Origin of the sequence: Streptomyces sp. NPDC096311 (assembly GCF_044763085.1) — a bacterium.
GTDB lineage: Bacteria > Actinomycetota > Actinomycetes > Streptomycetales > Streptomycetaceae > Streptomyces.
This window is the reverse complement of the sequence record NZ_JBIWFN010000031.1, coordinates 68,879-117,241: the sequence shown is the minus strand read 5'-3', so window position 1 is coordinate 117,241 and position 48,363 is coordinate 68,879. Positions and strand designations below refer to the sequence as shown.

Sequence of the window (48,363 nt, the reverse complement as noted above, 5' to 3'; positions counted from 1 at the left end):
CCCCTACCGCCTGCGTGCATTTCCCCCGGGGGGTTTTGGGGGGGGGGGGGGGGGGGGCGGGGGGCCCCCCCCCCCCCCCCCCCCCCCCCCCGGGGGGGCCCCCCCCGGGGGGGGGGGGCCCCGACCCTCGGCGTTCCGCCACGCGTCTCCGCGTGGTTTTTCATGATCGGCACATTGCGGTCTTGTGGCACCTGTGCACGAGGTCTCGACACGGTGCGCGAGTGGCTCCACAGTGATCTCCGTAAGCGCTTTCTGTGTTTTCGGCGGCGGCATCGCGGCCGTCGTCGCCACCGCAAGGAGCACGCCATCGTGAGACCTCGAAGACTCGGCGTCGGCACCGCCGCCGCGCTGCCGGCCGGTCTGGTCGCCGCGTCCTCGCACGCCACCGAACAGCATCCGCCGCCGCGCCGGATCGTGGAGAACCTGGACCGCGGCCCGGTCGCCGTCCCCTCGGGCAAGGGCACCTTCCTGAGCCGGCGGTTACCCGGCACGGAGTGCGCGCTCCCCCAAGTTCTCGGCTCCGCTCGAACAGGGGGTACCCCCACCGGGGACGCGATCGCGTTCAACGTGCACAAGGGCGGACGGCGGCTCAACCAGGCGCCGGTCGCCCGGTCGACCACGTACCAGGACGACAGCCGGGGCACCGGTACCTACACCGTGCGTGCCGTCGTCAACGGCCATGAGCGGAAGCCGAGTTCGGCGGCGCTCGACCTCGCGCGTGGCTACGCCGAGATTCCGCCGGCCGCCGCCGACGGGTACACCGTGCAACACGCCTGGCCCGGTGACCTCGACGGCGACGGACGCTACGAACTCGTCGTCAGCCGGCTCGCGCAGACCCGCGACAAGCCCGACCTCCTGGAGGCGTACACGCTCACCGGCGCGCGGCTGTGGCGCGTCGACCTCGGCCCGGGCTCGTACACCCAGGTCGGCGGGAACGGCGCCAACGACCCCGCGCCCGCCACGATCAGCGGCTCGACGCCGATCGGCGGCTACCGCAACGACGACAACGTCACCGTGTACGACCTCGACGGCGACGGCAAGGCCGAGGTGCTGGTGCACACGGCCGACGGGACCACCTTCGCGGACGGCGCGAAGGTGACCGCCAACTCGCCCGCCCACCAGTTCATTTCGGTGATCGACGGGGAGACGGGCACCGAGCGCACCCGGCAGCCCGTGCCCGACGACCTCGTCGCCGACGGCCCCTCCGGCGGACACTTCGGCATCGCCGACCTCGACGGCGTACACCCCAGCCTCGTCACGAAGTTGGTTACCCGGGGCAGCGCCGCCGACATCGACCCCGGCCGTCCCGGCTACGGGTACTGGACCTCCACCGCCGACGTCACCCGCCCCGGCGCGGGCGTCTTCAACGCCCAGGACGGAAAGGTCTCCACGACCACGCCCAGCGTCAACTTCCGTAGCTGGTGGGACGGCGACAAGGGCGCCGAACTCCTCGACTGCACGCATGTCGACAAGTGGGATCCGAAGGCCGAGACCAGCACGCGCCTCTTCGACCCGGCCGGTGTCGTCCCCGGTGCCCGCAACGCGACCCCGTTCTACGGCGACCTCCTCGGTGACGGGCGCGAGGAGATCCTCGCCGAGACCGGCGACCACACCGCGCTGCGCCTGTGCACCACCACCGAACCGACGAAGACCCGTATCCACACGCTCGCCCAGAACCCCGGCCACCGCCTCGGCTGGACCGTGCGCGGCCATCTCCAGTCGACGTACACGGACTACTGCCTGGGCACCGAGACCCGGCGGGTGCCGAAGCCCGCCGTCACCACCGCCGCTCGCACGGAAGGAACCTCATGACCACCCGCAGAGCCTTCGCGACCCTCGCCGCCGGTGCCGCGCTGTCGACGCTCGTCCCTGCCACCACCGCGAGCGCCACGCCGCGCCACCGTCGCGGCCGGCTCATCGCCCACGACGGCTTCCGCCGCGGCCTCGGCCAGTGGGTCACCGAACTGCAGGACGGCGGCACGGTCACCGCCTCGCACGGCGTCCTGGACATCGACGTACCGAGCGGTGCGACGGTCTGGTTCAAGCAGCGGCTCGAGGGGCCGTACGTCATCGAGTACACCGCCACACCGGTCTCCGAGGGGGGCGTCAACGACCGGGTCTCCGACCTCAACAACTTCTGGAACGCCGTCGACGTCCGCTCCCCGGACGACCTCTTCGCCATTTCCCGGGGCGGCGCCCTGGCCGAATACGACTACCTGAAGACGTACTACGTCGGATACGGCGCCAACACCAACACGACCACGCGGCTGCGCCGGTACGTGGGGGAGCCGGGCGTCCGCCCGCTCGTCTACGACTACACGGAGCCGCTGCTCACGGCCAACGAGCCGCATCGTGTCCGGATCGTCTCGGACGGCTCCACGGTCCACTGGTGGAACAACGGACGGCTCGTTTTCGACTACGTCGACCCGGAGCCCTACACGAGCGGGCACTTCGCGTTCCGGACCACATGGAGCCACTTCCGGATCGAGGGCTTCCAGGTGTGGCGGCTGTTCAACCACTCCTGACAGAGCCTTATTCCGGATTCGGTCACACTTTACGAGTGGCTTATCTCACCACCCGTCAACCCCTTCCTACGGTCGCGTAGCTCACATCGAAAGGTGAATCATGGGCCGATGTGGCAGACGATTCGAAGAGTGACAACAGATCAGTGATCGGGTCGTACGTGGCGGTGGGGGACAGCTTCACCGAAGGCGTGGGCGACCCCGGCCCCGACGGGGCCTTCGTCGGGTGGGCCGACCGGTTCGCGGTGCTCCTCGCCGACCGGCGGCCCGAAGGCGACTTCACCTACACCAACCTCGCCGTACGCGGAAAGCTGCTCGACCAGATCGTCGAGGACCAGCTCCGGGGCGCCAAGGAACTCGCCCCCGACCTGGTCTCCTTCTGCGCGGGCGGCAACGACATCATCCGGCCGGGCACCGACCCCGACGAGGTCGCCGAGCGCTTCGAGCGCGCGATCGCCGACCTCACCTCCGCCGTCGGCACCGTCATGGTGACGACCGGCTTCGACACCCGTACCGTCCCCGTGCTGAAGCATCTGCGCGGCAAGATAGCCACGTACAACGGGCACGTGAGGGCCATCGCCGACCGGTACGGCTGTCCGGTCCTCGACCTGTGGTCCCTGAAGACGATCCAGGACCGCCGCGCCTGGGACGGCGACCGCCTGCACCTCTCGCCCGAGGGGCACACCCGGGTCGCGCTGCGCGCCGGCCAGGTCCTCGGCCTCGAAGTGCCCGCGGACCCCGACCAGCCCTGGCCCCCACTGCCGCCCCGCGGCACGCTCGAGGTCCGGCGCGACGACATCCACTGGGCACGCGAGTATCTCGTCCCGTGGATCGGGCGCCGACTGCGCGGGGAGTCCTCCGGCGACCACGTGGCCGCCAAGGGCAGTCTCTCGCCGGACGACATCAAGATGCGGATCGAGTCCGTGGCCTGAACGACGGGTCCCCGACGTGCCGGTGGCTTGGCGGGAGTGGGCGCGGCACGGGCCGAACCCGCCGCCGCGCCTGCGGCCCCTGTGGCGCGGCGGCGTCGTGCGGTGTCGTCATGTGTCGACACGGCGCGGCGACGGTCGCTGGGTCGGGCGGCCGTGCCCGTATACGCCTCGCCAGTAGCTCGGCGGTGGGCCGGCCGCGGCCGGACCGATCCGCCCGGTGGGCGGTGGAGCGGCGGCTGCCGACCGAACCCTCCAGGCGCGTGCCCCGGCGTGCGCCTCAGCGCACCGCCGCCGTCAACGCCTCTCGCGCGAGCCCCAGTTCCCGGGCGAGCGCCTCGTCCACCCACTCCTGGGCCCGTGCCCGCGACACCGCTCCCGTGTAGGCGGTCATCTGCACGGCGAGCCCGTCGAGCAGCGCCGTCAGCCGCAGGGCGGCACCCGTGGGATCCGGGCACGCGAACTCGCCGGCCGCCACTCCTTCCGCGATCACCTCGGTGATCGCCGCCTTCCACTGCTTGTCGAGATCACGCGTGACCTCCTGAAGCGCGGGCTCGCGCAAGGCGGCCGCCCAGCCCTCGATCCACAGTCGCCAGCCCTTGGCCTGACCGGTCGGCGCGTACCAGCGCACGGCGGCGCGCAGCCTGCGCAGCGCCGACGTACGACGGCCGAGCAGCTTGCGCAGATGGGCGAGGTCGTCCTCGGCCGCGTAGGTGAACGCGGCGGCGACCAGCTTCTCCTTGGTGGAGAAGTGGTACAGCACCAACGCGTTGCTCACCCCGAGCACCGAGGCCACATCGGCGATGCGCACCGCCGCCACGCCCCGCGCCTCGATCTGCTCGATGGCGGCGCGCATCAACTCCTCGCGCCGTTCCGCCACGCTCAACCGCACCCTCGCCACGCGGTAACCCTAATGCTCGGCGGGGTCAGTCGACGAACTGGTAGTCAAACCGGATGCGGCCGTCCTCGTCGAGGACCAGGAACTCCCGGCCACCGCCCGTGGCCCGGCCCTCCCCGGTGTGGAAGGACTCCCAGCGGAACGTGATGACGTCCCGCAGCTGTTGGGCGGGTTCCTGGATCCGGAAGACGTAGGTCCCCGGGGCGACGAATTCGTCGTGGGCGCGGGTCACGCGCGTGTGCAGTTCGTCGTGGCCACGGGCCTCCAGGACGGCGGTGGTGAAGCCGAGGCCCACCGCGGTGTCCCGCATCTGCTGGGGCGGCCGGAGGACGTGCAGACCGTCCTGAGCCCAGAGTTCGTCCACGGTCTTGCGGCGGATCTCGGGATCGGGCTCGTTCCAGACGCCGATGTAGCGCTCGATCAGGTCCTGCGGGTCGATGGTGGGCATGGCTGCTCCCGGTACGAGTCGGACTTCGTGTGGGCAGGGGCGGTCACTCGCGCTCGCGCGCCCTCGCTGCACCGACTCTGCTGTCACCGGCCCCGCGTCTCAATTCCCCAGGAGGAATGACGGGAGGGCCGCGAGACGAATGACGGGAGGGCCGCGAGGCGGGTGCCCGTCAGCGGTACCACCCGAAGCGCTCCGCGATCACCGGCAGCCGGTCGGCGACGATGGCGTGCGCCGCGGCCCGCGGCGTCGTCCCGTCGGCCTCCGCGCGGGCCAGCATCCGGTCGATCAGGTCGCGCATGGAACGCCGGGTGTACGCGAACGCCTCGTCCGCGTCCGCGCCGATGTCGCCGAAGAGCGTCCACCACCACCAGGCGTTCGTCCCGGAGTTGACCACGACGTCCGGCAGCACGACGACCCCGCGCGCGGCGAGCAGCTCCTCCGCCTCGGGCAGTACGGGCATGTTGGCGGCCTCGACGATCCAGCGGGCGCCGATCTGCCGCTGGTTCTCGGTGTCGATGGCGTACGAGACGGCCGCGGGAACCAGCACCTCCGCGTCCATGGACAGCCAGGCGTCGCCCGGGAGTTCCTGGTCTGCCGGGCGCAGCGCGCCGCGGTCGACCGTCCCGTAGGCGTCCCGCGCCGCGAGCAGCGCGTCGATGTCCAGCCCGTCCGGGTTCGCGATCGTGCCCTTGACGTCCGCGACGGCGACGATGGCGAGGCCCGCGCGGGAGAGGAAGCGGGCCGTGGCTCCGCCCATGGTGCCCAGGCCCTGCACGGCCACACGCGTCCCCGCGTGTGCCACCCCGGCCCGGTCCAGGGCCGCGAGCACCGACTCGGCGACACCGCAGCCGCCGACCAGTTCGTCGAGCCCGATCCCGTCCACGTCGACCGCGAAGGCGTCCGCGAGCCGCCGACGGGCGGTCGTCTCGTCGTCGAGCAGCGGGTACACGGCCTGGATGGACGAGACGAGCCCCGCCTCCTCGGCGGCCCGGTCGACCAGGTCCTGGGTGAGCCCGAGGTCCTCACCCGTGGTCCAGAAGCTCTCGATGTAGGGGCGCATGGCGCGCAGATAGCGCACCAGCAGGCCGTACGCCGCCGGGTCCTGGGGATCGCAGTCGATGCCGCCCTTGGCGCCGCCCAGCGGGATGTAGCGGCCCTCGGGGTTGTAGTGCAGGGCCTCCTTCATCGTCATCCCGCGGGCGAGCCCGGCGACCTCGTCCAGGGTGCAGCCCGCGCGCATCCGCAGGCCGCCGCTGGACACGCCCCGGACGAGCCGGTCGACCACGAGATAGCCCGGTCTGCCCGTGACGTGGTCGGTCCAGGTGAGCGTGATCAGGGGTGCGGTCGAAGGCGGGGTGAGCGGCGCGGCCGACGGTGGGGTCGGGGACGTGGTCATGGGCGCGGTCACGGGTGTGGTCATGGGGTCTCCTCGGGGACGGCGATCAGGGTGGGACCAGGCGTGCGCAGCGCCTCGGTGAGGGCGAGAGCCAGCTCGTCGGGGTGGCACACGCGTGTGCCCTGTCCTCCGTAGGCGCGGGCCAGGGCGGGCAGATCGACCGGAGCGAGGTCCACCGCGGTCGGGCGGTCGCCACGGGCGGCCATCTCGTCGCGGATCTCTCCGTAGCCGCCGTTGTCGAACACCACGACGGGCAGCGGGAGTCGCAGCTGCGCGGCGGTCGCCAGCTCCTGCACCGTGAACTGGAGGCCACCGTCCCCGCTCAGCGCCACCACCTGGCGCTCCGGGCACGCCACCTTGGCGCCGAGCGCCGCGGGCAGCGCATAGCCGAGCGTGCCGAAGCCGGTCGGGTGAAGATAGCGTCCCGCTGGGCCCAGCGGGAGGTGCGGGAGCGCGCCGTAGTAGCAGCACTGGGCACTGTCCGAGGTGATGACCGCGTCGTCGGCCAGGACGGCGCGCATCGCGCGCAGGTACGGGATCCAGCGCGTGTCGCGCGCGGCACTCCCGGCGTACCGCGCGTCCCGCACCGCGGCGACCTCGTCGACGTCGATGCCGCCTCGTGGGTCGGGGATGTCGTGTCGCACGCGCGCGTGGAGACCCATTTCCGACAACAGCCCCTCCAGAGAGGCCCGCGCGTCGCCGACGAGCGCGATGTCCGTGGGCAGCCCGGAGTACATCTGGTCCGGGTCGAGGTCGGCCCGGACGAGCGTTCCCCCAAGGGCGGTCGGCGGCGACCAGAAATCGGATTCGGCCAGCTCCGTGCCCACGGCGAGGACGACATCACGACCCGCCAGCCACTTCTGCACTGACTCAGTGTGCAGCGAGACGCCGAGCGAGAGCGGATGCCGCTCGGGTACGACGCCCTTGCCGTTGGCGGTCGTCACGACGGCCGCGCCGCACGCCTCCGCGAGAGTCAGACAGGCGGTCGCGGCGCCGCGCGCGCCACCGCCGAGCACCAGTGCGGGCCGCCGCGCCTCCCGCAGGGCGCGCGCGGCCCGGCGTACGGCCTCGGCGTCCGGCAGGGTCGGCGCGCTGGCCGGGGCGAGCCGCACCGGCCCGGCGGTCTCGGCCGCCGTCAGGAGGTCCAGCGGCACCTCGAGGTGCACCGGGCGCGGTCGCCGCGTACGGAAGAGGGTGAACGCGCGCGCCACGGCGGCGCCGATCTCGGCCACCGAGGAGACCCGGTGGCTGAACGCGGCGACGCCCCGCAGCGCCTCGGTCTGGCTGCGCATCTCGTGCAGCAGCCCGGTCGACAGCCGAGGGTGGTGCAGCGGCATACCCGGGGAGACGACCAGCAGGGGCACGCTGTCCGAGTAGGCCTGCCCGACGGCAGCTGTGACGTTGAGGAGCGCGGGACCGGTGGTCGTGATCACGACACCGGGGCGGCCGGTCACGCGCGCGTACCCGTCGGCGGCGTACCCGGCGCCCTGTTCATGGCGCGGGGTCACGTGCCGTACGCCGTACGCCGCCAGGTGCCGGTAGATCTCCAGGTTGTGCGTGCCGGGGATGCCGAACGCCTGTGTCACGTCATGCGCGGCGAGCGCCCGGACGAGCGCCTCGCCACCGGTGAGCACGCCGGTGCGCGAGTCGGTGCTCAGGTCGGCCCCCATGGTGCCTCCAGGTGCGGAACGAGCGGCGCGACCGAAGACCCACCGGAACCCTTACTGAATTACCAGTCAGTATCGGGAGCGGACCCGAAGTCTGTCAATTTACTGAACGGATCATCAGTAGTGGGTCTGCGGCGCGTCGCCCGTCCGGCCCGTCGAACCCGCTCCACGGAAGCCTCGGTACCTTCGCGTCGGCAGCGCGAGGCGCCGGCGTACGGGAGGGGCGCGGTGCCACACGAGGTGCAGCGCACCTGGGTGATCCAGGCCCGGGTCGACGAGATCGGGCGCCGTCAGCGCGACGGAGTGCTCGGCGAGCGGCTCGACGCCGGACTCCCGCGCCCGCTGATTTTCGCCACGAGCACGAAGGCGTCGATCGCTGCGGCTCGGCTGCGGGCGGCCGGCTGTCCACGGCTGGTGCCCCAGGTCACGCCCATGATGACCGGGCTGGACGCGGACGATCCGCGGGTTCGCGAGCGGTGGGCGGACGTCCTGCGCACGGTGGGCGGGGCCGTGGAGAAGCGTGCGTGGAGCGGCAGGGGCCCGCCCGGGCCGGCCCTCCCGGGGCCCCGCGGGTGTCCGTTACTTCTCCGAAGGCGCCTGGTGCGCGGCGGCCGGCAGGTCGCACGAGTCCTTGAAGCCCTGACTGGTCAGCCCCAGCGCCGAGTTGATGCGCGAGCGCAGGTTCTCGACGGCCACCATGGCCGTCAGTTCGACGAAGGCGGGCTCGCCCAGGCGGTCGCGCAGCCGGTCGGCCAACTCGTCCCGCACGGCGGGCGGGGTGGCCGTCACGGCCTCGGCGTACTCCAGGACGTCCCGTTCCAGCGGCGTGTACGCCTCGCTCTCGCGCCAGCACGGCACGTCCAGCAGCTTCTCGCGGGCCATTCCGCGCTCGCGGCTGACCCAGTAGCCGAAGTCCATGCACCAAGAGCACCCGATCGACGCGGACACGGCCATCTCCGCGAGCGCCTTGAGGTCCGGGTCCAGCGCGTTCCACTTCGCGACCGAGCGCTCGAAGGCGAGATCGGACCGCAGGACACGCGGATTGTGGGCGAGTGCCCGGCCGGGGTCGAGGACCTTTCCGTAGGTCCGCTTCGAATACCACTCCATGACGCGGAAGAAGACAGTGCGCCGAGGGGTTAGGGAAACGCGGGCCATGGGGGCCACCTCCGTGTCCGGGTCGGGTGCCGCCTTTCGGCGCCCTCACCGAGACGACGGACGGGCACCCACGGATGTGACATCGGGTCCCAGGAGTGTCACCCCAGGCGTGTCACACCGGGGCCCGGACCTCGCGGTGTGTACCGGGGACATCGCGCTGTGACACCGTCGACCCGGCGCTGTCAGAGGGGCCGACCATAATGGGAGGCCTGACCGACTCCACTTGGAGGTACCGTGACCGGTTTCCGTACGTTGAGCTCCGGGCTCCGCGCGTTGCAGCCCGCCGCCTTCGGCGCGGACCCCGGCGGTGAGCGCATGGAGCGCATCCGCAGATCTCCGAATTTCGCGGACGGTGTCTTCCAGAACCCGGTGAGTGCCCGGACCCGCCCCGACGGCTCCATGCTCGAGTTCGCGAAGGTCTTCTTCCGCAAGGAGGAGCGCGCCCACCGCGCCCCGGCGGGCACGGTGCCGGTGTATCCCACGACGCTCGCCGACCTCGCCAAGCCCGCGGCGAGCGGGTTGCGGATCACCTGGATGGGGCACTCCAGTGTGCTGGCCGAGATAGACGGGCACCGGGTGCTGTTCGACCCTGTGTGGGGCGAGCGCTGTTCCCCCTTCAACTTCGTCGGGCCCAAGCGGCTGCATCCGGTACCCCTGCCGCTGGCCGCGCTCGGCCCGGTCGACGTCGTCGTCATCTCGCACGACCATTACGACCACCTCGACCTGCCCACCATCGAGGCCCTGGCCGACACGGACACGGTCTTCGCGGTGCCGCTCGGCGTCGGCGCCCACCTGGAGCACTGGGGCGTCTCGCCCGACCGCGTGCGCGAGCTGGACTGGAACGAGAGCACCAAGGTCGGCGGCGTCTCCCTGACCGCGACACCCGCCCGGCACTTCTGCGGCCGAGGCCTGCGCAACACCCAGCACACGCTCTGGGCCTCCTGGGTGGTGACGGGCGACGAGCACCGGATCTACCACAGCGGGGACACCGGCTACTTCGAGGGCTTCAAGGACATCGGCGCCGAGCACGGCCCGTTCGACATCACGATGATCCAGATCGGGGCGTACAGCGAGTTCTGGCCCGACATCCACATGACGCCCGAGGAGGGCATGCGCACCCATCTGGACCTCCAGGGCGGGCAGCCCACCGGTGTGATGCTGCCCATCCACTGGGCCACGTTCAACCTGGCGACCCACCCGTGGGTGGAGCCCGGCGAGGGCACGATGGCAGCCGCGCACGCGGTGGGCGCCCGTGTCGCGCTGCCCCGCCCCGGCCAGCCCTTCGAGCCCACCACGGAGGCCGTCCCGGCCGAGCCCTGGTGGCGCGGTGTGGCCGTGCCGCCGAGGGGTGGCTGGCCCGCCGTCGAGAAGTCCGGAGCGGATGCCTCCGTTTCCAATACTCCGGGTGATGTCGTGGGTGAGGCTTCCGAAGGCACCGGAGAGCCCGAGACGGTGCCCGCGAGCTGAATTTCCTGAAGGTCCGATCGACGGCGAGGGCCGGGGAGCGAGCTGCTCCCCGGCCCTCGCTGTTTGTTCGCGACCGGTTCTGACCAGCTCTGATCGGACCGGTGACGCAAGGGAACATGCGTCCGATGGGGATATCGGTCTGCCGTGCGAGGCCTCATACCAGAGCGGGACGCCTTCCGGGGGAGTTTGTCAACTGCCCACCGCACATGATGGCTTGGCGACTACTGTCAGTTGCCGTCGGGCGACGCGGGGTCGAATTTTTCGGCTCTCTCGACCGGCATCGCGATGGCGCACGCCCGAGTCGCGCAGACCCGCGGGAGCCCCCCGTGGCCCCCGACGCACCAGTACGAGGACGCAGATGTCTCACCTCCGCGCACCGGCCGCACGCGCAGACCGCCGTGAGGGCGGGCGGCACGGGCGGCCGGTCGCCCGCACGGTCCACCCGCAGCCCGAGACCCACCTACGGCCCCAGTTGCTGCGCCTGGCGGTCCTGCCGCCGATCGCGGTGGCGCTCAGCGGCTGTGCGGCCGTGCTGTTCACCGTCCGCTCCACCGGCGCACGCCCCGGCGTGGTCCTGTGGGCGGTGCTCGCCGGCGCCGGGTGCGTGGCCCTCGCGGGCATCCTGATCGCCGCCGTGGGCGCCGAGCGGGCCGCCATGTCCGTGCGGGAACGCATCGGCGCCCTGCGCCGCGGCAGCGCCCGTGCCGAGGCCGACCTGCGCGCCGTCGTCGAGGCGCTGCGCCGGGGCGAGAGCCCTCCCACGCCCAAGCCGCGCCGACGGCCCGAGCCGGACGCCGACGAGTTCGAGCTGCTCGCCGCCGACCTCTCCCGTGCGCACGACGGCGCCGTCACCGCCGTCGTGCAGGCAGCTCAACTCTCCAGCCAGGCGGGCAGCGAGCAGAAGGTCGAGGTCTTCGTCAATCTCGCGCGGCGGCTTCAGTCCCTCGTGCACCGCGAGATCTCGATCCTCGACGAGCTGGAGAACGAGATCGAGGATCCGGACCTGCTCAAGGGCCTCTTCCACGTCGACCACCTCGCCACCCGCATCCGCCGGCACGCCGAGAACCTCGCCGTGCTCGGCGGCGCCGTCTCACGCCGCCAGTGGAGCAACCCCGTCTCCATGACCGAGGTGCTGCGGTCCGCGATCGCCGAGGTCGAGCAGTACTCGCGGGTCAAGCTGGTGCCCCCGATCGACGGCACCCTGCGCGGGCACGCCGTCGCCGACGTCATCCACCTGCTGGCCGAACTCGTCGAGAACGCCACGGTGTTCTCCGCCCCGCACACCCAAGTCCTGCTGCGCGTCAATCTCGTCACCTCCGGCCTCGCGGTCGAGGTCGAGGACCGGGGCCTCGGCATGCCCCTGGGCGAACAGAACAAGATGAACGCGCTGCTCACCGACCCCGATCAGGTGAATGTCGCCAGCCTCCTCCAGGACGGCCGGATCGGTCTGTTCGTGGTGTCCCAGCTCGCCCGGCGGCACGGCATCCACGTACGGCTCCAGACCAACATCTACGGTGGTGTCCAGGCCGTACTCGTCGTACCGCAGGCGCTGTTGGGCGCGGCGCCGGGCGCCATCGGCGACGTATCGCAAGCACAGTCCCAGCAGTCCCAGCAGCCCAAGGCCGGCGGCCCGCGTCCGCCCGCCGGACCACAGGCGGGGCCGACCGCACCCGTGCCGTCCGCCGGCGCGACGGTGGCCTCCGTGCCGCGGCAGGCGCAGCGGGACCAGCTGCCGCCCGCAGCGCGGGACCAGCTGCCGCCCGCAGAGCTGGGCACGGGCGGCAGCGGCCCGGCGCCGCTCCCCGTGCGCGGCGCCCGAGCGGAGCGGCCCAACCCGGCCGAGGCCCTGCCCGGTATCCGCCCCGGAGACCGGCCCGTGGTCGCGGAGAACGCGGCCATGCCGCCCACCCCCCGCAACGGCGCGGTGCGCGGCACCATGGGCAAGCCCCACCTGCCCAAACGACGCGCCCAGGAGCACATCGCACCCCAACTGCGCGACGGGCCCGTGCCCCGCCAGGACCCGGAGCAGGTTGTCGGCCACGACCCCGGCCTGATGGCGGCGTTCCAGCGGGGGATCGGGCTCGCGGAGGCCCAGCACGCCGAGGAAGGGCGCACGGAGGCACCGCACAGCGGAGCACCGCACATGGAGCGGCCGAACCCCGATCTGCCGCACTCCGATCTGCCGCACTCCGACCTGCTGCACCCGGACCTGCTGCACCGGGACCCGCCGCACCCGGATCTGTGGCACCTGGACCCGTTGCCGCCGCTGGATGTGATCCGCGTCGACCAGACGTCCACGGGCGGCGCGCCCCGGATAGCCGACACTCACACCGCGCACGCGCCCGCCCCGCACGAGGCGCACGGGACCCACGACAACGCACCCGCGCCCGGACACGACCACACGGCCCGGCACGACGGGAGCACAACGGCCGGATGACCACCCCCCTGACGACCCCCACCCGCACGCCCTACCGCACCCCCACACCCTCCGCTCCGGCAGACCTTCGTACTTCAAGGAGTCGATCCACCATGGCGAGCGACGCGCCGACCGCCCACGCCCATGTATCCGATCTCGACTGGCTGATGAGCGGCCTCGTACAGCGCGTACCGCACACGAACAGCGCGGTACTCCTCTCCTGCGACGGACTCGTGAAGTCGGTCCACGGACTCGACCAGGACAGCGCCGACCACATGGCGGCGCTCGCCTCCGGCCTCTACTCGCTCGGCCGCAGCGCGGGCGTGCGCTTCGGCGACGGCGGTGACGTACGCCAGGTCGTCGTCGAACTCGACACGACCCTGCTGTTCGTCTCCACCGCGGGCTCCGGCACCTGTCTCGCCGTGCTCGCCGGCCGCGAGGCCGACGCGGCGGTGCTCGGCTACGAGATGGCGATGCTGGTCAAGAGCGTCCGTCCGTATCTGATGACCGCGCCCCGGCAGGCCGCCGTGGAACCGCCGGCGATGAGGCCTTGAGCGTGGCCGCGGCCGGCGACGGGCCCTGGCTCGACGACGCGGCCGGACGGCTGGTGCGCCCTTACACGGTCAGCAACGGCCGGACCCGGCCGACCACCGCCCTCGACCTGCTGTCGCAGGTGATGGCCACCGGGGCAACACCTCTGGGCTACCTGGGCCCCGAGCACACCCAGGCACTCGAACTGTGCCGGGCGCCCGTCTCGGTCGCGGAGATCGCCGCACACCTGAAGCTGCCCGCGGCGGTCACCAAGGTGCTGCTCTCCGACCTCGTCGATTGCGGGGCCCTGACCACCAAGCCGCCCGAGTTCCACCACAACCCCACTGACCGGTCTCTTCTGGAGGCAGTGCTCGATGGACTACGACGACAGCTCTGATCCCTTCCCCACCGCGCTGAAGATCCTGGTGGCCGGAGGGTTCGGGGTCGGCAAGACGACCTTCGTGGGCGCGGTGAGCGAGATCGCGCCGCTCAGCACGGAGGAGCTGCTCACCACGGTCAGCGCCGCGACCGACAATCTCGACGGCATCGAGAACAAGGTCGAGACCACCGTGGCGATGGACTTCGGCCGCATCACCCTCGATCCGGAACACGTCCTGTACCTGTTCGGCACACCCGGGCAGCAGCGGTTCTGGTTCATGTGGGACGAGCTGTCCGAGGGCGCGCTCGGTGCGGTGATCCTCGCCGACACCCGTCGCCTGGAGGACTGTTTCGCGGCCGTCGACTTCTTCGAGCAGCGCGGTCTCGGCTTCATCGTCGCCGTCAACGAGTTCGACGGTGCCTACCGCTACGACCCAGAGGAGGTGCGCGCGGCCATCGACCTCGACCCCGAGATCCCCATCGTGCGCTGTGACGCCCGGATCTCCAGTTCGGGCGTGCAGACCCTGCTCACCCTGGTCCGCCACCTCCTCGCCCACGCACCGACGCACGCACCCAGCCGCTGAGCCCGCATCCGGCGTACGCCTTCGACTGCTGAGCCCGCACCCGACCCACGTCCCCCGCCACGGAGCCCACACCATGACGCCCGCCCCACACCAGGGAGCCCGTAGATGAGTTACGACCCGCCGCGCCCGGCCGGTCGTCTGCTGCTGACCCCGGAGGACAAGGACGCCCCCGCCCGGGTCAGCCGACTGCGCCGACTGGGTCTGGGGGAGCACACGGAACCCGCCTTCGACGCCTTCGCGGACCGGCTCGCCGAGGTCGCCGCGGTGCCGTACTCGATGGTCAACTTCATCGACGAGAACCGGCAGTTCTTCGCGGGCCTGCACACCCCGGACGGAAACGTCTCGGTGCCCCGGCCGCTCCCGGCCGCCCCGGACGGCACCGTGAAGGTCGTCGGGCGGTACATGACCCGCGACTACGGGTTCTGCCCCCATGTGGTCGTCCGCCGCAAGGCGCTGGTTCTGGAGGACGTCTGCGACTACCCGCGTTTCGCCGGCAACCCGGTCGTCGACGAGATCGGCGTCCGTTCCTACCTGGGGGCCCCGCTCATCGACCACACCGGCATCGCCCTCGGGACGATCTGCGTCGTCGACCTCGAACCGCGCCCGTGGGGGAAGGCGGGCCTGGAGACCATCAAGTCGATGGCGGCGGAACTGGTCGAGCGGATCGAGCGCAGGGCGGACAGCGGGGGCATCTGACGCCCGCGGCCGGAGGCGTGAAGGAAAGCTGCGGCCGCGCTTAAGAAATCCTCGATGGACCAACGGCGCCCCCGTGCGGCAGATTTCTCCGGGAAATCACCCCTCTCCCCGGTACGGGCCCCTTCGGCGTGCCCTGCTCCGGGACCTCACCACGGGAGCCGCAGCTTGAAGGCGCTGGTCAAGGAGAAGGCGGAGCCCGGGCTCTGGCTGACGGACGTCCCGGAACCGGCGATCGGCCACGGGGACGTACTGATCAAGGTCCTCAGGACCGGGATCTGCGGCACCGACCTGCACATCCGCAACTGGGACGGCTGGGCGCAGCAGGCCATCCGCACGCCGCTCGTCCTCGGCCACGAGTTCGTCGGCGAGGTCGTCGAGACCGGACGCGACGTCGCCGACATCAAGGCGGGCGACCGCGTGAGCGGCGAGGGACACCTCGTGTGCGGCAAGTGCCGCAACTGCCTGGCCGGGCGCCGCCACCTGTGCCGCGCCACGGTCGGCCTGGGCGTCGGCCGCGACGGCGCGTTCGCCGAGTACGTGGCCCTGCCCGCCGCCAACGTGTGGGTGCACCGCGTCCCGGTCGACCTCGACGTCGCCGCGATCTTCGACCCGTTCGGCAACGCCGTGCACACGGCGCTGTCCTTCCCCCTGGTCGGCGAGGACGTCCTCATCACGGGCGCGGGCCCGATCGGTCTGATGGCCGCGGCCGTGGCCCGGCACGCGGGTGCCCGCAACGTCGTCATCACCGACGTCAGCGAGGAACGCCTCGACCTCGCCCGCAAGATCGGCGTCAGCCTCGCGCTGAACGTCGCGGAGTCGACCATCGCCGACGGGCAGCGCGCCCTCGGCCTGCGCGAGGGCTTCGACATCGGCCTGGAGATGTCCGGCCGCCCCGAGGCGATGCGCGACATGATCGCCAACATGACGCACGGCGGCCGGATCGCGATGCTCGGCCTGCCCGCCGAGGAGTTCCCGGTCGACTGGTCCCGGATCGTCACCTCCATGATCACGATCAAGGGCATCTACGGCCGTGAGATGTTCGAGACCTGGTACGCGATGTCCGTCCTCCTCGAAGGCGGACTCGACCTCGCGCCGGTCATCACCGGCCGCTACGGCTTCCGCGACTACGAGGCGGCCTTCGCGGACGCCGCGAGCGGCCGCGGCGGCAAGGTCATCCTCGACTGGAGCGCGTGAGCGTCCGCAAGAGCCACTCCGAACCGCGTAACCCCTAGGAGCCCCTCCATGTTCGACTCCGTGCGCGACGACCTCCGCACCACCCTCGACGAGATCCGCGCCGCCGGTCTGCACAAGCCCGAGCGCGTCATCGGCACCCCGCAGTCCGCGACCGTGAGCGTCACCGCGGGCGGCCGCCCCGGCGAGGTCCTCAACTTCTGCGCGAACAACTACCTCGGCCTCGCCGACCACCCCGAGGTCGTCTCCGCCGCCCACGCGGCCCTCGACCGCTGGGGCTACGGCATGGCGTCCGTCCGCTTCATCTGCGGTACGCAGGAGGTGCACAAGGAGCTGGAAGCGCGCCTGTCCGCGTTCCTCGGCCAGGAGGACACGATCCTCTACTCCTCCTGCTTCGACGCCAACGGCGGCGTCTTCGAGACCGTCCTCGGCGCCGAGGACGCGGTCATCTCCGACGCCCTCAACCACGCCTCGATCATCGACGGCATCCGCCTCTCCAAGGCGCGCCGCTTCCGGTACGCCAACCGTGACATGGCCGATCTGGAGGCCCAGCTCAAGGAGGCGTCCGACGCGCGCCGCCGACTGATCGTCACCGACGGCGTCTTCTCGATGGACGGCTATGTCGCGCCCCTGAAGGAGATCTGCGACCTCGCCGACCGCTACGACGCCATGGTCATGGTCGACGACTCGCACGCCGTCGGCTTCGTCGGCCCCGGCGGCCGCGGCACCCCCGAGCTGCACGGCGTCATGGACCGCGTCGACATCATCACCGGCACCCTCGGCAAGGCGCTCGGCGGCGCCTCCGGCGGCTATGTCGCCGCCCGCGCCGAGATCGTCGCCCTGCTGCGCCAGCGCTCCCGTCCGTACCTCTTCTCGAACACGCTCGCACCGGTGATCGCGGCGGCCTCCCTGAAGGTGCTCGACCTGCTGGAGTCGGCCGACGACCTGCGCAACCGCCTCGCCGAGAACACCGCGCTGTTCCGTTCCCGGATGACCGCGGAGGGCTTCGACATCCTCCCCGGTGACCATGCGATCGCCCCCGTCATGATCGGCGACGCGTCCGTCGCCGGACGCATGGCGGAGCTCCTCCTGGAGCGCGGCGTCTACGTGATCGGCTTCTCCTACCCGGTCGTCCCGCAGGGCCAGGCCCGGATCCGGGTCCAGCTCTCGGCCGCGCACTCGACGCAGGACGTGAACCGGGCGGTCGACGCGTTCGTGTCGGCCCGCGCGGAGCTCGAGGGCTGAAAGATGCCTGTGACCTGAGAGAATCGGTCGCATGATCGAAGCGCGGCGGCTCCACATCCTCCGTGCGGTGGCCGACCACCGCACGGTCACGGCGGCGGCCGCCGCGCTCTATCTCACCCCCTCGGCCGTCTCCCAGCAGCTGACCGCGCTGGAGCAGGAGACCGGCCACCGGCTCGTCGAGCGCGGCGCCAAGGGCGTACGGCTGACTCCGGCCGGCGAGATCCTGCTCAGCCACACCAACGAGGTGCTGGCCCAACTTGAGCGTGCCGAGGCGGAGTTGGCCGCATACAGCTCGGGCTCGGCCGGCACGGTCACCGTCGCCTCCTTCGCGACCGGCATCGGCCTGGTGGTGGCCCCCGCGCTGGCCCGGCTCGCCCGCACGGCACCCGGCATCCACGTCCGCGTCCAGGACGCCGAGGGCGACGCCAGCCTGCCCATGGTGCTCGACCGGCAGGTCGACATCGCGGTCGCCGTCGAGTACCGGGGCGCCCCGGACGCGGACGACCCGCGGCTGACCCCCGTAGCCCTGTACGCCGAGCCCTTCGATGCGGTCGTCCCGCTCGGCCACCGGCTCGCCGACGCCGCCGAGGTCCCGCTCGCCGAACTGGCCAAGGACCCGTGGATCGGCCCGTATCCCGGCAACCCCTGTCATGACGTGGTCGTCCTGGCCTGCGAGAACGCCGGATTCCAACCCCGCCTCGAACACTCCTCCGACGACTTCCGGGCCGTCGTCGCCCTCGCCTCGGCCGACGCGGGTGTAGCCCTGGTGCCTCGCTCCGCCCTGCGCGGCATGGACCTCACGGGCGTGCAGGTCCGACCGGTCGACGGCGTCGCGCCCACGCGCCGGGTCTTCGCGGCCGTACGCCGGGGCGCGGAGGGGCATCCGCTGATCCGCCCGGTGCTGGAGGCGCTGGCGGAGGCCGCGACGGTGGACTGAGGGAAGCGGACGGAGGGGAGCGGACGGCGAGGCACCTGTTCTCGTATCTGGGATAGCATCCCGAATATGGGAAGCGATGAGCAGCTCGATGCCGTCGAGGTCCGGCTCGGGGCCCGACTGGCCGAGCTGCGCTCCGAACACGGCTGGTCCCTCGGTGAGTTGGCGGAGCGCAGCGGGGTCAGCCGCTCCACGCTGTCCCGTGCCGAGCGGGCCGAGATCAGCCCCACGGCCTCGCTCCTGAACCGGCTGTGCGCCGTGTACGGACGCACCATGTCTCAGCTGCTCAGCGAGGTCGAGGCGGAGCCCGTCGCGGTGGTCCGGGCGGCCGACCAGACGGTCTGGGCCGACGAAGCCTCCGGATTCGTACGACGATCGGTGTCCCCGCCGCACGCCGGGCTGCGCGGCGAACTGGTCGAGGGGCGGCTCGGGGCCGGCGCCGACATCGCCTACGACCGGCCTCCCGTGCCCGGCCTTGAGCAGCACATCTGGGTCCTCGGCGGAACGCTGGAGGTGACCGTGCAGAACGTCGAACACCGGCTCGGCGCCGGGGACTGTCTGCGGCTGCGGGTGTGGGGGCCCACCCGCTTCCGGTGTCCCGGCCCCGAGAACGTACGGTACGCGCTGCTGGTGGTGCTGCCGTGATCACCGTCTCCCGGCTGGATGCCCCGCGTCTTCGCGCCTCGGTGGGCGAGTTGGCCGAGCTGCTGATCGACACCGTGGAGGGCGGGGCCTCGATCGGCTTCCTCGCCCCGTTGGAGCGGGCGACGGCCGTCGCCTGGTGGGAGGAGCGCGGGGACGCGGTGTCGGCCGGACGCCTCGCCGTGTGGGTGGCGCACACCGCGGACCGGATCCTGGGCACCGTCAGCCTCGTCTTCCCCGACAAACCCAACAGCCGCCACCGGGCCGAGCTGGTGAAGCTGATGGTGCACCGCGCAGACCGCGGACAGGGCCTCGGCCGGGGCCTTTTGGCCACGGCCGAGCACGCGGCCGCCACCGCCGGAATCACCCTCCTGCACCTGGACACCGAGACCGACAGCCCCGCCGAGTCCCTCTACCGCTCCGCGGGCTGGACCCGGCTCGGGGCGATACCCGACTACGCGGCGACGCCGTCGGGCGAGCTGCGCCCGACGACGATCTTCTACAAGCGGGTGGGAGGGAGGGTCCCCGGCGTGTGAGGAGCCGCCGCTCCCGCCGCGGCTACAACAGGGAGGTCAGGTGGCGCAGCTCCCTCACGAGAGGCGGCCTGGGGAGCGGGACGATGCCGATCTCCGGGTGGTGGGGGCGGGCGATGTGCGGGTGGACGTGGTCGATGAACGCCGGATCGACCAACGGCGCGGTGACGCGGTCGCCGCACATGTAGGTGGGTTCGAAGTGCTCGCGTACCAGTTGGATGCGCCAGTGGTCGGCGTCGTGGTACTCACCGCTGTGGGCGTGTTCGAGGAACAGGCAGTACTCGGCGACCTGGTGGCCGACCCCGGCCGCGAAACGCCACCAGAAGCGCGCCCCGCTGCTGTCGCCCGCCACGTGCAGCAGACACGCGAAGACCAGAGCGCCGGTCTTGTCCACGTACTGGCTGTCGATGAACTCGCTCAGATGACGGTCGGCGTCCGGCCCGAACAGCACCAGCAGGCTCACGGCGTTCAGGTCCCACCAGGCGCGGTCCGCGTCCGGAGTGCGGTCGTCCTCGGGGGTGGTCCACACGGCTCGGACGAGCGCGGCATCGGGGTTGCGCGGGCGGTGCCGGGCCGCCTGACGACTGCGCAGACGGGCTTCGGAGGCCGCGAGGTCGTAGTCGGCGTAACGATCCTGCGTACGCGCTTTGGCCAACAGGTCGTCGATGGTGCGGCGGTCGGACGGCAGGGTGCTCATCAGGGGTTCTTCCCGTCGGAGTGCTCCGGGCAGCGGAGTTTGAGCAGGGTGGCGAGGCGCCGCCGCCCGGTACGGAGCTGGGAGCGGACGGTGGCCTCCTCGTTGCCCATGAGTACGGCGGCTTCGGCGGCCGAGAAACCTATGCCGTAGTAGAGGAGGATCGCGTCCCGCTGCCGCTCGCTCAGGGAGCCGACCGCGACGTACAGGGCGATGGCGTCGGTGAGCGTGTCGTACGGATCCTCGGCCGGATCGGCGAGCGCCGCCTCGAATGCGGCGGTCTCCATCAGCTCCGGGCGGCGTCGGCGCTTGCGGTGCATGTCGATGATGCGGCGCTTGAGGATCGTCCAGGCGTAGCCCTCCAGGTTCTCCATCCGCAGCATCCGCGGCCAGCGGTCCATGACCTGGTCGAAGGTCAGGTCCACGGCCTCCTCCGCGTCGGCGTCGGAGCCGAGCTGGAGATAGGCGTAGCGCATGTAGTCCTGGCGGCGCTGATGGTGGAAACCCCAGTACGCCATCTGCACGGTGGGGTCCCACTGGTCGATGGGTACCACCCGCGGTGCGCCGACGGCCCCGCCGGTCTCCTCCGGCCCGCCGTCGCCGTTCACGGGACGTCCCGGGTCGACTCGGCGGAGCGGGACGGGGCGCGGGTGCCGGTCAGTCCGGTGATGCCGATCCGTACGCCGGCCGTCAGGAGCCGACGGCAGCCACGGACGACGTCCGGGCCGAACACCCTCATGCCAAGCGCGATCTCGAACAACCACGCGGCAGCGCTCTGCTGCACGGGGTCCTCCCCAGTACCTGTGCTGATCGAAGGTGCCGTGTCCCCACCCCGGCACCAGAGGCACCATCCGCCTCCACCCATGAAGCGTCCGGGGTGACCCGAACGTGCAGCCGGTGCTCGAAAAATATTACGGTCAGTATCGATCCGATTGCAGCTGGTTCAATCATCGACCATCTCGGGCGGAGAGCCGGGAGTGCCCGAACCCGCCGACCCCTGTCGATGTCAGTGCCTTTGGCTACCGTGCCTCCCATGCCGGATGCCGACGACGTACGCCGTACCGCCCTCTCCCTGCCGGACACCACGGAGAAGATCGCCTGGAGCATGCCCACCTTCCGGGTCGCGGGGAAGATGTTCGCCACGCTGCCCGAGGAGGAGACGTCCATCGCGGTGCGCTGCCCGAAGGAGGAGCGCGACGAACTCGTCCTGGCGGAGCCGGGCAAGTTCTGGATCGCCGACCACGAGGCGGGTTTCGCCTGGGTCAGGGTCCGGCTCGCCGCCCTGGAGGACGGCGACGAACTCCGCGACATCCTGGCCGACTCCTGGCGCCAGGCGGCGCCGCCCCGGCTGCTCGACGCCTACCCGGAGCTGGGACTTCCGAAAGGCCACTGACACGCGGGTCCGCACGGGGCCGCGCGGGCCTGCGCGGGGGGTACTCAGGGGCGCGGTCGGCCCGAGGCGCTCAGGAAGCCGCCGATCCGCTCCCGCAGGGATCCCGCGTCGAGGCCGTGCGCGGTCAGGTGCTCGTCGACGGTTCCGTACCGGCGCAGCTCACGCCGGCGGACGCCGAGGCCGAGGACGCGGTGGGGTACGTCGGAGAGCGCGTCGCCCACGGCGGCCGTGGACGTACCCGCCAGATACGGCTCGACGAGGACGACGTCGGTGCCCGCCGCCTCCGTGGCGCGGCGCAGGGCCTGCCCGTCGAAGGGCCGCACGGTGGCCGCGTACAGGACGGTGACGTCGAGTCCCTCCGTGGCGGCGAGTACGGCGTCGAGCATCGGTCCGACGGCGACGACGACCCCTGCGCGCCCTTCCCGGACGGTACGGAAGCGGGCCCCGTCGACCGGCAGGCCCTGCGCGTTGGACTGCACGGACAACCGCACGTACACCTTGTCGTCCCCGGCGGCGACCGCCTGCCGCAGCAGCTGCTCGGCCTCGTCCGGATGGCCGGGAACGTGCACGGTCCAGCCGTCCAGCGTGTCGAGCAGGGCCACGTCGCCGGGTGCCATGTGAGTGAAGCCTCCGGCGGGCCAGTCGAAGGACGCGGCGGCGCTCACCAGCACCGCGCCCACGTCCTGGTGTCCGAGGTCCAGCTTGACCTGCTCGAACGGCCGCTCGATGAGGAAGCTGGCGAAGGTGTGCACGACGGGCCGCAGACCGGTCAGCGCCAGGCCCGCGCCCGCCCCGACCAGGAGCTGTTCACGGATCCCGACGTTGATCACTCGATCGGGATGCCTGCGCCGGGCTTCCGTGAAACCGTCCTTGCCGATCTCGGCGAGGACGACCGCGACCCGAGGGTCCTCGTCGAGCAGCCGCGTCATGACGGGGGCGAAACGATCACGCATGGTGTCCATGGAAGGGGGTCCTTTCAGAGGCGTACGGGATGAGGAGTGGGGAGCGTCCGGAGCCGCAGATGCCTTGCATGCCTCAGGCGTCTCGGGTGCCTCAGACGTCTCGGGTGTCTCAGGCGGACTTGGGCTCGACCCGGGCGATCACCACGTGCGGGCGACCCGGGTGGGGCGCGGTGTAAGCGGCGTACAGCGCCTCGTGGTCACGGCCGTCGACGGTCAGGGCGGACCAGCCCGCGGCCTCGAACCGGGCGGTGATACCGCCAGGCCGGGCATGGCTGGCGGAGGAGTTGTCGATCACCACGGTGTGCAGCCGGTCGAGACCCGCCGGCCCGGCGTACGCGATCGCCTCGTGATTGCTGCCCTCGTCCAGCTCCGCGTCGCCGATCAGCACCCACACACGGGGCTCGCCCAGCCCCTGCGCGCGCAGGCCCAGCGCGGTGCCGACGGCGATCGGCAGTCCGTGCCCCAGCGACCCGCTGCCGATCTCGGCGCCGGGTACCAGCACCCGGTCCGGGTGGTGTCCGAGCGGTGAGTCGTACGCGCCGAAGTCGGGAAGCCACTCCACGGGCACGAAGCCCTTGGCCGCGAGCACCGCGTAGTACGCCATGGGCCCGTGCCCCTTGGAGAGCAGGAACCGGTCCCGGTCCGGATCGTGCATCCGTTCGGGCCCGATCCGCAGCACCCGGTCGTAGAGCACCCACAGCGCGTCCAGCGTGGACGTCGCCGCGGGTCCGTGCTTCTCGTCGCCGGTCATCAGCCCCATCAGGCGGGGCAGGTCCTGGTAGTGGTGGTGGCGTTCTGCCTCGATGATCGTCATGCCGACGATCGTGCAACCTCAACCAAACTTCAGGTCAAGTACCGCCTCGAAGTCTTCCCCCGCGCGGCCCCGTGGCCTCGCGCCCCGGTCGGCCCCGAATAAACGGATGCGCGACCATCGCCCCGAGTGCGGTATTGTTTCCGTGCGCGTTCGGCCAGGGGAAACCCCAGGTCAGACGGGCAACGGGACGTGGCGCAGCTTGGTAGCGCACTTGACTGGGGGTCAAGGGGTCGCAGGTTCAAATCCTGTCGTCCCGACCAGCTTCACAGCAGGTCGGAGGCCGTCTTCTCGGCGATGAGAAGACGGCTTTTTCGTGTCCGCTCCTTCACGGCCTTCCAGGAGCTACCAGGTGACGGGCGGCCCGTAGTAACAGCATCTGCGGAGGTGGCCGGCAGGACGGTCCACATCGGCCACCCGCCCCACGGACCGCTCTCTCCGCCACGAAGGCGGCCACCAGCACGAAGCTCGCGGCGGTGCTGATGGCCATGAACCACCGCACGCCACGGAATTCGTAACTGTCCAGGAGCCGGCCGACCAGGAACGGCCCGCCGAAGGCGACGAGGCCGACCCCGCCGGCCAGGAGCTCGCCGGCGGCGGGCAGACGCGCTCCTTGCCGAAGAGAGCCGCGGCCTTGACCGCGAAGGGCAAAGAAGGTCCCGGTCGGCAGGGCCGGAATCGGCAGGGCCGGAAAGAGGCACCCGGGCGCATCGAGGCAGGGGTGATCGGGCCGTCTCGGCTCAGGGGGCACACGCCTGTTCGGCCACGTCGCGCAGGCGTGCGACGTGCGCCGTTGGCCGATAAAAACGCTTGGACTGCGCGGGAGCCCTCGCGGGACACTGCGATTCCTGGCCCGCCGTACTCGCACGTGGGTGTCGCCGCGGGCCCGTCGTCGTACTCCGCCCGTCGCAGGACGACCCGAGCGAACGCGCTCACTCGAAACCGAAGCTCCACACGGCCACTGAGGCAACGGAATCTCCCCGGAGAAGCACGCGGCAGGCTGCCGCACGACCACACAGGGTTGGGATGGGATCGCCTGAATCGCGCGAGGGTTCACCGGGCAAAGGCTCGGTGCTCCTCGCCCTTCGCTATTACGGACGGGAGTTGGCCCGGCTCCGACGGCTGACCGCCCCCGCGATGCTGCTGCCCGCGCTCGGCAACATCGGCATCAACTACATCGCGCCTCTGATCGTCGCGAAGCTCGTCGGCCGGATCGCCGGTGACGCCGGCATCTCCATCGGCTCGACGCTGCCGTACGTCCTCGGCTTCGGCGGCGTCCTGCTGCTCGCGGAGATGCTGTGGCGCCTCGGCCTGCACTGCCTGAACCGTCTCGACGCCCTCGGCATCGAGCAGTTGTACGTCATCGGCATGGACGAACTGTTCGCCAAGGACGCCGCGTTCTTCCACGACAACTTCGCCGGGTCACTGACCAAGCGGGTGCTGAGCTTCGCCTCCCGCTTCGAGGAGTTCGTCGACACGATGACGTTCCAGGTCGTGGGCAGCTTCGTGCCGCTGGTGTTCGGGGCGGTGGTGCTGTGGCGCTACGAACCGCTGCTCGTCGTCGGGCTCCTGGCGATGATCGCGCTGACGGCGCTGTGCGTGTTGCCCCTCATCCGCCGCCGTCAGGCGCTCGTCGATCAGCGCGAGGAGGCGATCGCCCGGGTGTCGGGCCATGTCGCCGACAGCCTGATGAACATGGACACGGTCCGGGCGTTCGCCGCCGAGGAGCGCGAGGCCGCCGAGCACCGGTCCCGTGTCGCGGCCTCGCGGCGGCTCATGCTGAGGTCGTGGGACTACGGCAACCTGCGCATCGACACACTGGTCGCGCCGATGTCCGTGCTGACCAACGCGCTGGGCCTGCTGCTCGCGGTCGCGCTCGGCGGAGGCAGCCACGGCGTGGAGGCGGTCGTGGTCGCCTTCACGTACTACAGCAACGCGACGCGGATCATGTTCGAGTTCAACCAGATCTACCGCCGCCTGGAGAGCTCGATGACGGAGGCCGCGCAGTTCACCGAACTGCTGCTGAAGCCGCCGACCGTGCTCGACCCCAAGACGCCGGAAGCGCTGCTGTCCCGGGCCGCTGACGTCCGCTTCGAGCAGGTGACCTTCGCCCACGCGGGCGCGCAGCCGCTCTTCGAGGGACTCGACCTGGCGGTGCCCAGCGGGGCGAAGATCGGTCTCGTCGGCCGGTCCGGCGGGGGCAAGACCACGCTGGCCCGGCTGCTGTTGAGGATGACGGACATCGACTCCGGCCGCATCCTGATCGGAGGGCAGGACATCAGCAGGCTGCGCCAGGCGGACCTGCGCGGACTGATGGCCTACGTGCCGCAGGACCCGGCGATGTTCCACCGCACCCTGCGGGACAACATCGCCTTCGCCCGGCCGGACGCCACCGAGGCCGAGATTCGTCGCGCGGCCGAGGCGGCGCATGTCACGGAGTTCGCCGACGCGCTGCCGGACGGCTTCGGCACCATGGTGGGCGAGCGCGGGGTCAAACTGTCCGGCGGGCAGCGCCAGCGGGTCGCACTCGCCAGGGCGATCCTGCGCGACGCACCGATCCTGCTGCTCGACGAGGCGACCAGCGCGCTGGACTCCGAGAGCGAGATCCTCGTACAAGAAGCGCTGTGGCGGCTCATGGAGGGCCGGACGGCGCTCGTCGTGGCGCACCGACTGAGTACGGTCGCCACCATGGACCGGCTCGTCGTCCTGGACCGCGGACGCATCATCGAGCAGGGCACGCACCAGGAGTTGCTCGCGTCGGAAGGCGCCTACGCGAAGCTGTGGCAGCACCAGTCGGGCGGTTTCCTCGACGACAGCCAGGAGCCGGCCGACCTGCACTGAACGCGAACCCGGCGGGCGTGGGGTCCCCTCGCGCCCGCTCGGCGGGACCCGCTCCCCGATGCCCACTCCGGGCACCTATTGACGAAAGCCGCAGAGCCCCCTTTTCGGATGTCTTCCACGGATCTGACCACCCGTCAATGTTCGCAAGTACTCCCCATATTGACGGTCCGTCATGAGTTGGGGCGATGATACGATCGCCGCACTTGCCGAGCGGGCTATGGGCACAAAACGACTCTTCCGGCCAAACGACTCTTCTGGCCAACTGTGCGGCCCGGACGGTAAACCCTGCGCAGTGGGCTGTCGGCCCGCCGCGCTGACGGAATTCAGTAGCTGGCTGTCAGTCGCTTGAAGAGAGTCTTATGACGCAATACATGCAGGACCCGGCTCTCTGGGCTCTTATCGCTGGTACTCCGCTTGCAGCTACCGCCATTATTCGCGGAAAGCGGTCTGCGCGGAGTTTAAGGCAGGGAAATCAAGAACTCAGGGATCACTACGCTGAGCTTGAGAATCAGTATTCGGCCTCGGTGAAGAAGGCTCAGGAGCAAGCCGAAGAAGCAACGAGAACCGCGCTCAAATCGGCGATGCGGACGCTTCAGGGTCTCGCCGCCGAACAGCAGTTGGCTATTTCAAGACTGCAGAGCAAGTATGGCGAGTCGGTGATTCTCCAGGATCTCCTGGAAATCGACCACATGAACTCGCAGTTCGGGCGGCGCGCCCAGTCCATCGCGGTGCTCTGCGAAGGCTGGCTGGGACGGCAGCGTGACGTCGCGTCGGTTTACGACGTGGTCCGCAGCGCGCAGGGCAGGATCCGGCACTTCCAGCGGGTCGAAATTCTTTCGCAGGTCGATTTCGCGGTCACCAACCGGGCTGTCGAACCGGTGGCGCTGGCCCTTGCCGAACTGCTCGACAACGCCACGAGCTACTCGGCACCGGAAACCAGTGTCGAGATCAATGTCCGTGCCGTACCCAAGGGCATCTGCATCGTCGTCGACGACGCCGGTGTCGGCATGAACGAGGAGGAGAAGGCCCGAGCGGCGAAACTCCTTTCGAGTGAGCGGGCCTCGGGTGTCTCCGGGCTCGGCAATCCTCCGCAGTTCGGCTTCGCGGTGATCGGTGTGCTCTGTGAGCGCTACGGCTTCACGGTGTCCGTCGACTCGACCTCTCCCTACGGGGGTGTGCGAGCGGTGGTCCTGCTGCCGGACGAGCTGCTCACCAGCATGCCGCAACCAAAGGAGCGAGCACAGACTGTGAGCACTGTTCCCTCGCTGAACCCGAGCGGCCCGGAACCCGCCGCGGCCGTGTCCACGACCGCCGACGGTCTTCCCAAGCGCCGCCGCAGGCGGGCCATGGCCATCGTGCCGCCGAGTTCCGAAACCACGGGCGTCCCCATGACCACGGGCACCCCGATCCGCTCCGAAGAGGAGACGGCCTCGATCATGGGTGCCTTCCAGCGCGGCACGCAGTCCGGTCGAGCCGCGCTCCCGGAGCCTGCGGGCCGCACGAGCAACGCACATGACGCAAGCAGCGAAGGGCATGAGGTTTCGTGAACAACGATCTGTCATGGATGCTTGACGGCGTCCTGGAGATTCCCGGGGCTCTGCACGCGGTCCTGGTCTCCGCCGACGGGCTCTTGATGGCGTCCTCGAAGGGGGTCGGAAGGGACCACGCGGACACCGTCGCCGCCGCGATGAGCGGTGTGCAGTCACTGAGCCGCTCGATCGGGTTCTTCTGCGACGGGTCCGATCTGAAGTGGCGGCAGACGCTCGTCGAGTTCGACGGTGGCTGGGTCTTCCTGATCTCCGCCGGTGACGGCGCGTACCTCGCGGTCTCGGCCTCTCCCGACATCGAGATGGGGGAGATCACCTTCCGCATGCAGCAGCTCGTCGGCCAGCTGGGCAAGGCGCTGACGACTCCGCCGCGCGAGAACATCGGCGCACGCCAGTGACCGATTCCGAGCGGCAGGAGCCCGAGGCCGCGGAGTTAGTGCGGCCGTACGTCATCACCAATGGCCGGGACCTCCCCGACGGCGACCAGTTCTCCCTGATCACGCTGGTCACGGCGGCCGCCGACCATCAGCAGCGGCCGGCCCGGCTCTCCCCTGAGGAACAGAGCCTGCTGGAGATGTGCTCCGGTGGCTACCTCTCGGTCGCCGAGATCGCGGGACACCTGCGCCTGCCCATGGGCGTGGTGAAGATCCTTCTCAATGCCCTCGCCGAAGGCGGTTACCTCATCACGCGCGCGCCGGTGGCGCGCGCCCGCCTGGTCGACGAGCAGATTCTTCAGGAGGTGCTGGATGGTCTCCGGGCCCGTTTTGGATGAGAAGGCGTACGTCCGTGGTGGAGCGGCGCAGACCGCCGTGAAGATCCTGATCGTCGGGCACTTCGCGGTGGGCAAGACCACCTTCGTCGGGACGATGTCGGAGATTCCTCCGCTGTCCACGGAGGAGACGATGACGCAGGCCGGCGAGGAGATCGACGACCTCAAGGGCGTCCGCGGCAAGACCACCACCACGGTGGCCATGGACTTCGGACGCCTCACGATCAGTGATCACGTCGTGCTGTACCTGTTCGGTACGCCGGGCCAGCAGCGGTTCGTGCAGATGTGGGAGGACATGGCGCGCGGCGCTCTCGGGGCGCTCGTGCTGGTCGACCCCGAGCGGCTGGCGGACTCCTTCGCCGTCATCGACCTGATCGAGCAGTACGGACTCGCCTACGCCATTGCCGTGAACCACTTCGACGGCACGCCGATTCGTGGCGAAGAGGCGCTGCGTGAGGCGCTGGACCTGCTCCCCGACACCCCGGTCGTCACCTGCGACGCTCGCGACGAGAATTCATCAGCAAGCGCCCTGATCACCCTCGTTCACTATTTGCAGGACCGTGCCCGCTAGGAGCAAGCATGAACACTGAATCCACCGCACCCGTGCCACCACCCGGCTGCCCGGCTCATGCCACGGGTGAGCCGGTGCCGCTGCACGGGGCGGAGTTCGCGGCCGATCCGCAAGCCTATTACGAGTACATGCGTCACTACGGGCCGACGGCTCCGGTCGAACTCGCCCCCGGTGTCGAGGCGACCCTGGTCACGGATTACTCGGCGGCGCTCCAGCTGCTCCAGAACGCGGGTGCCTTCCGGAAGGACTCGCGTCGCTGGCGGGATTTCAACGAAGGTGAGATCAGTCCGGACAGCCCGGTGCTTCCGCTTCTGGTGTACCGGCCCAACGCCATGTTCAGTGACGGGGCCGAGCACATGCGGCTGCGGCAGGCGATCACGGACAGCTTCGCGCGTGTCGATTCGCATTGGCTGAGCCAGAGCGCCGAGCGGGTCTCCAATTACCTCATCGCTCAGTTCCACACCCGTGGCTCGGCCGATCTGCTCAACGACTACGCCAAGTTGCTGCCGCTTTTCGTTTTCAACGAACTCTTCGGCTGCCCCGCGGAGATCGGCGACCGGGTCCTCTTCGGTATATCCGGCATTTTCGACGGTGTGAATGCCGAGAAGGCGAACGAGGTACTGGGTCAGGCCGTGGGCGAGCTGGTGGCCCTCAAGCGTTCCCGGCCCGGCGACGACGTCACCTCCTGGCTGATGCAACATCAGGCGCGCCTGACCAACGAGGAGATGGCCCACCAGCTCGTCCTGCTCCTGGGCGCCGGTGCGGAGCCGCTGCGCAACCTCATCTCCAACACCCTGCACCTGCTGCTGACCAACGACCGTTACGCGGCGGGCGGGTTGATCGAAGAGGCCATCGACACCACGCTGTGGAAGAACCCGCCCATGGCGAACTACGCGCCGCACTACCCGGCGGCCGACATGGAGTTCGGGGGACAGAAGCTGGCGGCGGGCGACCTCGTGCTGGTCAGCTTCGCGGCCGCCAACACCGACCCGGCGCTCGCGGCGTCCCGGCACGCGTCGAGCAACCGCTCCCACCTGGCGTGGAGCGCGGGACCGCATGCCTGCCCGGCCAAGGACCCCGCCCGGCTCATCACCGTGACGGCCATCGAGAACCTCTTCAACCGGCTCCCCGACGTCGAACTGGCCGTACCCGAGGACAGTCTGACCTGGCGTCCGGGTCCCTTCAACCGGGCGCTGGCCGCGCTTCCGGCCCGTTTCACCCCCGTACGGGCCGCCCGGCAGCCCGACCCGCAGCACCGCCCGGAGACCACGGCGCGCAGTGACCAGGGAGGTGCGCAGGGCCGGCAGGAGCGTGGCGGGCTGTGGAGTTCGTTCCTTTCCTGGTGGAAAGCGTGAGATACGCAACAGCCGCCAACATCCTCGCACTGCATCAATATTCAACCGGAGGGGTAGGGAAGAGCGCGGCAATCGTGTTGATCACAAGTTAAGGAGGTGTCGTGGAGCCCTCGACCACCGACGCCACTTCAGCACAGCACTCCGCAGCCATGCTCCGCCCCCGACGGCAGACCTCTCAAGGGAGCTTCGACCCCCGCGCCATACCCGTCGCACCACACACGCCGGATGGCGAGATACCCGCCCGCACGGGCGGGTATCTTTTTGCCCTCCTTCCCGGGCCCACCCGACGGGAGGGCCGATGATCACCTCCCGTACAGGGGGTGGACCGGTCACGGCCACGCAACCGCTCGGCGGTTACGTGGCCGACCAGTTACTCCGACTGTGCCAAGCCATGGGTCTCGAACCGTCCGACGGCGAGATCTACGCGCGTGTTCTGACCGACTGTCTCGGTCCCGTCGCGGAGCGTCCGCTGGACGAACCGCCGTCCTACCCGAGTTTCCTGTCCGACGACCACACACCGGTGGAGTACTCCCTCGCCTTCGTGCCGGACGCGCCCCCGACCCTGCGCGTGCTGCTGGAACCGGGGTACGGCGCCGAAGGCCTGGCGGAGAACGGGCGCGTCGGACTGCGTGTGGTGCGGGCCATGGCGGAGCGCTGGGGCTTCGCCACCGACCAACTCGACCGGCTGGAGGACCTGTTCTTCCCACCGGCCCCCGAGGGCCCGCTGGCGCTGTGGCTGGCCCTGGAGTTGCGGCCCGGCGGAGTCCCCAAGGTCAAGGTCTATCTGAACCCGGCGGCGTCCGGGGCGGATCGGGCCGCCGAGACGGTGCGTGAGGCGCTGGAGCGACTCGGCCACCGGCAGGCGTTCGCCGCGCTGCCCCGGGCCGACGGCTATCCGTTCCTCGCCCTCGACCTCGGGGACTGGGATACACCCCGGGTGAAGGTCTACGTCACCCATCGGAACCTGGCCGCCGCCGACGCCGGTGAACTGCCCCGCACGGACCCCGGGCCACGGCCCGAGACCGTACGGGAGTTCCTGCGGGTCGCGGCGGGTCTCGACGGCTCGCCGCAGCCCTCCGGCGCCGGGAAAGGCGTACGGCTGGAGGGGCGCCCCGTGCTCTCCTGCCACTCCTTCACGGAGTCCGGGACCGGTCTGCCGAGCGGCTTCACCCTCCACGTGCCGGTCAGGGACTACGTCCGGCACGACGGAGAAGCCTATGCGCGAGCGGTGGCCGTGCTGCGCCGACACGGCATGGACACCGCGGCGCTCGACCGGTCGCTGGCCACCGTCACCTCACGGCTGCTGCACGAAGGCGTGGGGCTCATCGCCTATCTGGCGCTGGTGTACGAGCGGGGCCGACCGCCCCGCGTGACCGCGTACATCTCCTCGGAGGCGTACGCGGTACGGCCGCCGTTGCCGGCCCAGCCGCCCCATCAGACGTTCTCCCCCCATCGCACGGCGGGTACCGAGCCGCGCGAGACCCTCCACTCAGTAGGAAACGGAAAGGCAGGCGCAGAAATCAGGATGGAGCCGTACCGGATCAAGGTCGTCGAACCTATCCCGCTCACGACCCCCCAGCAGCGCAAGACGGCACTCGAACGAGTGCACTACAACCTGTTCGATCTGCGCGCGGAAGAGGTGACCATCGATCTGCTGAGCGACTCGGGGACCGGTGCGCTGTCCTCGGCGCAGCTCGCCGTGGGCATGGCCGGTGACGAGTCCTACGCGGGCTCGCGATCCTTCTACCGTTTCCGGGACACGGTGGCGGAACTGACCGGCTTCAGCCACATCCTGCCGGCCCACCAGGGGCGAGCGGCGGAACGACTCCTGTTCTCCAACCTCCTCAAACCCGGCGACACCGTCCTGTCCAACACGCACTTCGACACCACCCGCGCCAATGTGGAGCTGGCGGGCTGTGTGGCCCGCGACCTGCCCTGCGCCGAGGCGCGGAACCTGGACAGCTCGGAGCCCTTCAAGGGGAACATCGACCTCGAGGCCCTGGAGCGGGGGCTGACCGAGACGACCGGCTCACGTGTCGCCGCGGTCGTCATGACCATCACCAACAACGGCGGTGGCGGTCAGCCCGTCTCCATGGAGAACCTGCGGCGGACCTCCGAACTCTGCCGCCGGCACGGTGTCCCCCTGATCCTGGACGCCGCCCGGTTCGCCGAGAACGCCTGGCTGGTCACCCGGCACGAGGCGGCCTACAAGGACCGCACCCCGCGCCAGGTCGCCGAAGAGGCGTTCCGACTCGCCGACGGCTGTGTGATGAGCGCCAAGAAGGACGGCATCGTCCATATCGGCGGCTTCATCGGACTGAACGATCCGGAACTCGCCCAGAAGTGCGAACTCCTCCTCATCGCCACCGAGGGGTTCCCCACCTACGGGGGTCTGGCCGGACGCGACCTGGACATGATCGCCCAGGGACTCCAGGAGGTGACCGAACCTTCCTACCTCGCGGAGCGGGCGGAGAGCGCCGACCATCTGGCCCAGCGGGTCCGCGCCGCCGGTGTGGACATCCTGGAGCCGCCCGGTCTGCACGCCATCTACCTCAACGCGGGCCGGCTGCTGCCCCACATACCGCCCCACCAGTACCCCGGCCACGCTCTCGCCTGCCGGCTCTACCTGGAGGGCGGCATCCGGTCGGCCGAACTGGGGTCGCTGTACCTCGGTGAGGAGGACGAGGACGGGAACCCGGTCAAGAGCCCGCCGTACGAGCTGGTGAGGCTGGCGCTGCCGCGGCGCGTCTACACGCGCAGCCACTACGACCACGTCGGCAGAACCCTGGAGACCATCGCCAAGAACGCGGAGTCCGTGCACGGCTACCGGATCGTGGAACAGTCCCCGATCCTGCGGCACTTCCGCGCCAAGCTCCAGCCCGTGACCGTCTAGCGGGCGGCGGAGACGCCGTCCTGAGGCCGCTGCCCGGTCACGTCGTTCACGATGGGACCGGGCAGCGGCTCGGCGGCGCCCGGCCGCTCCTACCCGAAGTGGCTGTCGGTGATCTCCCCGTCCTCCGTGGCCGCGTGGGCGACACAGCGGAAGGCGCGGAGTCCGTCGGACCACTGCTGGGCGGTCGGCGGCAGGATGTCCGTGCTCCACCGGCCGGTGACGGCCCGTCCGGCGGCCGTCCGGGACTTCAGCATGACCTCCTGCGAGCACAGCGCCTTGACGGTGGGGTGCTTGATCAGGTCCCGGGCGTTGTTCGTCATCCCGTCCTTGGGCAGCGGGGCGATGGCGAAGGTCTCCCACACGTGCTTCACCCGGCAGTCCGCGAGGCTGACTGTGATCGTCCCCGAGATGTCGGTGATGCCGCTCCAGCACTCGGGGGTCGTGACGCACCGGCCGCCCGCGCCGTCGACCGTGGCGGCCGGGCAGTCCCGGGTGGTGGTCGACACCCCACCGAACCCCGCGCTCACGGCGGACGTGGAGACGGACGGCCGGGACGCGGTCGAGGAGGACTTGGGGGTGCCGGACCCCCCACCCCCGTAGGTGATGACGGTGACCGAGACGCCCACCGAGACCGCCACCGCCGCCACCGCGGCGATCAGCCGGGGGCGCCGCCTCTTCTTCTGCCGGTCCCGCGACGCCGGGGCGGCGGTCGTGCCCGGCGGAGCGGGTTCGGGCGGCGGCGTGGTGTCCCGCCGCGCGGGGACGGTGGTGGTCCGGCCGCCGGGTACGGGACCGAAGCCGACCCGGTCGGCGCTGTCCACGTCGACGGCGGCGAGCGCGTCACGCAGTGCCCCGGCGTCGGACAGCCGGCGCGCCGGGTCCGCCACCAGGGCCCGCCCGAGCACCTCGTTGAGGGCCGTCGGCACTCCCGGCAGGCCGGGGTAGGGCCAGGTGTGCCGCACGATGAGTTCCGCGAGACTGAGCTGGGTGCCGTCCTCGGGGAAGTGCGGCGGGCGGCCCCGCAGCAGGGCGTAGACCGTGGCGGCGAGCGAGTACACATCGCCGGCCGGGGTCGGTTCGGCCAGGTGGAACGCCTCCGGCGGAGCGTACGCGGGGGTCAACGCCTCCCGTGTGACCGACAGTTCCCGGTCCGGCCGGGGCATGGCCGCGAGGCCGAAGTCGGCGAGCGCGACACCGCCGTACCGGTTGATCAGGATGTTGCCGGGTTTGATGTCCCGGTGCAGCACCCCGGCGGTGTGTGCCGCGGCCACCGCGTCGGCTATGCCCACGCCGATGTCGCGGGCCTCCTTCACGGACAGGGGGCCCTGGAGGTGCAGACGATCACCCAGGGAGCCGCCGGGGCACAGTTCGAGCACCATGTACGGGCGGTTGTCGCCGAACACCCCGGCGTCGTACACCGGGACCACGTGCGGATGCCCGGACAGCTGCCCGGCGGCGGTGACCTCCCGCATGAACCGCTGCCGGTCGCGGGGCGAGTCGAGCACCCTGCTGTCCACCTTGAGCGCCACCTCGCGGCCCACGGCCAGCTGCCGCGCCCGGTACACCGTGGCGAACCCGCCCTGGCCCAGGACCTCCTGGATCTCGTACCCGGCCAGTTGCATGCGTTCGAACCCCATCGTGCCCGTCATCCCCCAGCGCAGGACCACCCCCGCGGCAGCAGGTCTGGCCGGGGACCGCGCCGACTCTAGCGGAGGCCTTCGTCAGGACAGCCGGCCCACATGGGCCAGGGCCTGCTTGAGGAGGGCTCCGTGGCCGCCCGGCATCTCGCCCAGGACCGCGGGCGACGAGGCCTCCTCGGGGCTGAACCAGACCAGGTCGAGGGCGTCCTGCCGGGGGCGGCAGTCGCCGGTCACCGGGACGATGTAGGCGAGCGAGACCGCGTGCTGGCGGGGGTCGTGGAACGGCGTGACGCCCACCGTGGGGAAGTACTCGGCGACGGTGAAGGGCTGGGGCGAGGCCGGGATGCGGGGGAGCGCCACCGGGCCGAGGTCCTTCTCCAGGTGGCGCAGGAGGGCGTCCCTGACCCGCTCGTGGTGCAGCACCCGGCCCGAGACGACGGTGCGGCTGACCGTCCCGTCCGGCCCTATGCGCAGCAGCAGTCCGATGCTGGTGACTTCGCCGTTGTCGTCGACGCGGACCGGCACGGCCTCGACGTACAGGATCGGCATGCGTGCGCGCGCGCTTTCGAGTTCGTCGGGCGTCAGCCAGCCCGGCGTGGTCTCGGTCATGTCAGACATTGGGTGATCATACTTTCAACCCTTCCGGATCCGCGCGCAGTGCTCGCCGTGGTGTCTGGTGGCCATTGTCATCACCCACAACGTGCGCGCGGTGGAACGGATACGCCGACTGGCCGGATCGTTAGAGAAGACCGCCGGATGCGCAGGGCGGTCGGCGGGCCAGGAGAGCAGCTGTCGGGCCAGGAGGGCGGCCGTCGCGTCAGTAGGGCAGCAGGCGACCCGACGGTGTCCTGCGGTCGATCGTCACCTCGCGCGCGGTGGCGGGGCGACGGCTGGGGCGAATGCGGATCTGGCGGTTCATGGCGGCCTCCTCGGACTCGTACAACCAGCTTCCACGCCACCGCGCTCACGCGCGTCGTGCTCACGGGTCACCCGCACCTCCCCCTGAGGGGCGGACGCGCGACCCGGTCGTCCTACCAAGGAGGGATGCCGACCCTGGGGCACGGTCCGGCGCGATGCCGTGCTCTCCGGGCTTATCCCCATTCCGCCTTCGCGTACTCCGTCGCCATGCCACCGGCGACGTCGCGTCCGGTGAGGTGGACGCCCCCGAGATGGCCGCGAGGTACGCCGGGCGCCGCCATCCGAGTGAAGGCGGGCTCCCGTGCGCCCCGGGTGAACCTCGTCCGTGCGCCCCACGTGAGCGTCGTCGAGGGTTAACCCTCGATTGCCTCCCGTCCGCATGACATGTCTAAGTCAAGCTGCCATTCTTCTTCCTCACCTGCCGGACAGGCCTCACACGGTCTGCGCAGGGGCCCCGCACTGCTCAGCTCGTCCCGGTCAGCACATCCCGTCTGCCCGGGTCTGTCACCGGCCGTCGACGCGCGGCCGCAGCAGTAGGAGTACGAGTGAGACGAATCCCCCGTCAGGCGGTCGCGGCCGGAGCGCTGGCGGCCACCGCCGCGTTCCTGGCCGTCGGCATACAGACGGTCCCCGCGGCCGCCAAGCCTGCCGCCCCCCACCCCAGTCCGCTGCGCACCGGAGGCCTGGAGGCCAAGCTCACCCCTGCCCAGCACTCGGCACTGCTGAAGAGCGCGGCACAGAAGACCACGGCGACCGCCGGCACCCTGGGCCTCGGGGCCAAGGAGAAGCTGGTCGTCAAGGACGTCGTCAAGGACCAGGACGGTACGCTCCACACCCGCTACGAGCGCACCTACGCCGGCCTGCCGGTGCTGGGCGGCGACGTGATCGTCCACACCCCGCCGGCCTCCCTCGCCGCCGGCACGGTGAGCAGCACCTTCAACAACAAGCGGACCGTCAAGGTCGCCTCCACCACCGCGACCTTCACCAAGTCCGCCGCCGCGAGCAAGGCGCTGAAGGCCGCCAAGTCCCTGGCCGCCGAGAAGCCCACCACCGACAGTGCCCGCAAGGTGATCTGGGCCGGCAGCGGCACCCCGAAGCTTGCCTGGGAGACCGTGATCGGCGGCCTCCAGGACGACGGCACCCCGAGCCAGCTGCACGTCATCACCGACGCCACCACCGGCCAGGAGCTCTACCGCTACCAGGGCATCAAGACCGGCACGGGCAACACCCAGTACAGCGGCACGGTCACGCTGAACACCACGCTGTCCGGATCGACGTACCAGCTGTACGACACCACGCGCGGCGGCCACAAGACGTACAGCCTCAACAACGGCACGTCGGGCACGGGCACGCTGATGACCGACTCCGACGACACGTGGGGCACCGGAGCCGGCTCGAACACCCAGACGGCCGGCGCGGACGCCGCCTACGGCGCCCAGGAGACCTGGGACTTCTACAAGAACACCTTCGGCCGCAGCGGCATCAAGAACGACGGGGTCGCGGCCTACTCGCGCGTCCACTACAGCTCGGCGTACGTCAACGCCTTCTGGGACGACAGCTGCTTCTGCATGACCTACGGCGACGGCTCGGGCGGCACCCACGCGCTCACCTCGCTCGACGTGGCCGGACACGAGATGAGCCACGGTGTCACCTCCAACACGGCGGGCCTGGACTACAGCGGTGAGTCCGGCGGCCTCAACGAGGCGACCTCCGACATCTTCGGCACCGGCGTGGAGTTCTACGCCAACAACTCCAGCGACGTCGGCGACTACCTCATCGGCGAGAAGATCGACATCAACGGCGACGGCACGCCGCTGCGTTACATGGACAAGCCGAGCAAGGACGGCGGCTCCGCGGACAGTTGGTACTCCGGCGTCGGCAACCTGGACGTCCACTACTCCTCGGGCCCGGCGAACCACATGTTCTACCTGCTCTCCGAGGGCAGCGGCACCAAGGTCATCAACGGCGTCACGTACAACAGCACGACCTCCGACGGAGTCGCCGTCGCGGGCATCGGCCGGGCCGCGGCCCTGCAGATCTGGTACAAGGCGCTGACGTCGTACATGACGTCCAGCACCAACTACGCGGGCGCCCGCACCGCCGCCCTGAACGCGGCCACCGCCCTCTACGGCGCCAGCTCCACCCAGTACGCGGGGGTGGCGAACGCCTTCGCGGGCATCAACGTCGGCAGCCATGTCACGCCGCCGTCGAGTGGGGTGACCGTCACCAACCCGGGCAGCCAGTCCTCCACCGTCGGCACCGCGGTGAGCCTGCAGATCTCGGCCAGCAGCACCAACACCGGCTCGCTGAGCTACGCCGCGACCGGGCTGCCCACCGGCCTGTCGATCAACAGCTCCACGGGAGCGATCACCGGGACACCGACCACCGCCGGAACGTACAGCACCACGGTCACCGTCACGGACAGCACCGGAGCCACCGGAACGGCGTCCTTCACCTGGACCGTCAGCTCCTCCGGCGGCGGCACCTGCACCTCGACCCAGTTGCTCGGCAACCCGGGCTTCGAGTCGGGCAACACCACCTGGACCGCGACCAGCGGCGTCATCACCAACTCCAGCAGCCAGGCGGCGCACGCCGGTTCGTACAAGGCATGGCTGGACGGCTACGGCTCGACGCACACCGACACGCTCTCCCAGTCGGTGACGATCCCGTCCGGCTGCAAGGCCAGCTTCACCTTCTACCTGCACATCGACAGCGCGGAGACGACCACCAGCACCGCGTACGACAAGCTGACGGTCACCGCGGGCACCACCACGCTGGCGACGTACTCCAACCTCAACAAGGCCACGGGGTACACACAGAAGACCTTCGACCTGTCCTCGTTCGCCGGTACCACCGTCGCCCTGAAGTTCAGCGGGGTCGAGGACTCCTCGCTCCAGACCAGCTTCGTCGTCGACGACACCGCCGTCACGACCAGCTGATCGATCCGATCGACACCGTCTGACGCCTCCCCGGCAACAGCCGCGACGTGGGTCACCCGCCAGGGTGGCCCACGTCGCGTCGGTGTGTCGTCGTTCGGTGTGTCGTCGTTCCCTTGATCTCCGTCGTTCCCGTGAAGTCGTCGTTCCCGTGCCGGCTCAGGCGAGGGCGAGGAAGAGCTTCTCGAGTTCGGCCTCGGACATCGGGGGCGTCTCGTCGTCGGCCGCGGCCATGCACTGGCGCATCCCGCTGGCGACGATCTTGAATCCGGCGCGGTCGAGGGCGCGGGAGACGGCGGCGAGTTGGGTGACCACGTCCTTGCAGTCGCGGCCGGCCTCGATCATGGCGATGACGCCGGCGAGCTGCCCCTGGGCGCGGCGCAGGCGGTTGAGGATTGCGGTACTGGCTTCCTCGTCGACGGACATGGCCATGGGGTGGGTCCTCCTCGGAGTAGTGCTGTTCAGTTTACCCCCTGGGGTATCAATGGGGCGGCTGTCCGATCACCTCCACCAGCCGGCCCGGCCGGTCCGATGACCTTCTTTATCCCGGGATCGTCAACCAGTCGGCTCGCCCGGGCGGCCGCTGGGGACGGGTCGCCGAGGGGGCGAGAGAGCCGAGCCCGGCGGCGAGAACGAGCCAGACGCCCACGACGACTTTCGGGGTGGCGGTGGTCCCTCGCGGCGGCCCGGCCCGTTCCCGGGGCCCTCGCCGTGGTCCGAGGTCGGCCCTCGGGTGCCCGTCCGCGGTCGAGGAATGTGGCCCGATCGACCCCCGCGCCGCTGAGGCGGAAGTGATTTCGGCCCCCTTTTGATGCGGCCCCGCTCATGGCGTGACGTTTCCGCAGACGTGAGGTGTCGAACGTGCATGCATGAAATGTGTAGCACGGTATGGGGTGCGCCGGAACACGGTCCTCCGTTTTCCATGCGGATGAGTGGTCCGTATTCCCTCTGGTTTGTTGGTGTGTTGACTCGGAAAAGAACCTTCGCGACGGGTGGGGATAGGCCGTGCGAATATTCCGATTCGCACCAGGGAATCAAGCTCGGGGCCATGAATCACAGGGAATTGCTAGACCACTTAGATGAGGGCGGAATCGTCGACCGAGGGATTGATCGAGCGAGCCGCGAATCCCAGGAAGAGGTGCGACGCGAGTTCTCCTGGGATGTGATCGCCAGTCACCGGGAGCGACTCATGAGGCTGGTCCGCCGCCGGCTGCCGAATGCCCAGGACGCGGAGGACTGCGTTCAGGAAGCGATGCTCAGAGCGGCGGCCCACGGCAATCTCGACCAGGACCGGATCGGTCCCTTTCTGACCTCGGTCGCCCTGCGTCTTTGTGTGGACCACTACCGCGAACTGGAGCGGAGACGGCGACTGTTGCGCCGCGCGGCGGACGTGGGCGGACCCGAGCTGCCGGACGAAGGTGTGTGCGACCAGGACTTCGGACGCTGGCTGCTCGGCCAGGTGCACCTGCTGCGGGGCCGGGAGCGACAGGTGGTCCTCGCTCGCGCCCACGGGATCTCCACGCTGGAATTCGCCCGCATGCACCAGATCTCGGTCAAGGCGGCCGAAGGCGCGTTCACCCGGGGGCGGGCTCGGCTGAGGCTGGTCTGCGCCAGGGCCCTCGACGGCGCCGCGGCATAACGGATTTCCGCCTTCCTTCCGCGTCCGGCGAAAGCCGGGAGCGGGGACGAAAACGGCTCCCGAATTCCGGGAGTGCGGATGAGATGGAAAGGGTAGTGACCGTGAGCAAGAACAACACCCAGGACACCATCAAGGATTTCATCGGCGATATTGCCGACAGCACCAAGAAGGCATTCGATGAAATCCTCGACCGGAAAGGCGATGATTCGCATTCCATGGACTGGCTCACCCCGGGGAATCCGTATCAGGCGCTGAACGGTCTCCCCGGCGATGTGCTGCGGACGGTCAGCGCGCTGTCCGCCCTCGGCGGCGTGGCCAACCCCGTGGCCGCACTCGCCAACGCGGCCAACGCCGCGGCCGGCCTCGGCGCCGCCAACCCGCTCGCCGCTCTCGCCGGCGCGGCCCCCAACCCGCTGGCCGCACTGGGCGGTGGGGCGCCCAATCCACTCGCGGCCCTGACGGGCGGCGGCGCGAACCCGCTCGGCGCCCTCGGCGGTGCCAATCCGCTGGGCGCGCTCGGACAGGTCGCCGGCGGGGCGGCCTCGGCCGTCTCGGGTGCGGCCGACATGGCGGAGGGCCTGGCCGCGCTGCCCCGGCAGATCGCCCAGCTCTCCGAGCTCGTCTCCTCCCTGGTGAACGTGCTGGAGGGCGTCCAGGGGGTGGCCGGCGCCATGGCGGGCGCCGGGCGGGCACCGGCGGCGAGGAAGAGCGGCTGATCCGCCGCTGATCCGGGGCTCACCGGGCGCGTACCGCCTCACCTCGGGTGAGTGATCGCGCCGCATGACCCACGTGCGTGGGCGATCGCACGGATGACCGACGGAACTCGTCAGGCACAGGAGGTTGTGACACATGGGTGCCATGCTCGGCAGTCGGCTCCGGCTGGTTGTGAAGGTGCTGGGAAGCCTCGTCGCCGACGAGGTCGGCCAGGTGACGCGGGAGCGCCGGCGGTCCCGGCAGGACCCGAACTCCCCGGCGGAAGGCGAGGCCTCCGCCGGGGACGGGACCACCTCCGTGGACGGGGCACGCCGTGCGAAGGCGGTGCGGCACGCCCTGGAGAGCCTCGGCCCGTTCTATGTGAAGCTCGGCCAGATCCTCTCCACCCGGCCCGACATGGTGCCCGCCTCCATGATCGGCGAACTGCAGAACCTCCACGACCAGGTCGACGTCCAGCCCTTCGCCCTCTTCGAGCCCGTGCTCCAGGAGGAGCTGGGACTGGACTGGAAGCGCCGCTTCGACGACATCGAGACGGTTCGCCCGCTCGGGGCGGCCTCACTGGCCCAGGTCTACCGGGTGACCCTGCCCGGGGGCCGGCCCGCCGTGGTGAAGATCCAGCGGCCCGGGATCCGGGACACCGTCCGCGCGGACATGGCCCTGATGCGCAAGGCGTCCCGGATCGTCGCCCGTACCGCACCCCGCTTCAACGAGGTCATCGACGTCGAGGCGATGCTCGGCTCCATCTTCGACGCGATGGAACCCGAGCTGGACTTCACCGGCGAGGCCCGCAACATGGACGAGGCCCGCGAGAACATCCGCCGCTACCCGTCGCTGTCCGTGCCCCGGGTCGTCCACGCCACCCCCAAGGTGCTGATCCAGTCACTGGCACCCGGCACCTCCGTACGCCATCTCGACCGCCGCTCGTTCAGCGACCGGGAGCGCACGGACATCGGCAAGGACCTGCTGCGCTTCATGTACCGCGGGTACTTCGTCGACCGGATGTTCCACGCCGACCCGCACGCGGGCAACGTCTTCGCACTGCCCGGCGGCCCGGCCACCCTCATCGACTGGGGCATGGTCGGCCGCCTCGACCGGCGCACCAGCCTCCAGCTGCTGCCCCTGCTCATGGCCATCGCGCAGAACGACGGCCACGGTCTCGCCCACGCGTGGGCCGACATGGGCAGGGTCACCGCCTGGTCGAACCTGCCCGCGTTCGCCGCCGACATGGCCGCGCTGGTCCCCAAGGTCGCCACCGCCTCCCTGGAGGACATCAACTTCGGGGTGTCCCTGACCACCGTCCTGGAGAAGGCGACCCGGCGGGGCATCGGCTCGGCGCCCGCCATCTCCCTGCTCGGCAAGTCCTTCGCGAACCTGGAGGGTTCGGTGCGCTGTCTCGCGCCGGACATCGCCCTCGCGGAGGTCTTCAAGGCGGAGGCGCGCGGGATCATCCTGGCCCTGATCCGCGAGTACTTCTCCGTGGACCAGGTCGCCCGCAACACGATGGACCTCCTCTCGGCCGCCGCGTCCGCACCCGAACAGTGGCGCGGGCTGCTCTCCGACGCGGCCAACCGCCAGTTCGCGCTCCAGCTCCACGAGCCGCACACGCCCTCGTCCATGGGCGGGCAGCGGCCCTGGTCACCCTCGCGCGGGCTCATGGCGCTGGGCGCCGCGGCCCTGTTCCTCGACCGCCGCCGCACGCCCCGCTGACCCACCCCGCCGTCCGATCCACCCTCAGCGACCCGCCCCATCCACCGCCCAAGTCAACGGCACGCACAAAGGAATCACCCATGCCCATGCAGCAACACGACGCTCAGCGCGAAGCGGCTCCCGGCGCCCTGGACGGGGTCTCGGAGACGGCCCTGTGGACCGTCCGCATGCGGGCCCATGAATCCGCGCGGGCGGACGCCCTCTTCGACGACCGGCTCGCGGGCGAGTTCCTGAACGCCGCCGGGGCGGCCGGCGCCCCGCCGGGAGCCGGCGTCCTGCAGAAGGTGCTGCCCGACTGGCTGGCCGTCCGCACCCGCTTCTTCGACGACCACCTGCTCGCCACGACCCGGGAGGGACGCACGCAGGTCGTCCTGCTGGGAGCGGGGCTCGACACCCGTGCCTTCCGGCTCGACTGGCCCGCCGGAACCCATGTCTTCGAGGTCGACCTGCCGGCCGTACACACCTTCAAGGCACGGGTCGTCGATGGACGTACGCCGGACACCGCCCGGCGCACCACGGTCGCCGCCGACCTGCTGGGCGACTGGCGCGGCGCTCTGCTCGCCGCCGGGTTCGACCCCGGCCGGCCCACCGCCTGGCTGTGCGAGGGGCTGCTCTTCTACCTGGCACCGGAGGCGGTGGAACGTCTGATCGGCACGGTGAGCGCGCTCTCCGCACCGGGCAGCAGCCTCGGCGCCGAGTGCCTCAACGCCGACACCGCCGACTCGCCCTTCGTGAAGCCCTGGCTGGAGGCCCTGTCCGGCTCGGGGACACCGTGGGTGTGGCACCTCGCCGACGCGGAGCGCTGGTGGGGCGGCTACGGCTGGCAGGCGCGCGTCGCGGACCTGCTGGCCCTGCCCTACGCCGTCGAGCGGTTCGCCCCGCATCTGGCCGCGTTCTCGGGGGTCGAGAAGGACAGCATGATCCTGGTCACCGCGACGACTCCGGACGGCGGGACGAGCCCGGTCGGCGGGCGGTGACCGTGGACGGCCACAATCTCTGCCAGACCCCCACCACCTACCGGCTGCTGCGCCTCGAATACCTGCTCGGGCTCCTGGTGGCCGCGGGATTCTTCCTCGCGCACCTGGCCGAGGTGCGCTGGTGGGTCGCCGTCGTCCTGTTCGTCTACGTCGACGTCATCGGCTATCTGCCGGGCGCGCTCGCCTACCACCGCAGTCCCGACCAGCAGGTCTCCCGCGTCTACTACGTGCTCTACAACACCATGCACAGCCTGAGCGTGCAGGGGGCGGTCCTCGGTGCCTGGGTCCTGGCGTACGGCTGGGAGTGGGCGCTGCTGGTCCTGCCCATCCATCTCTTCGGGGACCGGGCGCTGTTCGGCAACTTCGCCAAGTCGTTCACCGTGTCCTTCGAGCCGGTTCCGCACCCCGCGGTGCAGGGCCCGCTGCGGGACTTCGCCACCGTGCCCTGGCACGAGGCGGCGGTGCGGTGAGCGCCGCACCGGCGCCGGCCGACACGGAGGCGTACGAGATGCTGCGCCGGTACGGCAGCCACAGCAGCGCCTTCCTCGCGATGAACAGCGGGAACCGCCGATTCCACACGGACGGTGTCGACGGCTTCGTCCCGTACCGGGAGGCCGGCCGACGACACCTGTTCCAACTGGGCGGACCCGTATGCGCGGTGGAGGACCGGCCGAGCCTGCTGACCGCGCTGCTCGCACGGGCCGACAGCGAGCGACGCCGGGTCGCCGCCGTCCAGCTCTCCCGCCCGCAGGCCGAACTGCACGCCGGGCACGGCTTCGTCGTCAACCAGTTCGGCGCCTCCTTCAGCATCGCTCTCGACGGGTACAGCCTCGGCGGACAGCGCATGGTCAAGGTGCGCAACATGGTCAACCGAGCCCGCAGAGAAGGGGTTTCGGTCGCCGAGGTGCCCGCCGAGGAGCGGGACGGCGCGAAGGTCACCGCGACCCTCGACGCCGTGGACGCCGCCTGGCTGCGCGCCAAGGGCCGGCACGTCAAGGAACTCGAGTTCCTGATCGGCGAACGCGGCGGCCCCGGCGCACCGCACCGGCGCCTGTTCACCGCCGTCCACGAGGGACGGACGGTCGGCTACGTGTCGTACTCACCCGTCTTCGGTGAACACGCCGGCTGGCTGTACGACCTCACACGGCGGCTCCCGGACGCACCGCCCGGCACGGTGGAGCTGCTGTTCGCCACCGCCCTGCGCCGGTTCCAGGACGAGGGCTGCGGCTGGCTGCACCTCGGCTTCACCCCGTTCGTCCAGCTCGCCCCGGACACGGCCGCGCCCGGCCCGACCAGCGCCTTCCTGCACCGCTGCGTGGAGGTGCTGGCCGCCAAGGGACGCGCCATCTATCCGGCGGCCGCCCAGGAGTCCTTCAAGCTCAAATGGCGCCCACAGCTGATCGAACCGGAGTACCTGGCCTTCCAGGGCCGGGTGAGCCCCGGCGCCGTCTGGCAGCTGATGCGCCTCACCAAGTCGGTCTGACCCGCTCCAGGGTCCCGGCCGTCCTCATGACTCAGAAAGGCTGAAATGACCACATCCATCGAGAAGTTCCCGGTGGAGGCCGACCGCCACCGCGCCCCGGGTCTCCTGGAAGGCGCGCTGCGCACCGAACTGACACCGGAGGGCTGCGACCTCGGCTACTGGTTCCGGGCCGTACCGGAAGGCACCCTCGGCGGCGATCCCCTGGGCCGTTCCCCGGACGTGCCGGTGCCGGACCACATGATGGTGGACGGGCCGCTGCGCCAGGCCGTCATGCAGGAGCTCGCCTTCCGCTCGATGGCGGAGGAGAAGGCGGCCCGCGCCATCTCCTTCCTCGTCGCGTACGCCCCCGACCTCGCCGGGATGGACTTCTACACCTCCCAGCTGATGGACGAGGCCCGCCACGCCTACGCCTTCCGCGGTCATCTGCTCGAACTGGGCGTACCACAGGGCGAGTTGGAAGCCACCATGGAGTCGCTCGCGGGGAGCGACCGGGACGCCGTCCTGAACCCTCTGGAGGAGTTCGGGCTCGCCGTCATGGAGAAGGAACGCGACTACATCGGCGGCGTGATCACCCTCACCGTCCTGGTGGAGGGGGTCCTCGCGCCCACCGCCGAGCTGAGCGAGCGCAAATGGCGGCCCTTCGACGCGCCCGCCGCCGAGATCGAACGCGCCGCGGGCATCGACGAGATCCGGCATCTGTCCGTGGGCACCACGATCGTCCGCCGCCATGTCCGGCAGCACCCGGAGGACCTGGAGCGGATCGGCGAACTCGTCGCGCGCGGGATGCGGTTGTGGTCCGAACTCCCGGTGCAGCAGCTGACCTTCCGCCGCGAACAGCTCTATCAGCAGGGACTGGAACAGCACCGCGACCTCGTCGGCGACTACGAGCTGTGGCCGGGCCGCCGCCTGGTCGACACCACCGCCGAGGAACGGATGCTCGCCGCCGCGGAATGGTCGCGCGTCACCCAGGAAGCGCGCCTCACCGACATGGGCCTGACCCCGTGAACAGTCCGCGCACACCTGCCCGCATCGCGGGCGTCCAACAACGGAAGGGTCGGTGGCACACCGATGACCGACAGCCCGGCAGTCAACTCCTCACCGTATGAACCGGCCGCGCAGGACGAGGACTTCCGCGAACTGACCCGGCGCGTCCAGGCCGCCGGGCTCATGCGGCCCCGCACGGGCCAGTACGTGACCGGGATCGCGGTGGTCTGGTTGATGAACGCTCTCGGGTGGGCCGCGCTGGTCTTCTCCGGCGGCACCTGGTGGAAGGTGGTCCTGGCCGCGGTCTGGCTCGCCGTCTGGCACGAGCAGCTCGCCTTTCTCGTGCACGACGCGGGACACCGTCAGATCACCCGGTCCCGCAAGTTCATCCAGGCCCTCGGCCTGGTCCACGGCAATCTGATGCTCGGGGTCTGCTTCGGCTGGTGGGTGCAGCACCACAACCGGCACCACAACCACCCCAACCACCTGGAGCTCGACCCCGACATCCTGCGGCGCGTGGCCATCTTCGCGCCCGAACAGGCCCAGGACCGCAAGGGATTCGCCCGCTTCCTCGCCGCCAACCAGCGCTATCTGTTCTTCCCGCTGCTGGGTCTCGAAGCCCTGGTGCTGCGGATCGCCGGCGTCATCGCCCTGCGCCGCCGCGCGCTGCGCAAGCCCCTCCTGGAGGGCGGCCTGATGGTGCTGCACGCGGTGCTGTTCTTCGGCGCGCTGTTCGTGCTCCTGCCCTGGCCGTCCGTCCTGCTCTTCCTCGCCGTCCACCAGGTCCTCCTCGGCTATCTGCTCGGCCTCGCCTTCGCCGTCAACCACAAGGGCCTGCCCACCCGCGTGGGCAAGGAGTGGAGCTGGCTGGAGCGTCAGGTCCTCACCTCGCGCACCCTGCCCACCGGATACATCGGCGACTTCTTCTACGGCGGTCTCAACTACCAGATCGAGCATCACCTCTTCCCCGGCATGCCCAGGGCGGCGCTGCGCCGGGCCTATCCGCTCGTCAAGCAGTTCTGCGTCGAGCGGGAGATCCCGTACGTCGAGACGGGCGTCCTGGAGTCGTACCGCGACCTCGCCGAGCATCTCGGCTCCGCGAGCGAAGTTCTCCGTGGCACCACGGCCACGGCCTGAAGAAAAGGAAACCGGACGCAATGACGTTCTCGGTCAAGGCGAAATCGAAGATGTTCCCGCTGTCCCGCCTCGGCAGGAGGTCGGTGCTGGGCGCCGCCCTCCTGGCGGGCACGGCCCTGGCCGCCCCCGCGGCCCAGGCCGAACCGGCCGCGGTGCGGGCCGCACCGGTCCCCGACCTCGTGTGCCGCCTCGACGCCGAGGTGAACTTCAGCCCGCCGCTCAGTGTGCGGGTCAAGGAGGCCGAGGTGACCGGGCACATCGGCTACCTCGACTGCCGCTCGCCCAGCGGAGCGGCGCCGGAGCTGACCGACATCGTCTTCGGTGTCGACGGCACCGGAAGATTCGGTGTGTTCCCGCCGACCTTCTCCGTGGAGGGCAACGGCGTGGGCACCTGGAACACGGGTGAGGTCGGCAGCCTCTACTTCAAGGGCGACCTCAAGCAGGGCAGCCCCGTGCCTGAGCGCACCGTGACGAGCGGCCCGCTCGCCGGCGACGGGATCAACGGGCTGCAGATCCCCACCCCCCGGTTCGACAAGATCACCCCGGACGGGGTCGCGGGCTTCGACGTCATCGGCCAGGTCTGCTTCTGGCCCGGTGAGAAGGGCCGCTGCACGGCGTTCTGAGCCGACCACGCGAAGGAGGGGGTGGTGGGGGGCCCCGGGGCCCCCCCCCCCCCCCCCCGTCGGGCGCGGCCGGGGCCGACCGGGGCGTGCCACCCCGCACGGCCGCACGAGGCGCCCCCCCGGTGCGGCTCCCGCCC

At 70.6% G+C, this 48,363-nt stretch carries 45 protein-coding genes and 1 tRNA gene; 33 read left to right on the top strand and 13 right to left on the bottom strand.

Annotated elements, in window-relative coordinates; translation table 11 throughout:
* The first annotated feature begins 309 nt into the window (after positions 1-309).
* The 3 genes from ACIRA5_RS48525 to ACIRA5_RS48515 all read left to right on the top strand — a co-directional run bounded on the left by ACIRA5_RS48525 (position 310) and on the right by ACIRA5_RS48515 (position 3,454).
* Complete coding sequence (locus ACIRA5_RS48525; protein WP_403703545.1) at positions 310-1,812, top strand: hypothetical protein; 1,503 nt, start codon at positions 310-312, stop codon at positions 1,810-1,812.
* Positions 1,809-2,525: a DUF6250 domain-containing protein gene (locus ACIRA5_RS48520; protein ID WP_403703542.1), complete on the top strand. Its 717-nt coding sequence runs from the start codon at positions 1,809-1,811 to the stop codon at positions 2,523-2,525. Before ACIRA5_RS48525 ends, ACIRA5_RS48520 begins: the two co-directional genes overlap by 4 nt.
* Before the next feature lie 143 nt (positions 2,526-2,668).
* Positions 2,669-3,454, top strand: a complete 786-nt coding sequence (locus tag ACIRA5_RS48515; RefSeq protein ID WP_067361236.1) for an SGNH/GDSL hydrolase family protein — start codon at positions 2,669-2,671, stop codon at positions 3,452-3,454.
* Between the two features lie 277 nt (positions 3,455-3,731).
* Here ACIRA5_RS48515 and ACIRA5_RS48510 read toward each other — a convergent pair whose 3' ends face one another.
* From ACIRA5_RS48510 to ACIRA5_RS48490, 5 genes are all read right to left on the bottom strand, one after another.
* Positions 3,732-4,307, bottom strand: coding sequence for a TetR/AcrR family transcriptional regulator (locus ACIRA5_RS48510; RefSeq protein WP_403703575.1), 576 nt, complete (start codon positions 4,305-4,307; stop codon positions 3,732-3,734).
* Between the two features lie 70 nt (positions 4,308-4,377).
* Positions 4,378-4,797, bottom strand: a complete 420-nt coding sequence (locus ACIRA5_RS48505) for a hypothetical protein (protein WP_143610043.1) — start codon at positions 4,795-4,797, stop codon at positions 4,378-4,380.
* A gap of 169 nt (positions 4,798-4,966) precedes the next feature.
* Positions 4,967-6,193: a Glu/Leu/Phe/Val dehydrogenase dimerization domain-containing protein gene (locus ACIRA5_RS48500; RefSeq protein WP_403703572.1), complete on the bottom strand. Its 1,227-nt coding sequence runs from the start codon at positions 6,191-6,193 to the stop codon at positions 4,967-4,969.
* A 20-nt stretch (positions 6,194-6,213) separates the two neighbouring features.
* Complete coding sequence (locus tag ACIRA5_RS48495; protein ID WP_403703539.1) at positions 6,214-7,863, bottom strand: 5-guanidino-2-oxopentanoate decarboxylase; 1,650 nt, start codon at positions 7,861-7,863, stop codon at positions 6,214-6,216.
* A 576-nt stretch (positions 7,864-8,439) separates the two neighbouring features.
* Complete coding sequence (locus tag ACIRA5_RS48490) at positions 8,440-8,967, bottom strand: carboxymuconolactone decarboxylase family protein (protein ID WP_403703537.1); 528 nt, start codon at positions 8,965-8,967, stop codon at positions 8,440-8,442.
* Positions 8,968-9,249: 282 nt separating this feature from the next.
* On the opposite strand from ACIRA5_RS48490, the gene ACIRA5_RS48485 reads away from it, so the two are divergent.
* The 11 genes from ACIRA5_RS48485 to ACIRA5_RS48435 all read left to right on the top strand — a co-directional run bounded on the left by ACIRA5_RS48485 (position 9,250) and on the right by ACIRA5_RS48435 (position 19,635).
* A complete protein-coding gene (locus ACIRA5_RS48485; RefSeq protein ID WP_403703534.1) occupies positions 9,250-10,482 on the top strand; it encodes an MBL fold metallo-hydrolase in 1,233 nt (410 codons plus the stop codon).
* A 358-nt stretch (positions 10,483-10,840) separates the two neighbouring features.
* The gene (locus ACIRA5_RS48480; protein WP_403703531.1) at positions 10,841-12,919 is read left to right on the top strand and encodes an ATP-binding protein; all 2,079 of its coding nucleotides are present in this window, start codon (positions 10,841-10,843) and stop codon (positions 12,917-12,919) included.
* A gap of 92 nt (positions 12,920-13,011) precedes the next feature.
* Complete coding sequence (locus tag ACIRA5_RS48475; RefSeq protein ID WP_403703528.1) at positions 13,012-13,452, top strand: roadblock/LC7 domain-containing protein; 441 nt, start codon at positions 13,012-13,014, stop codon at positions 13,450-13,452.
* 2 nt (positions 13,453-13,454) lie between these two features.
* Positions 13,455-13,826, top strand: coding sequence for a DUF742 domain-containing protein (locus tag ACIRA5_RS48470; protein WP_054232708.1), 372 nt, complete (start codon positions 13,455-13,457; stop codon positions 13,824-13,826).
* Positions 13,804-14,391: an ATP/GTP-binding protein gene (locus ACIRA5_RS48465; protein WP_168513742.1), complete on the top strand. Its 588-nt coding sequence runs from the start codon at positions 13,804-13,806 to the stop codon at positions 14,389-14,391. The genes ACIRA5_RS48470 and ACIRA5_RS48465 overlap by 23 nt, the downstream gene beginning before the upstream one ends.
* 105 nt (positions 14,392-14,496) lie before the next feature.
* Positions 14,497-15,087 carry a GAF domain-containing protein gene (locus ACIRA5_RS48460; RefSeq protein ID WP_403703523.1) on the top strand — a complete coding sequence of 197 codons (591 nt, stop codon included), beginning with the start codon at positions 14,497-14,499 and terminating at the stop codon, positions 15,085-15,087.
* Between the two features lie 165 nt (positions 15,088-15,252).
* Entirely contained in the window at positions 15,253-16,281 is a 1,029-nt protein-coding gene (gene tdh, locus ACIRA5_RS48455; RefSeq protein WP_403703521.1) for an L-threonine 3-dehydrogenase, read from the top strand.
* 48 nt (positions 16,282-16,329) lie between these two features.
* The gene (locus ACIRA5_RS48450; protein WP_403703518.1) at positions 16,330-17,523 is read left to right on the top strand and encodes a glycine C-acetyltransferase; all 1,194 of its coding nucleotides are present in this window, start codon (positions 16,330-16,332) and stop codon (positions 17,521-17,523) included.
* A 31-nt stretch (positions 17,524-17,554) separates the two neighbouring features.
* Positions 17,555-18,460: a LysR substrate-binding domain-containing protein gene (locus ACIRA5_RS48445; RefSeq protein WP_403703515.1), complete on the top strand. Its 906-nt coding sequence runs from the start codon at positions 17,555-17,557 to the stop codon at positions 18,458-18,460.
* A 66-nt stretch (positions 18,461-18,526) separates the two neighbouring features.
* Complete coding sequence (locus tag ACIRA5_RS48440) at positions 18,527-19,102, top strand: helix-turn-helix domain-containing protein (RefSeq protein ID WP_403703512.1); 576 nt, start codon at positions 18,527-18,529, stop codon at positions 19,100-19,102.
* Positions 19,102-19,635 (top strand): GNAT family N-acetyltransferase, encoded by a 534-nt coding sequence (locus tag ACIRA5_RS48435; RefSeq protein WP_403703569.1) that lies wholly within the window; start codon positions 19,102-19,104, stop codon positions 19,633-19,635. The genes ACIRA5_RS48440 and ACIRA5_RS48435 overlap by 1 nt, the downstream gene beginning before the upstream one ends.
* 22 nt (positions 19,636-19,657) lie before the next feature.
* On the opposite strand, the gene ACIRA5_RS48430 is transcribed toward ACIRA5_RS48435, so the two are convergent.
* From ACIRA5_RS48430 to ACIRA5_RS48420, 3 genes are read right to left on the bottom strand one after another with little or no spacing between them, the layout of a single operon-like run.
* Positions 19,658-20,329, bottom strand: coding sequence for a hypothetical protein (locus ACIRA5_RS48430; RefSeq protein WP_403703509.1), 672 nt, complete (start codon positions 20,327-20,329; stop codon positions 19,658-19,660).
* On the bottom strand, positions 20,329-20,934 hold the full coding sequence (locus tag ACIRA5_RS48425; RefSeq protein ID WP_403703506.1) for an RNA polymerase sigma factor: 606 nt from the start codon (positions 20,932-20,934) through the stop codon (positions 20,329-20,331). The genes ACIRA5_RS48430 and ACIRA5_RS48425 overlap by 1 nt, the downstream gene beginning before the upstream one ends.
* A complete protein-coding gene (locus ACIRA5_RS48420; protein ID WP_054232698.1) occupies positions 20,931-21,110 on the bottom strand; it encodes a hypothetical protein in 180 nt (59 codons plus the stop codon). Before ACIRA5_RS48420 ends, ACIRA5_RS48425 begins: the two co-directional genes overlap by 4 nt.
* 249 nt (positions 21,111-21,359) lie before the next feature.
* Here ACIRA5_RS48420 and ACIRA5_RS48415 point away from each other — a divergent pair, with 249 nt between their 5' ends.
* Positions 21,360-21,719 (top strand): MmcQ/YjbR family DNA-binding protein, encoded by a 360-nt coding sequence (locus ACIRA5_RS48415; RefSeq protein ID WP_403703503.1) that lies wholly within the window; start codon positions 21,360-21,362, stop codon positions 21,717-21,719.
* A gap of 44 nt (positions 21,720-21,763) precedes the next feature.
* On the opposite strand, the gene ACIRA5_RS48410 is transcribed toward ACIRA5_RS48415, so the two are convergent.
* Positions 21,764-22,681 carry a transketolase family protein gene (locus ACIRA5_RS48410; RefSeq protein ID WP_403703500.1) on the bottom strand — a complete coding sequence of 306 codons (918 nt, stop codon included), beginning with the start codon at positions 22,679-22,681 and terminating at the stop codon, positions 21,764-21,766.
* 109 nt (positions 22,682-22,790) lie between these two features.
* Entirely contained in the window at positions 22,791-23,495 is a 705-nt protein-coding gene (locus tag ACIRA5_RS48405) for a transketolase (protein ID WP_403703497.1), read from the bottom strand.
* A gap of 183 nt (positions 23,496-23,678) precedes the next feature.
* Here ACIRA5_RS48405 and ACIRA5_RS48400 point away from each other — a divergent pair.
* The 8 genes from ACIRA5_RS48400 to ACIRA5_RS48365 all read left to right on the top strand — a co-directional run bounded on the left by ACIRA5_RS48400 (position 23,679) and on the right by ACIRA5_RS48365 (position 33,468).
* Positions 23,679-23,755, top strand: a tRNA-Pro gene (locus ACIRA5_RS48400).
* Between the two features lie 763 nt (positions 23,756-24,518).
* Positions 24,519-26,333 (top strand): ABC transporter ATP-binding protein, encoded by a 1,815-nt coding sequence (locus ACIRA5_RS48395; protein ID WP_403703494.1) that lies wholly within the window; start codon positions 24,519-24,521, stop codon positions 26,331-26,333.
* A 359-nt stretch (positions 26,334-26,692) separates the two neighbouring features.
* Positions 26,693-27,880, top strand: a complete 1,188-nt coding sequence (locus ACIRA5_RS48390; protein WP_352051175.1) for an ATP-binding protein — start codon at positions 26,693-26,695, stop codon at positions 27,878-27,880.
* Positions 27,877-28,278, top strand: coding sequence for a roadblock/LC7 domain-containing protein (locus ACIRA5_RS48385; RefSeq protein WP_382131405.1), 402 nt, complete (start codon positions 27,877-27,879; stop codon positions 28,276-28,278). Before ACIRA5_RS48390 ends, ACIRA5_RS48385 begins: the two co-directional genes overlap by 4 nt.
* Positions 28,275-28,652, top strand: a complete 378-nt coding sequence (locus ACIRA5_RS48380; protein WP_054232691.1) for a DUF742 domain-containing protein — start codon at positions 28,275-28,277, stop codon at positions 28,650-28,652. Before ACIRA5_RS48385 ends, ACIRA5_RS48380 begins: the two co-directional genes overlap by 4 nt.
* On the top strand, positions 28,627-29,220 hold the full coding sequence (locus ACIRA5_RS48375; protein WP_054232690.1) for an ATP/GTP-binding protein: 594 nt from the start codon (positions 28,627-28,629) through the stop codon (positions 29,218-29,220). The genes ACIRA5_RS48380 and ACIRA5_RS48375 overlap by 26 nt, the downstream gene beginning before the upstream one ends.
* An 8-nt stretch (positions 29,221-29,228) precedes the next feature.
* A complete protein-coding gene (locus ACIRA5_RS48370; RefSeq protein ID WP_403703489.1) occupies positions 29,229-30,575 on the top strand; it encodes a cytochrome P450 in 1,347 nt (448 codons plus the stop codon).
* 391 nt (positions 30,576-30,966) lie between these two features.
* Positions 30,967-33,468, top strand: coding sequence for a tryptophanase (locus tag ACIRA5_RS48365; protein ID WP_403703486.1), 2,502 nt, complete (start codon positions 30,967-30,969; stop codon positions 33,466-33,468).
* Between the two features lie 89 nt (positions 33,469-33,557).
* Here the strand turns inward: ACIRA5_RS48365 and ACIRA5_RS48360 are convergent, their stop codons facing one another.
* Together ACIRA5_RS48360 and ACIRA5_RS48355 are read right to left on the bottom strand one after the other, a co-directional pair.
* Positions 33,558-35,105: a serine/threonine-protein kinase gene (locus ACIRA5_RS48360; RefSeq protein WP_403703483.1), complete on the bottom strand. Its 1,548-nt coding sequence runs from the start codon at positions 35,103-35,105 to the stop codon at positions 33,558-33,560.
* 84 nt (positions 35,106-35,189) lie between these two features.
* Positions 35,190-35,717, bottom strand: coding sequence for an NUDIX hydrolase family protein (locus tag ACIRA5_RS48355; protein WP_403703566.1), 528 nt, complete (start codon positions 35,715-35,717; stop codon positions 35,190-35,192).
* 854 nt (positions 35,718-36,571) lie between these two features.
* Between ACIRA5_RS48355 and ACIRA5_RS48350 the strand changes: the two genes are divergently transcribed.
* Positions 36,572-38,965 carry a M4 family metallopeptidase gene (locus ACIRA5_RS48350; protein ID WP_403703480.1) on the top strand — a complete coding sequence of 798 codons (2,394 nt, stop codon included), beginning with the start codon at positions 36,572-36,574 and terminating at the stop codon, positions 38,963-38,965.
* Positions 38,966-39,121: 156 nt separating this feature from the next.
* Here ACIRA5_RS48350 and ACIRA5_RS48345 read toward each other — a convergent pair whose 3' ends face one another.
* Entirely contained in the window at positions 39,122-39,388 is a 267-nt protein-coding gene (locus ACIRA5_RS48345; protein ID WP_095857593.1) for a metal-sensitive transcriptional regulator, read from the bottom strand.
* 712 nt (positions 39,389-40,100) lie between these two features.
* Between ACIRA5_RS48345 and ACIRA5_RS48340 the strand changes: the two genes are divergently transcribed.
* The 9 genes from ACIRA5_RS48340 to ACIRA5_RS48300 all read left to right on the top strand — a co-directional run bounded on the left by ACIRA5_RS48340 (position 40,101) and on the right by ACIRA5_RS48300 (position 48,226).
* The gene (locus ACIRA5_RS48340) at positions 40,101-40,601 is read left to right on the top strand and encodes an RNA polymerase sigma factor (RefSeq protein ID WP_403703477.1); all 501 of its coding nucleotides are present in this window, start codon (positions 40,101-40,103) and stop codon (positions 40,599-40,601) included.
* 101 nt (positions 40,602-40,702) lie between these two features.
* On the top strand, positions 40,703-41,317 hold the full coding sequence (locus ACIRA5_RS48335; RefSeq protein WP_403703474.1) for a hypothetical protein: 615 nt from the start codon (positions 40,703-40,705) through the stop codon (positions 41,315-41,317).
* A 133-nt stretch (positions 41,318-41,450) separates the two neighbouring features.
* Entirely contained in the window at positions 41,451-43,022 is a 1,572-nt protein-coding gene (locus ACIRA5_RS48330; RefSeq protein ID WP_075030318.1) for an AarF/ABC1/UbiB kinase family protein, read from the top strand.
* A gap of 80 nt (positions 43,023-43,102) precedes the next feature.
* Entirely contained in the window at positions 43,103-43,999 is an 897-nt protein-coding gene (locus ACIRA5_RS48325; RefSeq protein ID WP_403703471.1) for an SAM-dependent methyltransferase, read from the top strand.
* Positions 44,000-44,001: 2 nt separating this feature from the next.
* Entirely contained in the window at positions 44,002-44,469 is a 468-nt protein-coding gene (locus ACIRA5_RS48320) for a hypothetical protein (RefSeq protein WP_217567608.1), read from the top strand.
* A complete protein-coding gene (locus ACIRA5_RS48315; RefSeq protein WP_403703468.1) occupies positions 44,466-45,482 on the top strand; it encodes a bifunctional lysylphosphatidylglycerol flippase/synthetase MprF in 1,017 nt (338 codons plus the stop codon). The genes ACIRA5_RS48320 and ACIRA5_RS48315 overlap by 4 nt, the downstream gene beginning before the upstream one ends.
* A 45-nt stretch (positions 45,483-45,527) precedes the next feature.
* Positions 45,528-46,487 carry a VlmB-like protein gene (locus ACIRA5_RS48310; protein ID WP_403703465.1) on the top strand — a complete coding sequence of 320 codons (960 nt, stop codon included), beginning with the start codon at positions 45,528-45,530 and terminating at the stop codon, positions 46,485-46,487.
* 63 nt (positions 46,488-46,550) lie between these two features.
* Positions 46,551-47,603, top strand: coding sequence for a fatty acid desaturase family protein (locus tag ACIRA5_RS48305; RefSeq protein WP_403703462.1), 1,053 nt, complete (start codon positions 46,551-46,553; stop codon positions 47,601-47,603).
* A 20-nt stretch (positions 47,604-47,623) separates the two neighbouring features.
* Positions 47,624-48,226 carry a hypothetical protein gene (locus tag ACIRA5_RS48300; protein WP_403703459.1) on the top strand — a complete coding sequence of 201 codons (603 nt, stop codon included), beginning with the start codon at positions 47,624-47,626 and terminating at the stop codon, positions 48,224-48,226.
* Positions 48,227-48,363: the final 137 nt, after the last annotated feature.

Coding starts and splice junctions, on each gene's coding strand:
- ACIRA5_RS48450 (WP_403703518.1), top strand. CDS start 16,330: ATGTTCGACTCCGTGCGCGACGACCTCCGCACCACCCTCGACGAGATC.
- ACIRA5_RS48475 (WP_403703528.1), top strand. CDS start 13,012: ATGGCGAGCGACGCGCCGACCGCCCACGCCCATGTATCCGATCTCGAC.
- ACIRA5_RS48410 (WP_403703500.1), bottom strand. CDS start 22,681: ATGGACACCATGCGTGATCGTTTCGCCCCCGTCATGACGCGGCTGCTC.
- ACIRA5_RS48490 (WP_403703537.1), bottom strand. CDS start 8,967: ATGGAGTGGTATTCGAAGCGGACCTACGGAAAGGTCCTCGACCCCGGC.
- ACIRA5_RS48375 (WP_054232690.1), top strand. CDS start 28,627: ATGGTCTCCGGGCCCGTTTTGGATGAGAAGGCGTACGTCCGTGGTGGA.
- ACIRA5_RS48510 (WP_403703575.1), bottom strand. CDS start 4,307: ATGCGCGCCGCCATCGAGCAGATCGAGGCGCGGGGCGTGGCGGCGGTG.
- ACIRA5_RS48520 (WP_403703542.1), top strand. CDS start 1,809: ATGACCACCCGCAGAGCCTTCGCGACCCTCGCCGCCGGTGCCGCGCTG.
- ACIRA5_RS48370 (WP_403703489.1), top strand. CDS start 29,229: ATGAACACTGAATCCACCGCACCCGTGCCACCACCCGGCTGCCCGGCT.
- ACIRA5_RS48430 (WP_403703509.1), bottom strand. CDS start 20,329: ATGAGCACCCTGCCGTCCGACCGCCGCACCATCGACGACCTGTTGGCC.
- ACIRA5_RS48405 (WP_403703497.1), bottom strand. CDS start 23,495: ATGACGATCATCGAGGCAGAACGCCACCACCACTACCAGGACCTGCCC.
- ACIRA5_RS48365 (WP_403703486.1), top strand. CDS start 30,967: ATGGGTCTCGAACCGTCCGACGGCGAGATCTACGCGCGTGTTCTGACC.
- ACIRA5_RS48505 (WP_143610043.1), bottom strand. CDS start 4,797: ATGCCCACCATCGACCCGCAGGACCTGATCGAGCGCTACATCGGCGTC.
- ACIRA5_RS48300 (WP_403703459.1), top strand. CDS start 47,624: ATGACGTTCTCGGTCAAGGCGAAATCGAAGATGTTCCCGCTGTCCCGC.
- ACIRA5_RS48445 (WP_403703515.1), top strand. CDS start 17,555: ATGATCGAAGCGCGGCGGCTCCACATCCTCCGTGCGGTGGCCGACCAC.
- ACIRA5_RS48310 (WP_403703465.1), top strand. CDS start 45,528: ATGACCACATCCATCGAGAAGTTCCCGGTGGAGGCCGACCGCCACCGC.
- ACIRA5_RS48480 (WP_403703531.1), top strand. CDS start 10,841: ATGTCTCACCTCCGCGCACCGGCCGCACGCGCAGACCGCCGTGAGGGC.
- ACIRA5_RS48465 (WP_168513742.1), top strand. CDS start 13,804: ATGGACTACGACGACAGCTCTGATCCCTTCCCCACCGCGCTGAAGATC.
- ACIRA5_RS48325 (WP_403703471.1), top strand. CDS start 43,103: ATGCCCATGCAGCAACACGACGCTCAGCGCGAAGCGGCTCCCGGCGCC.
- ACIRA5_RS48305 (WP_403703462.1), top strand. CDS start 46,551: ATGACCGACAGCCCGGCAGTCAACTCCTCACCGTATGAACCGGCCGCG.
- ACIRA5_RS48395 (WP_403703494.1), top strand. CDS start 24,519: ATGGGATCGCCTGAATCGCGCGAGGGTTCACCGGGCAAAGGCTCGGTG.
- ACIRA5_RS48495 (WP_403703539.1), bottom strand. CDS start 7,863: ATGGGGGCCGACCTGAGCACCGACTCGCGCACCGGCGTGCTCACCGGT.
- ACIRA5_RS48345 (WP_095857593.1), bottom strand. CDS start 39,388: ATGTCCGTCGACGAGGAAGCCAGTACCGCAATCCTCAACCGCCTGCGC.
- ACIRA5_RS48415 (WP_403703503.1), top strand. CDS start 21,360: ATGCCGGATGCCGACGACGTACGCCGTACCGCCCTCTCCCTGCCGGAC.
- ACIRA5_RS48460 (WP_403703523.1), top strand. CDS start 14,497: ATGAGTTACGACCCGCCGCGCCCGGCCGGTCGTCTGCTGCTGACCCCG.
- ACIRA5_RS48330 (WP_075030318.1), top strand. CDS start 41,451: ATGGGTGCCATGCTCGGCAGTCGGCTCCGGCTGGTTGTGAAGGTGCTG.
- ACIRA5_RS48360 (WP_403703483.1), bottom strand. CDS start 35,105: ATGGGGTTCGAACGCATGCAACTGGCCGGGTACGAGATCCAGGAGGTC.
- ACIRA5_RS48440 (WP_403703512.1), top strand. CDS start 18,527: ATGGGAAGCGATGAGCAGCTCGATGCCGTCGAGGTCCGGCTCGGGGCC.
- ACIRA5_RS48500 (WP_403703572.1), bottom strand. CDS start 6,193: ATGACCACGTCCCCGACCCCACCGTCGGCCGCGCCGCTCACCCCGCCT.
- ACIRA5_RS48355 (WP_403703566.1), bottom strand. CDS start 35,717: ATGACCGAGACCACGCCGGGCTGGCTGACGCCCGACGAACTCGAAAGC.
- ACIRA5_RS48390 (WP_352051175.1), top strand. CDS start 26,693: ATGACGCAATACATGCAGGACCCGGCTCTCTGGGCTCTTATCGCTGGT.